We start from the raw sequence: 55,573 nt of genomic DNA on the forward strand, positions 1-55,573 counted from the left end.
GCGTCCGAGATGCTGAAATACGACGTCAAGCCCGAGATCGAGGCCTTCGACCTGTCGCATATCCTGCAGGCCAGGAAGATGGCCGACGACGGGCGGCTGAAGGGCACGCCCTATGTGCAGTTCGTCATGGGCGTGAAGAACGCCATGCCCGCCGACCGCGAGGTGTTCGACTACTACATCCGCACGGTCAGGCGGCTGTTCGGCGAGAACGCGCCCTGGTGCGCGGCGGGCATCGGGCCTAGCCAGATCGTGCTGAACGAATGGGCGATCTCGTCGGGCGGCCACGCGCGCACGGGGCTCGAGGACAACGTGCGGCTGGACCGCGACCGGCTGGCGCCCTCGAACGCCGCACTGGTGCGCCGCGCGGCGGAGCTGTGCGAGAAATACGGGCGCCCCGTCGCCACCTGGCAGCAGGCACGGCAGATCCTCGGGCTCAGGATGCCTGCATGACAATGGCGGGCGGCCTCTGGGGGCAGCTTTACGGAGACGCCGGGATGGAAGGCCCCCACGCCTGCCGACCGCCCGGGCAGCCGCGGAGGTGACGGTCTAAGGCCCGGCTTCGGGGGGGGCAGGACGCAGGACGGCCGCCTACGGCGCTTCGCGATGTTGCCGGACATCGGACCCGTGATAGACTGGCGTCTGGTTCAGGCAAACGGGCAGGCAGATGAGCGCGCATCCGCAGAACGCCGGTTCCCCACATCGCGGGCGGATCGTGGCCTGGGGGTCCGCCGCCCTGCTGATCCTGCTGCCCCTGCTTGCGATGCAGGTCACCAATCAGGTGAACTGGGGTGTCTTCGACTTCGTGGCCGCCGCCCTGCTGATCGGCGGTGCCGGCCTCGGGTGGGAACTGGCGCTGAGGCTGACCCGAAGCCGCGCTTGGCGTGCCGCCATCGCACTGGCGCTTGCGGCGGCCTTTCTGCTGACCTGGGCCGAGCTTGCCGTGGGCGTCTTCGGCCGGTAGGGCGCGACGCCCGGGGGACCGGCGGACAATCCGGTTGACCCGCCGCGCCCTTGTGCCAGAGTTCCGGCCGGCACAGGAGGCAGGGTCATGCTCAAGGGGATCGACGCGCGCATCAGCCCGGACCTGCTGCGGGTCCTGGCCCGGATGGGGCATGGCGACGAGATCGTGATTGCGGATGCGAACTTCCCGTCGGCCGCCGTCGCCCGCCACACGGTCGCCCAAACCGAGTTGCGGATCGACTGCGACGCCGTGGCGGCCCTGCGCGCGATCCTGTCGCTGCTGCCAATCGACAGCTTCGAACCCGATCCCGTCCTGACGATGCAGGTCGTGGACGACCCGGCGGCGGTGCCCGCGGTCGTGGCCGAGGCGGTGCCTCTGCTGGCCGCCGAGGGGCTGCGCCCGGCGGCCCTTGAACGCTTCGCCTTCTATGACCGGGCGCGGCGCGGCTTTGCCGTCCTGCGCACGGCCGAAACCCGCCCTTACGGCAACTTCATCCTGCGCAAGGGCGTGATCTCGGCCTGACGGCCGCCCTCAGATCCGGGCCGCCACCGCCTTCAGTGCCGCCGCCGCCCGGGCGCGGCCCTCCTCGCCCGCCTCGCCGGGATGCTCGATGAAGGCGCAGGTCAGGGCCGCGACGGCCTCGTCCCCGTGGCCGAGCACCGGCACGCTGATGTCCGTCACCCCGCCGAGATGGGCCGAGGGCTCGATCCGGGCGCCCTGCGCGCGGATGGCGCGGAGGTGATCGGCCACCTCGGCCAGCCGCGCCTCGGCTGCGGGGACGCCCCATTGCCCCAGTGTCCCGGCCGCCCGCTCGGGGTTCTGGAAGGCCAGAAGCGTCAGGCCCGAGCTGGTGGCGAACAGGTCCAGAAGCCCGCCGATCCGGGCCCGGAACTCCCAGTGGCCCTGCGGGCTCGCCTGCGCCACGACGATGCCCATGCCGCCCTCGGGGACGACCAGGTGGCAGGATTGGCGGATCTCGCGGGCGAACCCGTCCATCAGGGGCTGCGCCTGCGCGACCAGCCGGCGCAGGGGCGGGTGACGGGTGGACAGCAGGAACAGCTTCATCGTCAGGGCATAGCGGTCGCCCCCCTCGTCGCGGGTGACATAGCCGCGCGCGACCAGCCGTTCCAGCATCCGGTAGATCTGCGAAGGGCCGAGGCCCAGGGCCTTCACGATCTCGGCTCGGGTGAGGCCGCGCGCCTGGTCGGCCAGCACCTCGAGGATGTCGAGCCCCCTGTCCAGCGCGGGCGCGCGGTAGCGGTCCGCCGGGGCCTCGGGCGGCCCGGTCTCGGGCGTGACGGGGGTGGTCATCGAGGTCCTCCGTGCCGGCGGGATGCCCGCGCCCCCGGCTGCCCGGAGGGGCCGGGAGGTGCAAGGAATCTCTTGCGCCGATTTTCCACATATGAATAGCCTGTTCACAAGCGGGCAAGCAGAGACTGGGGAGGTCTGATGCGACTGGCCGGAAAAACCATCCTCGTCACCGCCGCAGGCCAGGGAATCGGCCGCGCCAGCGCCATCGCCCTGGCCACCGAGGGCGCCCGCGTCATCGCCACCGACCGCGACGCGGGGCTTCTGCGCGGGCTGGAGGGGATGGAAACCGCCGCCCTCGACGTCACCGACGCGGGCGCGATCGCGGCAACGGCCGGGCGGGTCGGCCGGCTGGACGGCCTGTTCAACTGCGCGGGCATGGTCGCGCAGGGCAGCCTTCTGGACCTGACGGACGAGGACTGGGACCGCAGCGTCGCGCTGAACGTCACGGCGATGATGCGCCTGACCCGCGCCGTGCTGCCGGGGATGCTGGATCGCGCGGCCGAGACGGGCACCGCCTCGATCCTGAACATGGCCTCCATGGCCTCCTCGGTCAAAGGCTTCGTGAACCGCACCGCCTATGGCGCGACCAAGGCTGCCGTGATCGGGCTGACCAAGGCCATCGCCGCCGATTTCGTGGGTCGGGGCATCCGCTGCAACGCGCTGTGCCCCGGCACGGTGGACACGCCCAGCCTGCGCGGGCGCATCGCCGCCGCCGCCGATCCGGCGCAGGCGGAAAGGGACTTCATCGCCCGCCAGCCGATGGGACGGCTGGCCACGGTCGGGGATATAACGCCGATGGTGGTCTACCTGCTGTCGGACGAAAGCCGCTTCGTTTCGGGACAGGCCATGCTGGTCGATGGAGGCGTGACGATCTAGGCGGGATTCCTTCGTTCAGCTTCGCAGCCAGGGGAGGGGCGGCGGCGCAGATGCTTGATGCACATTGCCATTTCTGGCGGCTGTCGCGGGGCGACTATGGCTGGCTGAACGGAACGGGCGGGCCGCTGGCGCCGATCCGCCGCGATTTCCTGCCCGCCGACCATCCCGGCGCGGGCCGCGTGATCGCGGTGCAGGCCGCGCCCTCGCCGGCCGAGACCGGTTTCCTGCTGGACCTTGCCGCGGCCGAGCCGCGCATCGCGGGCGTGGTGGGCTGGATCGACCTGGCCGACCCCGGCGCGCCCCGCGCCATCGCGGCGCGCGCGGGTGATCCCCTGTTCCGCGGCATCCGCCCCATGCTGCAGGACATTCCCGACACCGGCTGGCTGCTGGAAGCCCCGCGCCCCGAGGCGCTGCGGGCGCTGGCCGACCACGGGATGCGCTTCGACGCGCTGGTCACGCCGCGCCACCTGCCGGTGCTGGCGCGCTTCGCCGCGCGGAACCCGGACCTGCCCCTCGTGATCGACCATGCCGCCAAGCCGCAGCCCGGCGACAAGGCGGACTGGGCCGCCGGAATGCGGGCGCTGGCCGTGGACGGGCGCGTCTTCTGCAAGCTGTCGGGCCTTCTGACCGAGCTGTCCCCGGCCGAACGCGCCGACCCCCTGCCCGCCCTGCGCGCCATCGCGGACCCGCTTCTGGACTGGTTCGGCCCCGGGCGGCTGATCTGGGGCAGCGACTGGCCGGTGCTGACGCTGGCGGGAAGCTATGACGAATGGCTCGACCTGACCGGCGCGCTGCTGGAGGGGCTGGCCGCGCCCGAGCGTCACGCGGTCATGGGCGGCAACGCCGCGCGCTTCTACGGGGTCGAACCATGAACGGACTGGTGCGGATGGAAGGCATCGACAAGCGCTTTCCGGGCGTCCACGCCCTGAAGTCCGTCGATTTCGACCTGCGCGCGGGCGAGGTCCACGCCCTGATGGGCGAGAACGGGGCGGGCAAGTCCACGCTGATGAAATGCCTGTCGGGCGTCTACCAGCCGGACGCGGGCCGCATCCTGATCGACGGCCAGGCGGTCGCGCTGCCCACGCCCAAGGCGGCGCAGGACCTGGGGATCGGCATCATCCACCAGGAACTGGCCCTGATGCGCGACCTGACGGTGGCGCAGAACATCTGGATCGGGCGCGAGCCGCGGCTGTCCTTCGGCCGCATCGACGAGGCGCGCCAGAACGCCGAGGCCGCGGCCATCCTGTCGCGGATGAACCTCGGGATCGACCCGCGCACCCCCGTCTCGCGCCTGACCATCGCGCACCAGCAGATGGTCGAGATCGCCAAGGCGCTGTCCTACCGTTCGCGCGTGCTGATCATGGACGAGCCCACGGCCGCCCTGAACGACGCCGAGATCGCCGAGCTTTTCGCCATCATCGCCCGGCTCAGGGCCGAGGGCGTGGGCATCATCTACATCAGCCACAAGATGGACGAGATCCGGCGCATCTCGGACCGGGTCACGGTCATGCGCGACGGCGCGCATGTCGGCACGGTGGCGGCCGCCGAAACCCCCATCGCGCGGATCATCGCCATGATGGTCGGGCGCGAGCTGACCGACGAGAAGGCCGCGATCCCGGACCTTTCGGCCGCGGAAACGGCGCTCGAGGTGCGCGACCTGTCGCGGGGGCCCGAGCTGCGCGGCATCTCCTTCAGCCTCAGGCGGGGCGAGATCCTGGGCTTCGCGGGCCTGATGGGGGCGGGGCGGACGGAACTCGCCCGCGCGATCTTCGGGGCCGAGCCGGCCGACGCGGGCCGCATCCTTGTCCACGGACGGGAGGTCTCGATCCGCAGCCCCGCCGACGCGGTCCGCGAGGGGATCGGCTACCTGTCCGAGGACCGCAAGCATTATGGCCTCGCCCTCGGCATGGACCTGCGCGCCAACATCGCCATGGCGAGCCTGCCGCGCCATGCCGACGCCATCGGCCGCATCGACGAGCAGGCGCTGGGGCGGATCGCCCGCGACTACATCGAGCGGCTGCGCATCCGCACGCCCGGCGACTGGCAGGAGGTGCGGCTTCTGTCGGGCGGCAACCAGCAGAAGGTCGTGATTGCCAAGTGGCTGCTGCGCGACTGCGACATCCTGATCTTCGACGAGCCGACGCGCGGCATCGACGTGGGCGCCAAGGCGGAAATCTACCGGCTGCTCGGCGACCTGGCGGCGGGCGGCAAGGCGATCATCGTGATCTCGTCCGAACTGCCCGAGGTACTGCGCCTGTCGCACCGCATCGCGGTCATGTGCGAAGGGCGGCTGACCGGCATCCTGCCCGGCGGGGCCTCGCAGGAGGCGATCATGGAACTGGCAACGCAGCGCGAGGGGGCGGCGGCATGAGCGAGGCCACGGCAAGGCCGTCGGGCACGGCGGACAAGGGACCGGCCCGCGCGGGCGGGGCGTATCAGAAGCTTCTGGCCTTCGCGGGCCTGATGGTGCTGGTGGCCGGCTTCTCGCTGGCCAGCCCCAGCTTCCTGCGGACCGACAACATCATCTCGATCCTGCAGGCGACCTCGGTCAACGGGGTGCTGGCGGTGGGGGTGACGCTGATCATCATCACCGGGGGGATCGACCTGTCGATCGGCACGCTGATGACCTTCTGCGCGGTGGTCGCGGGGGTGGTGCTGACCTGGATGGGGGCGCCGCTGCCGCTGGGGGTGCTGGCCGCCATCGCCACCGGCGCGCTGGTCGGGCTGGTTTCGGGCACGCTGGTCGCGCGCGCGAAGATCCCGCCCTTCATCGCCACGCTGGGGATGATGCTGGTGCTCAAGGGCCTGTCGCTGATCGTGACCGGGACCAAGCCGATCTACTTCAACGACACCGAAGGCTACACCGCGATCTCGCAGGGCTCGGTGGTGGGGCGGCTGATCCCGCAGTTCCCGCTGCCGAACGGGGTCTTGGTGCTGTTCGCCGTCGCCGGGGCGGTGGCCTGGATCCTGGGGCGGACCGTGCTGGGGCGCTATACCTTCGCCTTGGGGTCCAACGAGGAGGCGGTGCGCCTGTCGGGCGTCGACACCGGCCGCTGGAAGATGGCCATCTATGCCCTGTCCGGCGGCATCGTCGGCATCGCGGGGCTGCTGATCTCGAGCCGGCTGAACTCGGCCCAGCCCGCGCTGGGGCTCGGCTACGAACTCGAGGCGATCGCGGCCGTGGTCATCGGGGGCACGTCGCTGTCGGGGGGACGGGGGACGGTGCTGGGCACGGTAATCGGGGCGCTGATCATGTCGGTGCTGACCAACGGGCTGCGCGTCCTGTCGGTCGCGCCGGAATGGCAGACGGTGGTGACCGGCGTGATCATCATCGCGGCGGTCTATGCCGACCAGCTGCGGCGGCGCGGCGCCGCCTGAAGGTCCGGGGGGTGGAGGCCCCCCTGCCCCGGGATCTCCGGGGCGGGACATGAATGCGTGAACCACAGGGAGGACACCATGTTCACACGACGGCAGATGATGGGCGCGGCAGCCGCGCTTTCGTTCCTGGCCAGCACCGGCGCGGGCGTCGCGCAGGATCTCTACATCCCGCTGATCTCCAAGGGCTTCCAGCACCAGTTCTGGCAGGCGGTGAAGACCGGCGCGGACAAGGCCGGCCAGGAGATGGGCGTCCGGGTCAGCTTCGACGGCCCCGACAACGAGACCCAGGTGGACAAGCAGATCGACATGCTGGCCGCCGCGCTGGCCAACAAGCCCGCCGCCATCGGCATCGCCGCGCTGGACAGCCAGGCCGTGATCCCGCTGCTGAAGAAGGCGCAGGCCGAGGGCATCCCGGTGATCGCCTTCGACTCGGGCGTGGAAAGCGACATCCCGCTGGCCACCGCCTCGACCGACAACAAGGCCGCCGCGGCGCTGGCCGCCGACAAGCTGGGCGAGATGATCGGGGGCAAGGGCAAGGTGGCCGTGGTCGCCCACAACCAGACCTCGCTGACCGGCATCGACCGGCGCGACGGCTTCCTTGACCAGATGAAGTCCAGGTACCCCGAAGTCGAGGTGGTGGCGGTCGAATACGGCGACGGCGACCACCTGAAATCGACCGAGATCACAAAGGCGATCCTGGCGGCGAATGCCGACATCAAGGGTATCTTCGGCACCAACGAGGGCTCGGCCGTGGGGGTCCTGAACGGCGTGCGCGAGATGGGCGCCAAGGTCGTGGTGGTGGGCTTCGATTCCGGCAAGGCCCAGAAGGATGCGATCCGCGAGGGCGTGATGGCGGGCGCCATCACCCAGAACCCGGTCGGCATCGGCTACGAGACGGTCAAGGCCGCCGTCGCCGCCAGCAAGGGCGAGACGCTGCCCAAGACGATCGACACCGGCTTCTACTGGTATGACAAGACCAACATCGACGATCCGGCGATCGCGGCGGTTCTTTACGACTGATCGGGACGAAACAGGCCCGGGGGCCGCGCGCCGCCGGGCCGTGCGAACGAGGATTTCATGAAACTTCTGCGCCATGGCCCGCCGGGTCGGGAAAAGCCGGGCCTTCTGGACGGCGAGGGCCGCATCCGCGACCTGTCGGCCCATGTCGATGACATCGCCGGCGAGGCGCTGACCCCCGAAGGGCTGGCGCGGATCTCCGCGCCGGACCCCCGCGGCCTTCCGGCTATCGAGGGCAGCCCCCGCATCGGCCCCCGGCTGGACACGCCCGACGAGGCGGGCGACGTGGACGGCCGGCGCTTCCAGGACGGCTCGACCGCGACCATGATCTTCAAGGTGCCGCGGATCATCGCCCATCTCGGCCGCTTCCTGCCGCTGCAGCCGGGCGACGTGATCTCGACCGGGACGCCCCCCGGCGCGGGGCCGGGGCAGAAGCCGCCGGTCTGCCTGAAGGGCGGCGAGGTGATGCGCCCGGGGTTCGAGGGCTTGGGCGAGAGGACCCGGAAGGTGGTGCAGGCATGACCCGGATCACCGGCCTGCGCACGGTGGACGTGCGCTTCCCGACCAGCCGGGCGCTGGACGGCTCGGACGCGATGAACCCCGATCCCGACTATTCGGCGGCCTATGTCATCCTGGACACCGACGGCCCCCACCGGGGCCATGGCCTGACCTTCACCATCGGGCGCGGCAACGAGATCTGCGTGGCCGCCATCGAGGCGCTGCGCCCGCTGGTCGTGGGCCTCGACATGGACTGGGTCACGGCGGACATGGGCCGCTTCTGGCGCCATGTCACGGGCGACAGCCAGTTGCGCTGGATCGGCCCGGACAAGGGCGCGATCCACCTGGCCACCGGCGCCGTGGTCAACGCCGCCTGGGACCTGTGGGCCAAGATGGAGGGCAAGCCGGTCTGGCGGCTGGTGGCCGACATGACGCCCGAGGAGATCGTGCGCCTGATCGACTTCCGCTATCTCACCGACTGCATCACGCCCGACTGGGCGCTGGACTTCCTGACGCGGCAGGCCGGGGGCAAGGCGGAACGGCGCGCCATTCTCGAACGCGAGGGCTATCCCTGCTATACCACCAGCGCGGGCTGGCTGGGCTATGACGACGCCAAGCTGCGGCGCCTGTGCCGCGAGGCAGTCGAGGCGGGCTTCAGGCACATCAAGATGAAGGTCGGCCGCGACCTCGACGACGACATCCGCCGCCTGACCATCGCCCGCGAGACGGTCGGGCCAGACGTCAACCTGATGATCGACGCCAACCAGGTGTGGGAGGTGGACGAGGCCATCGACTGGGTGCGCCGGCTGTCCTTCGCGGACCCCTGGTTCATCGAGGAGCCGACCAGCCCCGACGATGTCGCCGGCCACCGCCGCATCCGCCAGGGCGTGGCCCCGGTCCAGGTCGCCACCGGCGAGATGTGCCAGAACCGCATCATGTTCAAGCAGTTCATCATGGAGGGCGCGATCGACGTGGTCCAGATCGACGCCTGCCGGCTGGGGGGCCTGAACGAGGTGCTGGCGGTCATGCTGATGGCCGCGAAGCACGGGCTGAAGGTCTGCCCGCACGCGGGCGGCGTGGGCTTGTGCGAATATGTCCAGCACATGTCGATGATCGACTACCTGTGCATCGCGGGCACGCGCGAGGGCCGGGTCATCGAATACGTGGACCACCTGCACGAGCATTTCCTCGACCCCGTGCGGATCGAGAACGCGGCCTACATGCCCCCGCGCCTGCCCGGCTTCTCGATCGAGATGAAGCCCGAAAGCCTCGAAACCTACCGGTTCGGGGGCTAGGGCATGGACCTTCACCTCAAGGGCAAGGTCGTTGTCGTCACGGGCGGCGGCTCGGGCATCGGGGCGGGCATCACCGAGGTGCTGGCCGAGGAAGGCGCGCGGCCCGTGATCCTTGCCCGCCGCCCGCCCGACGCGGGCTGGCTGTCGCGGACCGGCGCGGATTTCGTGCCGGTGGAGCTGTCGGACGACGAGGCCTGCCGCGCCGCGGTCGAAGCCGTCCGCGCCCGCCACGGGACCGTCCACGGCCTGGTCAACAACGCGGGCGCCAATGACGGCGTGGGGATCGGGGCCGGGCCCCGGGCCTTCCGCGCCAGCCTGGATGCGAACCTCGTGCATTACTACACGATGGTGCACCTGCTGGCCGACGACCTGCGCGCCAGCCGCGGCGCGATCGTCAACATCAGCTCGAAGACGGCGGTGACGGGGCAAGGGGGCACCTCGGCCTATGTGGCGGCCAAGGCGGCGGAACTGGGGCTGACGCGGGAATGGGCGGTCGATTTCCTGCCCCACGGGGTGCGCGTCAACGCCATCGTCGTGGCCGAGGTGATGACGCCGCTTTACCGCCGCTGGCTGGACAGCCTGCCCGACCCCGCCGGAAGGCTGCGCGACATCACCGCCCGGATCCCCCTGGGGGCGCGGATGACGACGGCGCGCGAGATCGCCGACAGCTGCGCCTTCCTGCTGTCGGACCGCGCAAGCCACACCACCGGGCAGTGGATCTTCCCCGACGGCGGCTATACCCATCTGGACCGCGCGATCATGGGGCCGCAGCCCTCCTGATCCGGCGCCGGGGGCGATGGCGCCCCCGCGCGTCCGCCCTTGGCGCCCCGGCCCTGCGGCGTGACGGTGCCCTCGCTCTCACGGGTGGAGGGAAGCCTGCGGCAGCGCCGGCGCGCGGCCAGCCTTTCGGCGGGACGAACCTCGCCTGCACCCGTCATCCGCCCTTCCGGCGCAGGGCTGCCCGGCCCGATGCCGGCCGGGAAAGGGTCAGTGATACCGCAGCGGAAGGGTGAACCCGGATCCGTGCACAGGGGCGGCATGGGCGTTCCAGCCGAGCGTGGCCTGCGCAAGCGCACCGAGCGGCGCGCAGCCCAGGGCGCAGGCCACATAGCCGCAGGCCGGGCATTCGAGGATGGCCTGCCACATCCGGATGCTTTCGGCGTCGATGGAGACCGAGGGCGGCAGGTCCGTTCCGCAACAGCATGTCTCGATGTCGGATGCCAAACGCCGTCTCCTTTGCAGCGGCCTGGGAACGCCAGGGTTCCTGATAGCCCGAGATTGGTCGGTTGTCCCGATGGAATGATGTTCGGCCATGTATCTGCGGCAGTGTGGCCGGATGAACACAGTCGCATCCCGGCGCAGCGGCCGGCCGGAACGCAACGTCACTGCAACCTCAGGTGGTTACACGGGAAAGTTGATGGCCCGGCGATGAACTTCGCGCGGCGGAAGCCGTTGCCCTTCCGTCTACCGACATCGCAGCCAGGAAGTCCCATGCACGCCCTTTCGCTTCGGCCGAACCCGAATCTGTCCGCCCTTCGCGCCTGTGCGCCGGGTCCCCGCCTCACGGCCGAGGAGTGGGAGCTGATCCTGAAGGCCGTCAGCGCCTACAGGCACAACGCGACCTACCGGGACCTTTATGACAAGCTCGCGCGCCGGAAGCTCTGATCCCGATTTCCCCCCGCCCGCCTGCCGCGCGAAAGGGCGGCCCCGCGAATTGCAGCCTCATGGCGCTTGATTGCCGAACATCGGGGTTTGGACGTAGAGGGTGATGGACATTGCCTCGGCGACCGCGCTTGCTGCTTCAGGGCGTCCCTCGGCATGGACCAGTCCAGAGATCATGTTCGGCAATAGCGGTGAAGTCGTTGACTGTGAGTGTTGAGAAGGGGTGCGGCCAGGCGGGCAATGAGGGCCAGCCCGGATGGGACGAGGCCGACCGGCTCGCCGCGCTTCTGCGCTATGGCATCCTCGACACGCCGCCCGAACCCGAGTTCGACGACATCACCCGCGTGGCCGCGCTCGTCTGCAGGGCCCCGATGGCGGTGGTCAACCTGGTCGCGGATACGCGCCAGTTCTTCAAGTCCGAGGTCGGGCTCGGTGTGCGCCAGATGCCGCTGGACGTGTCGATCTGCGCCCGCGCGATCCTCGAGCCGGACATCCTGGTCGTCCCGGACCTGGCGGAGGACCAGCGCTTCAACTGCAATCCGCTGGTGACCGGAACCCCGAACCTGCGGTTCTATGCGGGCGCCCGGCTGGACACACCCGAAGGACTGCCGCTCGGGACGGTCTGCGTGCTGGACTATCGGCCCCGTCCCGAGGGACTGACGGCCGAGCAGCGCGAGGTGCTGCGCGCGCTTGCCCGCCAGACCATGGCGCATCTGGAACTGAAGCGGACGATCGAGGCCCGCGACCTGCTGGCGCGCGAATTGTCCCACCGCATCAAGAACGTCTTCAGCGTGGTCAACGGCCTGGCGTCCGCCTCGGCGCGCGACAGCGAGGCCCGCGCCTTCGCCGCGGCCTTCCGGCAGCGCATCGGTGCCCTTGCACGGGCGCATGACTATGTTCTACCGGGCAGCGTCTCGGCCCGAAACGCGGGTGAAAGCACCCTGAAGGGCATGCTGGAGGTGCTGCTGCGGCCCTATGACGCGGATGGCACGCGGGTGCGGATCACGGGCGACGACCTGCCGCTGGGGCAGTCCGCCGCAACGACGCTGGCCCTGATCCTGCACGAGCATGCGACGAACGCCATCAAGTACGGAGCGCTCTCGACCCCGGAGGGCCGGGTGCATGTGGACTGCCGGGCCGACGGGGCGAGCTTCGAGATCACGTGGGAAGAACGGGGCGGTCCCGCCACCTCGGGTCCTCCGGCCGAAACCGGCTTCGGCACGATGATGGTGTCAAGCGGCATCGACAGCCTGGGCGGTACCATGACCCCCGAATGGGCGGCTTCGGGCCTGCGGGTGACGCTGTCGATGCCCTTGAGAAGCCTGGCAGGGTAAGCCTTCCCCGCCGCGCATGGCCCGGCTTTGAGCCTCGGCGCCTAGTGCGGCAGGCTGGGCCGGTGGCCGGAACCGCTTCGGCGACCGGAAAATCGGCCCTGCCCTTGCAGGGTTTTTCCTCTGCGATCGCCGCAGCCTGAACGACCGTGGCGCGGTGATCTCGACTGCTGGACCCGCCCGCTGCGGCTGTGCCGGGCCGATGCGCTGGCCCGGAACCGCAGGGATCAGGTCGTGGCCGGGGCGATCAGGTCGAGCGTCGGGAAATAGGTGGCATAGCGCGCGCGGTCGCGGGTCAGCAGCCGATAGCCGCGCACGGCGGCATGGGCGCCGATGTAGAAGTCCGGCAAGGGCGAGCGGCGGGCACCGCCCCTGCGCCGGTAGGTCAGGAAGACCTTGCCGGCCAGGAAGCCGGCCGCCCAGGGCAGGGGCTCGCGCGCGAAGACGTCGTCCGGCAGCAGGGCGTCCAGCGTCTCGATGCGGGCATGGGCGACCGAGACCTCGGCGTAGATCAGCGGGTTGATGACCAGCCGAGCCCCCTGCCCTTCCCGCGCCAGCGCCTCGGCCGACCATGCGGCCCAGTGCGGATCGTCCGTGGCGATGTCGATCAGGATGTTCGAATCGACCAGAACCGGCGTCATTCGCGCGTCAGCGCCATGATCTCATCCGTGGTCAGCCCCGTATCCGCGCTGCCCCGCAGCCGGGTCAGGGCATGGCTCAGCGCCTGCGCCCGCTCGGATCGCAGCCGGTCCGAGGGGATCACCCGCACCAGTCCGTCGTCGCCCAGGACGAAATCGACCTCGGTCCCCGGATGAAACCCGGCCGCGTCGCGAATGGTCTGGGGGATCGTGACCTGCCCCTTGATGGTGATGCGCATGGGTACCCTCGGTTGGTATTACTTAAGGTAATGCGCCTCTTGCCCCAAAGCAAGGGGACAGGATTTGTTCACAGTCCCAGTTACTTGAGCGTCTTTCCAACTGGCAATTTCCATCCTTGTCCGCAGGAAATTGCCAGTTGGCAATTTCCAGTATTCACCCGAAGCGCTCGGCAAGGAAACGGTCCAGTTCGGCCCGCAGCGTCGGCTCGTCGAGGTCGCGGTCGAATTGCAGCGTGACCTCGCGTCCTCGCTCGCGGATGCGCAGCTTGCCCGAAGGCGCCGTCTGTTTCGCAGGCGGCAGGGTGGCCGACTTCAGCCGGGCCAGCACGCGCGGGACGGGGACGAACGGCCCCTGCCCTGCCCGCGCGCTGTCCTGCTCGGCGGCGATCGCCTCGGCCTCGGCCAGAACCTTGTCGCCGGAGTCGGTCAGCAAGGGCCGCAGGATGCGGGCATGCAGTTCCTTTAGGTCGGTGATCTGCGGCCAAGCGCGAACGACCACCTCCGGCAGCCGCGCGAGATACAGGTAGCGCGACAGCCAGGCCTCGGACACCTCGAGCCGCGCGGCCATCGCCTTCTGCTTGCCGCCGTAATAAAGCTCCAGCGCCTTGGCATAGTCCCGCGCGCGTTCGTAATCCGACAGGTCCGCCCGGTCACGGTTCTCGATATCGGCAAGGCGGAAGGCTTCCTCGTCGGTCAGGTCGCGGACCTCGACCAGATAGCGGAACTGCGGATAGTTGTTCGCCCGCAGCCACGAGATCGCGAAGTGCCGCCGGGCGCCGCAGATCACCTCGTATTCCGCGCCCTCGCCCTGGCGGCGGCGGACGATGGCGGGAAACTCCTGCTGGCCCTGGGCGCGAAGGCTGTCGATCAGGTCGCGGCAGTTGGCCTCGGTCAACAGGTCGTAGGCGCGGTTGTGGCGTTCCCACATGACGCAGGTGGCGGGGTCGACCCAGCGCAGCACCTTCTCCTCGCGCGTGCCGCTTTCGGCCAGGGCGTTCGAGCGCTTGAGGAACCGTGCGCCGCCCTTTTCCGCGACGGGCGCCGGTTCGTCCATGTCGCGCAGGACATCGTCGAAGATCGCGTTATGGCGCTTGCTCACAGCAGTCCCTCCTTGCGCAGATCGCGGTGGTGGCTGGGCCAGGTCTTGCGGGCCAGCAGCTCGACCTCGCGCCCCACGGCATCCAGATAAGCACGGCAGCGCTTGTGCGTCTCGGTCCGCGTGGCGGCGCCCGTCATCTCGTAGACGGTCATCAGGTTGGCCGAGGCATTGTCGATCTCGGCGCTGTCCTTCAGCACCGACAGCAGCATGTCCTGCGGAAAGACCGCGTCCATCATCCGCTTGATCGCCTGATGCGCCGACTTCTGTTCGTTCATCTTCGAGGTCAGGATCTTGACGAAGCTGTAATGCCGTTCGCCCCCGTGTCGCGCGAGTTCGGCCAGCGTCGCTTCCAGCATCTTCAGGAAATGCGCGGTCGAGGCGAAGTCGATGTTGTTGGGCGGCGCCGGCACCAGCAGCGCGTTGGCCGCGCGCAGCACCGACAGCGACAGCATCCCCAGCGCGGGCGGCGGGTCCAGCAGGATGATGTCGAACTGGTCCGCGATACTTTCGACACCCTCGCGCAGGCGGTCGAGGATGAAGGCCGGGTCGCGCGCCATCCGGGCCGCGAATTCATATTCGGCATCGTAAAGGCCGAGGTTTGCCGGGACAATCGCGATGCCCGGCCAGTAGGTCGCCCGCAGCGCATAATGCAGGGTCTTTGGCCCGCCGTGGCGCAGGAAGGGATAAAGCGTGTCCTCTTCCTCGTCCACGTCCACGTCGGGGTTCAGTCCGAAGACGGCGGTTGTGGACGCCTGGCTGTCGCAGTCGATGATGCAGACGCGATACCCCTTGAGAGCGAAGTACTGCGCCAGATGGGTGACGATGGTGGACTTGCCGACGCCGCCCTTGAAGTTCTGCACGGCCAGGACCAGCGGCGGATCGTCGGGCGCGCGATGCGGCAGGGTGCCGAAGACCTCGCGCATCCGCGCGATGTCGGCCAGCGAATAGCCCCGCCGGCGCCCGGTGTCCTCGTCCTTGTCGGGGGATGGCAGCCGGCCGTCGCCCTCGGCGTCGCGGATCGCCTTTTCCGAGCGGCCGACCATCTCGGCGGCGGTGCGGACATTGAAGCGCAGATCCAGCTGCTTCTGCGTGCCCGGCGCGAAGACGCGCTCGCGTAGCCGGTCGATCACGGTAGCGGCGCGGCGGCTGAGGACGGAAAGCTCGTCAAGCGTGACGGGCGGAAGAGCACTGTCCATGATGCGGGTCCCTTGTTTGCGGGAACCATGCACTTTCGGGGCCTTGCCGTAAAGTTCGCTCATACCGGCTTCATGGCTCAAAAACCGAAAGATGACCGCCAAGGCGCTAGGGAGCGATTCTGCGAGGCTTCCGGTATCCTGAACCGCACCTGCAAGGGGCTCAGTCGTCCCGATCCGTAAGAGATGAGGCGTGCGACAAGAGGCACTTTCCAGAACCCTGTGGATAACAAACAACCTTTCAGTTCAGGATTCTTCTTGTTCACAGTTCGGCAGGCGCAAGTGTTTGGAATAACGTAAAAAATCGCCGCAAATCCTACATCTTGGGACGGTATGCGCTACGTTTCGGGCGTGCTGCCGCTACGAATCGGGACCGCTCGACTTACCTTCCGGGTGAAGGCCAAGGCTTACCTTTCGGGTGACGGCCCCAAGCGCCGGAAAAGGGCTGAAAATATCGAGCAAGAACAGGGATCTGCGAATCGCCATTTTTCCACCTGTGGCCCCGTTGCTTACTTTTCGGGTGCAACGCCCGCAGCCCTGTTGAGAAATTACAGGCCACAAGCTATCAACGTAAGAGTTGGAGGGGCCGGGGGCACAGATGGCGGCAGGAGCGATTCGCACGGTGGAAGCGCGCCCCACGGCCGACAGCCTGGTCAAGCCGGGCGAACTGGTCGATCTGGTCGAGGTCACGCCGCTGACGCTGAACGACCGCCGCATCTACAACCTGCTTCTGGAAAACGCCTGGGATGCCATCGACAAGCCGGTGACCCATGTCATCGCCAAGGCGGCGCTGCGGGGCAGCCACAATTCCAACGACCGCGTGGGCGACAGCCTTGAACGGCTGATGTCGGCCATCGTCAAGGTGGCCGTGGTCTGGGACGGCGAGCCCGCGATCGAGCGGGTCCAGCTTCTGGGCGGCAATCTTGAAAGCGGGCGGGCGGACGGGCTGCTGGAATACGAGATCCCGGCGCGGCTGCGGAAGATCATCCGCAACAGCCAGGTCTTCGCGCGTCTCCAGCGCGAGGTGATGTTCGCGCTGTCGTCGAAATACGCGCTGACGCTGTACGAGATGGTGCAGAAGCGCGGCAACTTGCGCTGGAAGGCCTCGGAACGTTTCGCGCTGGACAGCTTCCGTGGGATCATCGGGGTGCCCAAGGGAAAGCTGTCCTCCTGGTCGAACCTCAAGCTGCGGGCAATCGACCCGGCGGTGGCCGAGGTGAACGCGCTGTCGGATTTCATGGTGGAGGTCGTGCCGCTGAAGACGGGCAGGGCGGTGACGCATGTGGAACTGCGCTGGTGGCGCAAGGACGGCGACGCCTCGGGGGCGGCGGACCGTGCATTGCAGTTCTCGAAGGTCGGCCGCCGCGCCAAGGCCGAGGGCCGGACCGAGCAGGTCGCCCCCGCCACGCCCCCGGTCGCCCAGGCGGCCACGCCCCTGCGGGGCCGGCCGGCCTGGCTGGACAGCCGCGGCCCGGCGCTGCTGACGGAAACCTATGAAACGGCCCGCTTGCGCCATCCCGGCTACGACATCTATTTCGTGGAAGGCGAGTGGCGCGCCTGGTCCAAGGGGAAGGACCCCGCCCAAGACCCCGACCGCGCGTTCCTTGCCTTCTTCCGCCGCTACGCCGAAGGCAACCCGCTCTGAATTGCCAATTGGCAATCGGCATGGCGCGACATCCATGTCGGCCATCGGACCATGCCCAGATCGAAAACAGGCGGGCTGGATATTTTCCCTTCACAAACCCGTTGACAGCGCGGCTTTCCGATCCGAAAGCTTGGCGCGGTGGAACCGTCAGGGCAGGGCGTCGTGCGGGAGGTGTTCGACAGGGTGGACCGCAGGCTGTCACGGCTGCTGTCCGAGAATGGCGGGGCTTCGGTCAACGAGCTGGCAACCCGGCTCGAGGTCAGCCCGCCCACGGTGCGCGCCCGGCTGAAGGCGCTGGTCGGGGCCGGATTGCTGAAGATCGTGGGCGTTCTGAACGTCTCGGAACGGCCCGAGCTGATCAGCGCGATCATCGGCATCCATGCCAACGGGCGGGGCAGGCTGGACGAGATCGCGCGGCGGATGTCCGAGCTGCCCTTCGTGACTTCGGTCAGCATCGTCACCGGGCGCTATGATCTCATCGCCGAGGTGCTGATCGAGGGCGACATGGCGGACCTGTATCGCGTCACAAGCGAGCTTCTGCCGGGCTTGGCCGAGCCGGGCTGCATCCAAGGCAGCGAGACCTTCGTGGTCATGCGCTCGCACAACAGATGGCTGAGCGTGCCGAAAGGCGTGTGGGAGGAGGACGCCGCGGACCCCCGGGCCCGCGGCCAGCGCGCCGGGGCCTGAGCCGCGGCGCAGGAAAACAGCGGGGCCACAGCGCCCCGGCAAGAGGGGAGAGACGAAGATGGGCAGACTGGATGCGATCGCCGGCGTCATGGCGCTCGCGGGGGTGGCTGCGGTGGCGGTTCCGGCCGCGACCCCGGCCGAGGCGGGCACGCTCGAGGACATCATCGCGCGCGGCGAGCTGCGCGTCGCGGTGCAGACCCAGGGCCCTCCGTTCTCGTTCATGGACAAGAACGGCCAGCGCAGCGGCAGCGCGATCGAGCTGACCACGCTGATGGCGCAGGAGATGGGCGTGAAGGTCGTCTATCTCGACTTCGACTGGGACGGGCTTCTGCCCGCGCTGATGTCGGGCAAGGCCGACATGCTGGCCGCCGACATGACACCGACGCTGGCCCGCGCCACCCAGGTCGCCTTCACCAAGCCCTTCATGTACGTGGGCGCGGTGGCCTTCGCCAAGCAGGGGGGCGAGATCGCGTCCGTCGAGGACTGCAAGAAGCCGGGCGCGACGGTGGCCGTCCTGCTGGGCTCGACCGGCGAGAAGCTGGCCCCGACCGTCTTTCCCGAAGCCGAGATCAAGTCCTTCAAGGGCGGCGGCACGCTGCTGCTGGACGCGGTCGCCTCAGGGCAGGCCGATTGCGGGGTGAACGACAACTCGGCCGTCAAGGCGCAGACGGCGGCCTATCCCGAGGGCACCTTCGCCATCTTCGACCAGATGCTGTCGAAAGAACCGCTGGCCTATGCGGTCCGCTACGACTCGATGGACCTGCTGACTTGGGGCAACCTGTTCATCGACACGGTGGAACTGGACGGGCGGCTGCAGAAGAACCTGGACTACTGGGTGAACTCGGACGCCTGGAAGGCCGACCACTGATCCCTGCGCGGCGCCGCGGGCTTCAAGCCCCGCGGCGCCATGTTTTTGCGGCAACCCCTGGGGCGAGATGCTGGGCGGACTGAACACGCGCGTGATGCTGGAATACCTGCCCGAGATCTGGCAGGGCTTCCTGTCGACGCTGTGGCTTTCGGCCGCGGGCTTCCTGGGCGCGATGGCCCTGGGGGTGTTGGCCTGCGCGCTGGCGATCCAGCCCCTGCGCTGGCTGCGCGCCCCCGCCGTCGCCTATGTGGACGTGATCCGCGCGACGCCGCTGCTGGCGCAGCTTTACTTCCTTTACTTCGGCCTGCCGCGCCTCGGCATCGTCCTGCCCGAGATGCTGATCGGCATCATCGCGCTGTCGCTGAACTCGGGCGCCTACATGGCCGAGATCATCCGCTCGGGCATCCTGTCCATCCCGCGCGGCCAGGTCGAGGCGGGGATGAGCACGGGGCTGAGCTACCTCCAGCGGATGCGGCTGATCGTGCTGCCGCAGGCGCTGCGGGCGACGGTCTCGCCGGTGATCGGGCAGACCATCGTGCTGGTCAAGGACAGCTCGCTCCTGTCGCTGATCTCGGTGGTGGAACTGACGCGGGCGGGCCAGCGGATCGCCATCGACCGCTTCATGCCGGTCGAGGGGCTGGTGGCGACCGCGCTCGGATACCTGGTGCTGTATTACGCGCTGAAATCGGCGGCTGGGGCCTGGTCGGCCCGCAACGCCCTTCCGGGCAGGGGATAGGCGCATGTTCTGGTTCTACGCGGAACGCATCCTCGGCTACTGGCCGGTCCTGCTGAAGGGACTGGGCATGACGCTCGGCCTGTCGCTTCTGTCGCTGCTGATCGGCGCCGCGATCGGATTTGCCTTCGGCATCATCCGCGCGGGCGGCAACCGCTGGCTGTCCCGCGCGCTGGGTATCTACATCGACCTGTTCCGCGGCACGCCCTTCCTGGTGCAGGTCTTCATCGTCTTCTTCATCCTGCCCGCCGCAGGGATCGAGCTGTCGGCCTTCGCTGCCGGGGTTGTCGCGCTGTCGAACCTCGCGGCCTGCTTTATCGGCGAGATCGTGGCGGCGGGCCTGAAGGCCGTCCCGCAGGGCCAGCGCGAGGCCGCGCTCGCCTCGGGCATGACGCCCGCGCAGCAGATGCGGCTGGTGCTGATGCCGCAGGCGCTCCGCATCGTCACGCCCTCGCTGGTCGGGCAGTTCGTGCTGCTGATCAAGGACTCCTCGGTCGTCTCGGCCATCGGGCTGCTGGACCTGACGCGCGCGGGCTGGATGATCGTGCAGTCGGTGCCGCAGGGGCTGATGGTCTTCGGCACCGTGGGACTGGGCTATTTCCTCATCTGCTATCCGCTGATCCACCTGTCGCGACGCCTTGAACGGCGCGGCCAGGACGCCCTGCTGTGACGGGGGATCGGCCCATGGGACAACAAGCGCGCATGATCGAGTTCTCGGGCGTCAACAAGTGGTTCGGGCCGCTGCATGTCCTGCAGGACATCAGCCTGACCGTGGGCAAGGGCGAGGTCGTCGTGGTCTGCGGTCCTTCGGGATCGGGGAAAAGCACCCTGATCCGCTGCGTCAACGGGCTGGAACCCTTCGAAAAGGGCCGGCTGGTCGTGGACGGCACCGACCTGTCCAACCGCCGCGCCCTGCGCGCCCTGCGCATGGAGGTCGGCTTCGTCTTCCAGAGCTTCAACCTTTACCCCCACAAGACCGCGCTGGAGAACGTGACGCTGGCGCCGATCCACGTCCGGGGCCTGAGCCGCGCCGAGGCCGAGGCGCGGGGCAGGGCGCTGCTGGAAAAGGTGGGCCTGGGCGACAGGATGGGGAACTATCCCCACCAGCTTTCGGGTGGCCAGCAGCAGCGGGTGGCGATCGCGCGCTCGCTCTGCATGCAGCCCAAGGTGATGCTGTTCGACGAACCGACCTCGGCGCTTGACCCCGAGATGATCAACGAGGTTCTGGACGTGATGGTCGGCCTCGCGCGCGAGGGCATGACCATGATGGTCGTCACGCACGAGATGGGCTTTGCCCGCAAGGTCGCCGACCGGGTGATCTTCATGGACCATGGCGCCATCGTGGAAACCGCGCCCCCGGAAACCTTCTTCACCGCCCCTGTCCATGCCCGCACGCGGGACTTCCTGGGCAAGATCCTGCACCACTGACCGGCCCCATGACGAACCCTTCCCCTGCGGCGCAGCAGATCGCCGTGATCGGCGCGGGCCTTGTGGGGTCCGCCTGCGCGCTGGTGCTGGCGGCGGAGGGCCACCGGGTCACGATCCTCGACCCCGACCCGCCGGGCGCGGGCACCTCGTCGGGGAACGCGGGCGGGATCGTGACGGGGGCCGTGGTGCCGACCGCAACGCCGCAGGTGCTGCGGGCGCTGCCCGGCTACGTTCTGGACCGCAACGGTCCCGCCGTCCTGCGCCTGCGCCATGCGCCGCGCGCGCTGCCCTGGTTGTGGCGCTTCATCCGCGCGGGCCGCCCGTCCGAGGTCGCCCGCATCGCCACCGCCCTGCAGCCCTTGGTCGAGAGCAGCCTGGACGCGCACCGGCATCTGGCGGCGCTGGCCGGGGCAGGGGGCCTGATCACCGACGAGGGTTGGCTCAAGGTCTTCGCGTCCGAGGCCGAGTTCGCCGCCACCGCCCCCGACCGGGCGCTGATGGACCGCGCGGGCGTCCGCTACCAGGTCCTGGACCGGGACGAGGTCCTGTCGCTGGAACCCGGCCTGAACCCCGACCTCGCCCGGATCGGGTTGCACCAGCCCGAAAGCGGCTTCGTGCGGAACCCGCGCGGGCTGGCGCAGGCCTATGCGGATGCCGCCCTGTCCCGCGGCGCGCGCCACCTGCGCCTGCGGGTGCGGGGCCTGACCCGCCGCGCCGATGGCGTCACGCTGCAGACCGAGGCCGGGCCGCAGGACTTCGCCCGCGTGGTGATCGCGGCGGGGGCCTGGTCGGCCAGCCTCGCTCGGCAGGCGGGCGACCGCGTCAGCCTCGACACGGAACGCGGCTATCACCTCGGCTTCGGTGCGGGGACCGAGGGCCTTCTGCGTCGCCCCGTGGGTCTGCCCGCGCTGGGGATGGTGCTGTCGCCCATGCAGGGCGGGCTGCGGCTGGTCAGCGGGGACGAACTGGCGGGGCTGGCAGCAGCCCCCGATTTCCGCCGCATCCGGGCGCTGCTGCCCGGCGCGCGGCGGGCGCTGCCGGGGCTGGTGGACAAGCCGGTCGCCACGGAATGGATGGGCTTCCGCCCCTCGACCCCGGATTCGCTGCCGGTGATCGGACCCTCGCCCAAGGGCCCGCAGGTGGTCCACGCCTTCGGCCACGGCCACCTGGGCCTGACGCTTTCGGCCATCACGGCGCTGATGGTGGCCGACGCCGTGGCGGGCCGGGCGCCGCGCATCGACCCCACCCCCTACGGCATCGGCAGGTTCTGACCATGGACGGCTTCCCCATCACCCTTTCCACCCCGCCCGAGCATGTCGGCCCCCTGCCGGATGCGGTGGACGTGGCCGTGATCGGCGGCGGCATCATCGGCCTGATGGCGGCCTGGGCGCTGGCCCGCGAAGGGCAGCGGGTGCTGGTCTGCGAAAAGGGCCGCATGGCGGGCGAGCAGTCGGGCCGGAACTGGGGCTGGGTCCGCCAGCAGGGCCGCGACCTGTCCGAGCTGCCCATGATGATCGAGGCGCTGCGGGTCTGGGGCGGGTTGCCCGATCCCCTGCGCCGTGCCGTGGGCTTCCGCCAGACCGGCATCATCTATCTGGCCCGGAGCGAGGCGCATCTGGCCGCCTACGAACACTGGCGCGACGCCGCCCGCACCTTCGGCGTCGACAGCCGGCTTCTGTCGCGGCGAGAGGCCGAGGCGATGCTGCCCAATGCCGCCGGATGGGTGGGCGCGCTGCACACGCCCTCGGACGCGCAGGCCGAGCCGTGGCAGGCCGTCCCCGCGCTGGCCCGCGCCGCCGCCGAGGAGGGCGTGACCATCCGCGAGCATTGCGCCGTGCGCGGCCTGCACCTGTCGGGGGGCCGGGTCGCGGGGATCGAGACCGAGGCGGGCGCGGTCCGCTGCGAACGCGTGATCCTTGCGGGCGGGGCCTGGTCCTCGCTGTTCCTGCGCGCGCATGGGCTGTCGCTGCCGCAGCTTTCCGTCACCTCCAGCGTCAGCGTCACGGGGCCGCTGCCGGAACTGCTGCCGGGGGCGGCGGCCGACGACCGCTTCGCCATCCGCAGGCGGGCCGACGGCGGTTACACCCTGACCCCATGGTCGCGGCACGAGTTCTTCATCGGCCCCGCCGCCTTCCGCCACCTGCTGCCCTTCCTGCCGCAGTTCCTGGCCGACCCCGCCAGCACCCGCTTCCGCCCGGCGGCACTCGCAGGCTTCCCCGACGCCTGGCGCGGACCCCGCCGCGCGGGGGGCGAAAGCCCCTTCGAGGCCTGCCGCATCCTCGACCCCCCCCCTGCCGCAGGGGACCTCGCGGCGGTGCGGCAGCATTTCGCCCGCGCCTTCCCCGCGATCGGGCGGCCGCCGATCGTCCGCCATTGGGCGGGCATGATCGACGTGACCCCGGATTCGCTGCCGGTGATCGACCACACGCCCATTCCCGGCCTGACGGTCGCCACGGGGATGAGCGGGCACGGCTTCGGCATCGGCCCCGGCGTCGCGGGCGCGCTGGCGGACCTGGCGATGGGCCGCCGTCCCCGGCACGACCTGTCGCCCTTCCGCTGGGGCCGGTTCAGGCGCTTCCGCCAGCCCCCGTCCTCGGCGATCTGACGGGGCCCGGGTCCGCCGGATCAGCGCCGCCCCCGCCACCGCCGGCAGCGCGGCCAAGGGGCGGCCGCTCAGGACCAGGACGGCCGCGCAGGCGACGATCAGGGGCGCGGTCCCGTGCATCGGCTATCCTGATCTCGAACGAAGCCAGTCGGGGGCTTTCCATCCGCATTCCCGTGCTTTTCTTCGAATATCCCGTCGGAATGGGCGCACGGCGCGGTTTTCCGCAAGAAACTGCATGCGTCCCCGGTCTATCCTGTCCCGAAGCCAGGGAGAACGCGCCATGACCAGCCCCCATCTGAAGACCGTCGAGCAGCGGCTGCTGTGGCTGTCGCACTGGATGATCCACAACGCCAACCACATCCGCCCCAAGGTGGACGGGATCAAGATCGGCGGGCACCAGGCCTCCTCGGCCTCGATGGTGTCGATCCTGACGGCGCTGTATTTCACCGCGCTGCGGCCGCAGGACCGGGTGGCGGTCAAGCCCCATGCCTCGCCGATCTTCCACGCCATGCAGTACCTGATGGGCAACCTGCCGCGCGAGAAGATGGAGAACTTCCGCGGCTATGGCGGCGTGCAGTCCTATCCCTCGCGCACCAAGGACGTGGACGACGTGGATTTCTCGACCGGCTCGGTCGGCCTTGGGGTGGCAGTCACGGCCTTTGCCTCGCTGGTGCAGGACTATGTGGCGGCCAAGCCCTGGGCGGAGGACCGGCCCATGGGGCGGATGATCGCGCTGATGGGGGACGCCGAACTGGACGAGGGCAACATCTACGAATGCCTGCAGGAAGGCTGGAAGCACGATCTGCGCAACTGCTGGTGGGTGATCGACTACAACCGCCAGTCGCTAGACGGCGTCGTCCGCGAGGGCCTGTGGAGCCGGATCGAGGCGATCTTCGGCGCCTTCGGCTGGGATGTCGTGCGCGTGAAATACGGCGCCCTGCAGCGCGCGGCCTTCGCCGAACCGGGGGGCGAGGCGCTGCGGCGCTGGATCGACGCCTGCCCGAACCAGCTTTACTCGGCCCTGACCTTCCAGGGCGGGGCGGTCTGGCGGGCGCGGCTGATGGACGACCTCGGCGACCAGGGCGAGGTGTCCGCCCTGATCGCCCGGCGCAGCGACGCGGAACTCGCCGCGCTGATGGAGAACCTGGGCGGCAACTGCGTCCAGACCATGGCCGAAGTCTTCGCCGGGATCGACCACGACCGGCCGACCTGTTTCCTCGCCTATACGGTCAAGGGTTGGGGCACCCCCATCGCCGGGCACAAGGACAACCATGGCGGGCTGATGACGAAGGCCCAGATGGCCGGATGGCAGGCCCACATGGGCGTGCCCGAAGGGCATGAATGGGACCGCTTCGCCGCCGTCGAGGACGTGGACGGCTTCCGTGCCTTCCTCGATGCCGTGCCCTTCTTCGCCAAGGGGACGCGGCGGCTGTCGGACGCGGCGCTTCCCGTGCCCGCCGTCGAACCCGCCGCCGAGCGCGAGATTTCCACGCAGGCGGCCTTCGGCAAGATCCTCGACCAGTTGGCGCGCGGCGACAGCCCGCTCGCCGAGCGGCTGGTGACGACCTCGCCCGACGTGACGGGGACCACCGGCCTCGGGGCCTGGGTCAACCGCCGCAAGCTGTTCGCCCGCAACCCCCTGGCCGACACCTTTCGGGCCGAGAACATCCCTTCCACCGCGAAATGGGACTTTGCGCCGGAAGGCCAGCATATCGAGCTTGGCATCGCCGAGATGAACCTGTTCCTGCTGCTGGCCGCGGCGGGGCTGTCGCATTCGCTGTTCGGGCGGCGGCTGATCCCGGTCGGCACGCTGTACGATCCCTTCGTGGCACGGGGCCTCGATGCGCTGAACTACGCCTGCTACCAGGACGCGCGCTTCATCGTGGCGGGCACGCCCTCGGGGGTGACGCTGGCGCCGGAAGGGGGCGCGCACCAGTCGGTCGGCACGCCCCTGATCGGGATGAGCCAGGACGGACTTGCCGCCTTCGAGCCGGCCTTCGCCGATGAACTGGCCGTCATCATGGAATGGGCCTTCGACTATCTTCAGCGCGACGGCGAGGGCGATCCCGACGAACGCACCTGGCTGCGCGACCAGACCGGCGGCTCGGTCTATCTGCGCCTGTCCACCAACCCGCTGGAACAGCCGGGCCGCCGCCGCGACGACGCCTTCCGGCAGGGCGCCATCGACGGGGCCTACTGGCTGCGCCCGCCGGGCCCGAACAGCGACGTGGTGATCGCCTACCAGGGCGCCGTCGCGCCCGAGGCGATCCGCGCGGCGGGGATGATCGCGGAAGGGCGGCGCGACGTGGGCGTGCTGGCCGTGACCTCGGCCGACCGGCTGAACGCGGGCTGGACCGCCGCGCAGCGGGCGCGGGCGCGCGGCAACGCATCCGCGCGCTCCCATGCCGAGGCGCTGATGCAGTCCCTGCCGCGCGACTGCACGCTGGTCACGGTGATCGACGGCCACCCCGCGACGCTGTCGTGGCTGGGGGCGGTCGCGGGCCACCGGACCATCCCGCTGGGGGTCGAGCATTTCGGCCAGACCGGCACCATCGGCGATCTTTACCGCCATTTCGGCATCGACGCCGAGACCATCGCCGCGCGCGTGGCAGGCCTGACCGTCGGCCGGCCGATCCCCGGCCGCGCCGCCTGAGGCGCGCAGCCTGGGCGGCCTTCCGCCTGCCCGATCCGGGGGCAGGCGGCGCACGGCCGAGGCCACCGCCGAGAGGATGGTGAAAAAGCTCCTTTCCGGCGGTCGGGCCTGCCGACTTCCCCTGCGTCGGATAACATTTGATCAATTCCTCTTTCTCGGGATTGTAGCTAGGCCTGCGAGGGCGGCACCTTCGCCAGAAAGCGGACCCGAACGACGCCCTGGCGCCGGCTTCGCCGACATGCCCGCTTGGTACGGAGGCCATTTCATTGCTGGGACGTCTCGGCCCGACGGGGCCGCAGGGCACATCGTTCCGCCGCGCGGCGCCTTGGTCCGTCTTCAACAAGGGTCAGGGCGCGTTCGGTCCTGCTTCGGCACAGGGTTCCACGGACCGGCGGCAGGTTCCGGCCCCCCCGTCGCCGGCGGCGGGTCGCGCGCAGGAAACTCGCCACACAATGCAGATCGGATAAAGATGGACAGCGGCATCCGGGATACCGGCTTCCATTCGGGCGGCGGCGACCTTGGCGAACGCATCAGGCGGCACGACTGGGAAAGCACCCCGCTCGGCCCCATCGAAGGCTGGCCGCAGGCGCTGCGGCTGGCGCTCTCGATCTGCCTGAACTCGAGCTTTCCGACCTCGATCTACTGGGGGCCCGATCTTCGGCTTCTCTACAACGACGCTTGGTCCCCGATCCCGGGCGAGCGCCACCCGGCCGCCCTCGGCCGGCCCGCGGCCGAGGTCTGGTTCGACATCTGGGATGTCGTGGGGCCGCAGCTTGCCCATGTGATGCAAACGGGCGAGGGCTTTTCGGCCTTCGACTTCATGCTGCCGATCGTGCGGGGCGGGGTTCAGCAGGAAACCTACTGGAACTACAGCTTCACGCCGATCCGCGACGAGAACGGCGCCATCGTCGGCGTCTTCAACCAGGGCCACGAGACGACCGGGGCGGTCATGGCGCACCGCCGGGCCGAAGCGGAGATCGAGCGGCTCGGGCGCCTGTTCGCGCAGGCCCCCAGCGTGGCCGGCATCCTGCGCGGCCCGTCCCACGTGATCGAGGTCGTCAATCCCGCCTTCAAGGAACTGGTCGGCCGGACGGACATCGAGGGCATGAGGGTTGCGGACGCCCTGCCCGAACTGGGGCCGCAGGGCTTCCTGGCCCTGCTCGACCGCGTCTTCGCCACCGGCGAGCCTTATGTCGGCCGCGCGGTCCCCGTCACCTTCCGGGGGCTGTCGGGCGATGCGCCGCAGGACCGCATCGTGGACTTCGTCTACCAGCCGCTCGGAGAATCCGGCGATGTGGGGCAGGGGATCTTCGTGCAGGCGACGGACGTGACCGATGCCCTGCGGGCCGAGGCCGCCCTGCGCGAAAGCGAGGCGAAGTTCGAGGCCATCGTGAACTCGATCGACCAGATGATCTGGTCCACCCTGCCGAACGGCGACCACGACTACTTCAACGACCGCTGGTATGACTTCACGGGCGCGGCGCCCGGATCGACCGACGGGGCGGGCTGGAAGGACATGTTCCACCCCGACGACCAGGAACGCGCCCGCCAGGCCTGGATGCGCTGCGTGGAAACCGGCGAGCCTTACCGCATCGAATACCGGCTGTGGCACCGTTCGGGGCGCTATCGCTGGGTCGTCGGGCGGGCCCATTGCGTGCGCGGCGAGGACGGCCGGATCACGCGCTGGTTCGGCACCTGCACCGACATCCACGACCTCAAGGAGGCCGAGGGCAAGCGCCGGCTTCTGCTGCGCGAGATGGATCACCGGGTGAAGAACCTGTTCACGATCGCGCTGGGGATGGTGTCCATGACGGCCCGCAGCGCACCTTCGGTCGAGGCGATGGCCGAGGCGCTGCGGGGACGGCTGAGCGCGCTGGCGAAGGCCCATGACCTCATCCGCTCGGCCCTGGGCGGCGAGCCCGGCAAGGGCCAGAGCACGTCCTTGCGCGCGCTGATCGAGAAGATCGTGCAGCCGCACCTGGCCGTGGCCCGCGACCCGCGCCTGAGCGTCGAGGGCCCCGCGATCACGCTGGGGGAAAGCGCCTCGGTGGGCCTTGCGCTGATCTTCCACGAGCTTGCGACCAACGCCGCCAAGTATGGCGCGCTGGCGACGGCCGAAGGCCGCATCTCGGTCGCCTGGACCGTCGCCGGCGAGGACCTGGACCTGGTCTGGAAGGAAGAGGTGGGGGGCGCGGGGATCACGCCTCCGACGACCGAGGGCTTCGGCAGCGAACTGGCCCACGCGACCGCCTCGGACCAGCTTGGGGGCGGGATCGGGTTCGACTGGCAGCCCGGCGGGCTGATCGTCCACCTGACGGCCAGGATGGACCAACTGCGCCAGTGACGGCGCCCGGCGGCCCCGCGCCGTCGGGCTTGCTCGACCGGGAAAGCCGCGCCAAGTTCAGGCTCAGGCCCCGGCGCAGGGGAATCGGACCCGCGCGCCGCGGCAAGGGGAGGACCCCATGTGTCAAGTCTACGCAGGCCAGTGTCCCGAAAGCTATGAACCCGTCACCCGCCGCCTGAGGCTCAGCGGCCATTCCACCAGCATCCGGCTTGAACGCAGCTTCTGGCGCATCCTGGACGCCATGGCGGCGCGCGAGGGCATGACGACGCCGGCCTTCATCTCGCGGCTTTACGACGAGGTGCAGGAGATCCAGGGCGAAACCCGCAACTTCGCCTCGCTTCTGCGCTGCGCCTGCCTGATCGAGACGCAGCAGGCGCGCGGCGCGGGCTTCGCCACGGCGGCCGAATAGGCCGAAACGGGACCTGTAGTAACCTGCTACTGCCCGCCCCCGCCGGAAAGGCTGTAACCGGGGGAAAAGGAAGAAGGGAAGGACAGGATGGCCAAGGCGATCCATTCGATGATCCGGGTGCTGGACGAGGCGCGCGCGGTCGAGTTCTACGACCGCGCCTTCGGGCTGAAGGTGGAAACGCGGCTGGATTTCCCGGCCTTCACCCTGGTCTACCTGCGCAACCCGAAAGCCGACTTCGAGCTTGAGCTGACGGTCAACAAGGACCGGACCGAGCCCTATGACCTGGGCGATGGCTACGGGCACCTGGCTTTCGTCGTGGACGAGCTGGAATCGGAACACGCGCGGCTGACGGAACTGGGCTATGCCCCGCGCAAGCTGGTGGACTTCGCGCCCGCCGGCGAGGTGATCGCCCGCTTCTTCTTCATCGCCGACCCGGACGGCTATCAGATCGAGGTGCTGCAGCGGCAAGGCCGCTATCGCTGAAGGCAAGGCCCCGGGGAGGGGGCCGGACCCAAGGGAGGAGTGACATGAACAGGATCGACCGCGCCGGGATGACCCGGCGCGAGCTTCTGGCGCGCAGCGTCGCGGCAGGGGGCAGCCTTCTGGTCGGCGCAAGCTGGGTGACCGGGCGTTCCGCCGCCTGGGCGCTGGAGGTGACGGCCCTGAAGCCCGGCACCATGGCGACGCTGGTGCAGATGGCGCGCGACATCTATCCCCACGACCGCATCCCCGACGACCGCTATGCGGTCGCCGTCAAGGGCTACGACACCGCCGACAAGGCGCCCGCGGTCGAGGCCGGGATCGCCGCGCTGGACGCCGCGGCGCAGGGGCAGGGCCATCCGAGCTATCTCGGCGCCCGGTGGGAGGCCGAGCGCGTGGCCGTCCTGCGCGGCATCGAGAAGGGCGAGTTCTTCCGCACGATCCGCGCGGGCCTCGTCACCGATCTTTATAACCAGAAAGAGATCTGGCCCCTGTTCGGCTACGAAGGGGAAAGCTTCAGCCACGGCGGCTACATCGACCGCGGCTTCAACGACATCGCTTGGCTGTAAGGGAGGGACCGGAACATGGCTGCTCCGTTCAGCAAGACCGACGACAGCGTGGTCGTCATCATCGGCACCGGCGCGGGCGGCGGCACGCTTGCCAACGAGCTTGCGCAGAAGGGCATTTCCGTCGTGGCGCTGGAAGCCGGCGGCCGCTACCTGCCCGAGGATTACGTCAACGACGAATGGGCCAGCTTCGCGCAGCTTGCCTGGCTGGACACGCGGCGGTCCGACGGCAGCTTCCGGCTGGCGCGGGACTTCGCGGGGCTGCCGTCCTGGATCGTCAAGGCGGTCGGCGGCACCACGACCCACTGGGCGGGCGCCTCGCTGCGCTTTCAGGACCACGAATGGAAGGCGCTGACGAACTATGGCCGGGTCGAGGGGGCGAGCCTTCTGGACTGGCCTCTCGACGCCGCCGAGATGGACCCCTGGTACACCCTGGCCGAGGCCAAGATGGGCGTCACCCGCACCAACGGGCAGCCCGGCCTGCCCGGCAACACCAACTTCCTGGTGCTGGAAAAGGGCGCCAAGGCCGTCGGCTACAAGGAAGTCCATACCGGCCGCATGGCGATCAACTCGATCGAATACGGCGGACGGCAGGCCTGCCAGCAGACCGGCTTCTGCTTCCAGGGCTGCAAGTGGGGCGCCAAGTGGTCCACCGCCTATACCGAAATCCCGCTTGGCGAGGAGACCGGCAACCTGGAAGTGCGCGAACGCTGCCACGCGGCGCGGATCGAGCATGACGACAAGGGCCGCGTGACGGGGGTCGTGTATTTCGACGCAAGCGGGGTGGAACAGCGGCAGGCGGCGCGGATCGTCTGCGTGGCGGGCAACACCATCGAAAGCCCGCGGCTGCTGCTGAACTCGGCCTCGTCCATGTTCCCCGACGGGCTGGCCAATTCCTCGGGGCAGGTGGGGCGCAACTACATGCGCCATGTCACCGGCTCGGTTTACAGCATCTTCGAACGCCCCGTGCGGATGTGGCGCGGCACCACCATGGCCGGGATCATGCAGGACGAGGCGCGCCACGACCCGTCGCGCGGCTTCGTCGGCGGCTACGAGCTTGAAACGCTGTCGCTGGGACTGCCCTTCATGGCGGCCTTCCTCGACCCCGGGGCCTGGGGGCGCGAGTTCACCAGCGCCATCGACGGCTACGAGAACATGGCCGGCATGTGGATCGTGGGCGAGGACATGCCGCAGGAAACCAACCGCGTGACGGTGGACACGGCCGTGGTGGACCAGTTCGGCCTGCCCACGCCCGTGGTCCATTACGACGACCACCCCAACGACGTCGCCATGCGCGACCACGCCTATGAACGCGGGATCGCCATCCACAGGGCGGCGGGCGCGGTGCGGTCGCTGCCGACGCCGCCCTATCCGTCCACCCACAACATCGGCACGAACCGCATGTCGGACAATCCGCGCGACGGGGTGGTGAACCGCTGGGGGCAGACCCACGACATCCCGAACCTGTTCGTGTCGGACGGCTCGCAGTTCACCACGGGGGCGGCCGAGAACCCGACGCTGACCATCGTGGCCCTGGCGATCCGCCAGGCCGACCACATCGCCCGCGAGATGGGCGCGGGCAACCTGTGAGGCGCCGGAAGAGCGGGCCGCCGCTCTTTCCCTTTCATCGGCCTTCGAGCGCATCAGAAAGGTTCCGAGATGAAGCTTTCCCTTCCCGCCCTCGCCTTTGCCGGCCTGACCGCGGCGGCCCCCGTTCCCGCGCAGGAAGCCCCGCCCGACGCGGCCCGGCTTGAGGCCATGACCTGCCGCGAGTTCCTGGCGCTGGACGCGGCCGGGCAGGCGACGGTCAAGGCGGCGATGCAGGCCCATGCCTCGGGTGAGCCGCCGCCCGGTGCGCCCCTGCCTGCGCCGCCCGCAGGAGGCGCAGCATCCGCCCGGGTCGTCGAGGACCGGACCGGCGCCGCCGAAGGCCCGGACACGGCCGCGACGGAAATGGCGGCTGCCCCGGGCGGCGCGGCCGCGCCCGGGGTGGCGGGGGGCCAGAACGAAAGCGGAAAGGTCGCCCCCGGCGGAACCGAGGCCTCGGTCACGGACGAGGGCGGCGACCTCAGGCTGCTCGCCATGCGGACCTCCTGCGAGGGCGGCCCGGATGCCTTGGCGCTGAACGCGCTGCGGGCCGCCTTCGGGAACAGCCTGTGAAACCCGCGGCCCTTCCCGCCGTGTCCGCCCGACAGGGCCGGACCGGGAAGGACGCCGGGATGCCGGTGGCAGGCCGCCCGTTCCCGCACCCGCCTTGCCGCCTGCGGGTGGGACCTGCCTTCGCGCCCCTGCCCGCGCCTTCGCGCAGAACCATCCGGGAGGAGTTCCAGCCATGTCACACCGCCTGATCATCGCGGCATCCCTTGCCCTGCCCCTTCTGGCGGGGGCGGCCCGGGCCCAGGACGCCGCGCCGCCCCAGTCGGTCGGGGTCAGCGTCGACGGGGTCGTGGTCGATGTGCCCGTCGATCTTGCCGCGCGCGCCTGCGGCGTCAGCGCCGGGACGCTGCTTGACCAATGGAAGCAGCTCGATACCCAGGTTGCGACGATGGCGGCCACCTCGGTCGCGGCGGATGCCACGGACCTCGCGCCCGTGGCCTCGGCCGAGGACCCGCAAAGGGCCTCGGGCGTCGGTCCCACGGAACAGCCGGTGCCAAGCGCGGACGCGTCTGGGACCGAGGCGCTTGCGCAAACGCAGCCTGCCCCTTCGGCAGGCGGCGGGACCGGCGAGGCGGTGGCGGGCCCCGGCGGCGATCTGTCCCCGGTGGTCGCGGCGGCCTCGCCCGGGGCGAGCGCCGCCGAAAGCCCGCAGCAAGCCCTGGGCGGGGGCGCGGCCCCGACCGAGGGCACCGCGCTGTCCAGGGCCGCCGTCTGCGAGATCGACGCAGCAAAGGCGGCCGAGGCCGGCATCCGGACGCCGGGCTGACGCCGTTCCGCCTTGCACCTTCGATGCCGGGGGTCGAGGCGGGGCAGCGGGCCGAGGCTTTCGCAGAAGTCCAGCGGTTTCCCGGTGCGGCCCGCCTCGCATCACGCGCCACATCCCGGCTGCGCCCGGGCACGCGGCGTCCGTTCAGGACATGCGCCGCCCCCGTGACCGCGCGCAGGACCCCGGGGACGGGGGAGGGCGTTGATCCCGGCCGCGCTTCGGGTTCTGATCCGCCCCGGCCACGGGCGGCCCCCGGTGAAGGATGCGACGCATGACCAAGGACGGCTTCGGCCCGAGACTCGCGCTGGTGACGCTGGCGGCGATCCTGGTGATCCTCGTGTGGCGCGGGCTTCCCCTGCTGGAACCGGCCCTGCGCGGTCCCGCCGACGAGCCGCGCACCGTGGCGCCGCGCGGCGACCTTGCCGCCGACGAGCAGACCACCATCGCCATCTTCGAGAACGCCCGCGACAGCGTGGTCTCGATCACGACCGAAAGCCGCGTCGTCGATTTCTGGACCCGCAACGCTTACGACGTGCCGCGCGGCAGCGGCTCGGGCTTCATCTGGGACGCGCAGGGCCATGTGGTGACCAACAACCACGTCATCGAGGGGGCGACGGGGGCACTGGTGCGGCTGGCGGACGGCCGCGCCTACCCGGCCCGGCTGGTGGGCGCTGCGCCCGAACACGACCTGGCCGTGCTTCGCATCGACGCGGGTGCCGAAAAGGCCCTGCCGCTGGCCGTGGGCGTCAGCGAGAACCTGCGCGTGGGCCAGAGCGTCTTCGCCATCGGCAACCCCTTCGGGCTGGACTGGACGCTGACGACCGGCATCGTCTCGGCGCTGGACCGAGAGCTTCCGGGCGAGCGGGGGGGCGCGATCCGGGGGCTGATCCAGACGGACGCGGCGATCAACCCCGGCAACTCGGGCGGCCCGCTGCTGGACAGCGCGGGGCGGCTGATCGGGGTCAACACGGCGATCTACAGCCCGTCGGGGTCAAGCGCCGGGATCGGCTTCGCGGTGCCCGTTGACACGGTGAACCGGGTGGTGCCGCAGCTGATCGCGACGGGCCGCTATGCGCCGCCCACATTGGGCGTCGTGCATGACCCGCGCGGGGACGCCATGCTGGCGCGCGCGGGCCTGATGGGCGTGATGGTGCTGGAGGTCACGCCCGGCAGCCCGGCCGCCGCGGCGGGGCTGCGGCCCGCGCGGATCACCGCGGACGGGCGGCTGGCGCTGGGGGACGTGATCCAAACGCTGGACGGCGTGGCGGTCGAGGATTCCGAGGACCTGCGCGCGGCCCTCGACCGCCGGCGGGCGGGCGAGACGGTCCGGCTGGGCCTTCTGCGCGAGGGGCGCGACACCGAGGTCACCGTGACGCTGGCCGCAGGGCAGTGACGGCAGCCGCAGGGGGGCGGACCTGCCCAAGGCACCCGGCGCGCGTTCGGCGGCGCCGGGGGGGCCGCATGACCGGGCGGCCGCCGGGGGCGGCCCGGCCTCAGGGCTGCGGCAGGCGGGCCAGACCGGCGGCGATCTCGTCGGCCGCCAGCACCGCGCCCGCCGTGCTGAAATGCGAATCCGGCGCATAAAGCGAGGTCGGATCGGGATGGCGGGCAAAGGCTTCGGTCAGGTCGATCACGGCCAGCCCGGCCCCGGCGGCCGCGTCATGCACCATCCGGCGCAGGTCCTCGCTGACGAAATCATGGGGAAAGAGCCCGGCGAAACGGTCATGCGCGGGGATATAGACGATCACCAGCCGCCCGCCCCAGCCCTGCGCAATCCCGACCGCGCGGTCCAGCAGCGGCGCATAGTCGGGGTTCGGCGCCATCGCCTTGGGATAATGCAGCCCCAGCACCTGCGCGGTGTTGGCCAGCGCCAGATAGTTGCGCAGCATCGACTGGCGGCGGAACAGTTCTTCGACCGAGGCGGCGCCCTGCGCCCACCACCCGGAGATGACCGAACCGGCGTCCTGCAGGTCGGCCGCGGTCCAGCCGGGAGGGCCGAAATCCGCATGGGGGTCCATCGCCCCGGCAAGCCAGCTTGCCTGCGTCTCGTTCTGCAGGTTTTCCCAGTCGTTGCCCTCGAAAAAGGCCATCAGCGTGATGGGCGGGCGGAACACGGGCCCGTAGCGGCCCAGGACCGCAAGCTCGAACAGGGGGCCGGCGCCGCGGCTGCCGGTGTTGACCACCGGCCCCGTCACGCGTCCGCGCAACTGCCCGATCACGCCGGCGCCGTCGGGCAGGCAGAGGCCCTCGACGAATGAATCGCCCAGCACCATGATCCGGGCCGCCGCGTGATCGGTGCCGGGCGGGTTGCGGAAGCCGTAGGCGTCGGCGCGGTAGGTGATCGGCTGGCCGTCCATGCTGCACAGCATCACCGGCTGGTCGGGCACCGCCGACAGCCGCGCGCGGCTCAGCTCGGCCACCCCCAGTTCGGCGTTCAGCGCCTTGATCGTATAAGCGGGCGGCAGGTTCATCCGGTAGGCATCAAGGCCCACCTCGGCATCGACGACGCCCACCACATTGCCCTGGCGCGGCAGCAGGCGCAGCGTCAGCCAGGTTTCGAACAGGAACAGCGTGGCCAGCACCGACACCGCCACGATGCCCACGTTCAGCGCGATGGCGCGCGGCAGGCGGACGCCTGCAAGCAGCAGCGCGACCCCGATGAGGGCGGGGACGACGACATAGCGCAGCAGGCGCGGCAGGTCCGAGGCGAACTCGCCCGCGTTCAGCAGGGCATAGGCCACGGTCGCCAGCAGATAGGCGGCCGGGATCAGGCACAACAGCACGGCGGCGCGCCGCAGCGTGGGCGAGGCGGGCGCGGCCGGGCGCGCCGGCGGGCCGAGGTCGAACGATCGGGATCGGGGCTCCATGCGCTCAGTCCAGCTCGTACCGGGATTCGTAGCTTTCCTTCAGCCGGGGGTCCTGCCGCTCCTTTTCCAGAAAGCAGTTCTCGGCCACCAGCACGTCGATGTCGGTGCCCATGAAGCAGCGGAAGGCGTCGGTCGGCGTGCAGACGATCGGCTCGCCCCGGACGTTGAACGAGGTGTTCACCAGGACGGGGCAGCCGGTCAGTTCGCCGAAGCGCGCGATCAGCGCGTGATAGGCGGGGTTGGTGTCGCGGTGGACGGTCTGGACGCGGGCCGAGTAATCGACATGGGTGACGGCCGGGATCTCGGACCGGCGGATGTTCAGCTTGTCGATGCCGAACAGGGCCTTCTCGTCCTCGGTCATCTCGCGCCGCAGCTCGGGGCGGACATCGGCCACGATCAGCATGTAGGGGCTGTCGTCCTCGAGCTCGAACCAGTTGCCGACCTCCTCGCGCAGGACCGAGGGCGCGAAGGGACGGAAGCTTTCCCGGAACTTGACCTTGAGGTTCAGCGTCTTCTGCATGCTGTCCGAGCGCGGGTCGCCGAGGATCGAGCGCCCGCCGAGCGCCCGCGGCCCGAATTCCATCCGGCCGCGGAACCAGCCCACGGCCTTGCCGTCGGCAAGCGCGCGGGCGGTCCTGTCGATGATCTCGTCCTCGTCCTGCTCGGTCAGGACCGCGCCCGCCCGCGTCAGCTCGCTTGCGACCGCCGCCTGGGAATAGCGCGGCCCCAGATACGCGCCCTGCATCGCGTCCGGGGACGCGCCCGCGGGCGGCACCTGCCGGGGCTGGTCCAGTTCCTGGTGCCACAGCGCAAGCGCCGCCCCCAGCGCCCCGCCCGCATCCCCGGCGGCGGGCTGGACCCAGAGCTGCCGGAACCCGCCGTCGCGCAGGATCTTGCCGTTGGCCACGCAGTTCAGCGCCACGCCCCCCGCCATGCAGAGCGCGGAGATGCCGTGTTCCTGCGCCAGGGACCGGGTCATCCGCAGCAGGATCTCCTCGGTGACGGCCTGGATCGAGGCGGCGACATCCATGTGGAAGCCGGTCAGCGGGTCGTGGTCGGGCCGGCGCACCGGCTGGCCGAACAGCGACTCCATCGCCTTGCTGGTCATGGTCAGGCCCGAGACATAGTTGAAATACCGCTGGTCCAGGCGGAACGACCCGTCCGGCTTCAGGTCGACGATCCTGTCGAGGATCAGGTCCTTGAAGACCGGCTGCCCGTAGGGGGCCAGCCCCATCAGCTTGTATTCGCCGGAATTGACCTTGAAGCCGGTGTAATAGGTGAAGGCCGAATAGAGCAGGCCCAGGGAATGCGGGAAATGCAGTTCCTTGATGATCCGCAGATCCTTGCCGCGGCCGATTCCGACGGTTGTCGTGGCCCATTCCCCCACGCCGTCCACCGTCAGCACCACCGCTTCGTCGAAAGGGGACGGATAGAAGGCGCTGGCGGCGTGGCTGATATGGTGTTCGGCAAATCCCAGCCGCGCGGGTGAAAAGCCCTTGTCGATGCCGCGCAACTCGCGCGTCAGCAGGTCCTTGAGAAACAGCTTTTCCCGCAGCCAGACCGGCATCGCCATCTGGAAGGACCGCAGCCCCCGGGGCGCGACGGCCAGATAGGTTTCCAGCAGCCTTTCGAACTTCAGGAAGGGCTTGTCGTAGAAGACGACGTGATCGACCCCGGACAACGGGATCCCGGCCTCGTCCAGCACATAGCGGATGGCGTTCAGCGGAAAGCGCGGATCGTGCTTGCGCCGGGTGAACCGCTCTTCCTGGGCCGCGGCGACGATCTGACCGTCGCGGACCAGGGCCGCAGCGCTGTCGTGATACAGCGCCGAGATCCCGAGAATGCTGGTCACTGTCAGAACAGGGTATAAATGAAGGGGGCCACCGCCGAGCCCTGGCTCAGCACGATCAGGGCACCGAACAGGCCCAGCACGATCAGGATCGGCAGCAGCCAGAATTTCTTGCGGTCCCTCAGAAAACCCCACAACTCGGAAACAAAGGACACCGGTTCACTCCATGGTGGGCAATCAGTATTGCAGCTTCATGCTTTTGGGCGGGTCGGAACGGTTGATCCAATAGCTGCTGGCCTGCGGGTCCGTCCTGAGGGACAGCAGGTCCTTTCCCATCAGCCTCAGCCCGAGGCCCATGGGCAGGAAGGTCAGCACATAGACGAGGGTCATCACGATCGGCGCGACAATCGCGCCGAGCAGCATTCCGAAGCGGAACCACAGGCGATTCGGCCAGCGCAGCAGCCCTGGCGCGAAAATCGCCACGGCTGCGAAAGCCAGGGCCAGGATCAGGAAGGAAACCCGCGGGGGGTGGCCACGAAAAAGCGGCGCAAGGGCGATAATGGCGCTGACAGCCGCAAAGACGAAGCCGAAATTGCGTTCGGACCCCATCTTTACGTCGACGTTACCGTGCATTACGTCCACCGCCGATCAGAAGACACGCTTGTCTTCTTATCCCAGTAGTCCTTGAAATTCAAGCACCGCGTTTCCGGCGGCCTTTTGAAATCACGTCCTCAACCCCGGCCGCGGCATCGGTCCGGCAGCCGATCTTCCGGGGCAGGCGATGTTTCCCGACGCGCCGGCCAGCGGTCCGATTCCCAAGGGCAAACCGGATGCCACGGGCCTTTCCGGCATGCCGGAGGGGGCAGATCGCGGGGCGGCGATCCTGAGTGTCGCCACGGATTGCCCGGGCGGGCGTCCGGGCGGCCACAACTCTTGATCCCGCACAAGTGAACAGCACCGGGCGTGCCCGGATCGGCACCGGGACCAGTAACCGGCGAATGCGCCGCAAAGGGGCGTTTCACGCGTCTCGGGAAAGGCAATGGCGGGCCGGCAATCCCTGTCCCGGACAGGGGCCTGAGCGAAAGTCCAGACCAAAGGCGGACATCGTGATCCGATTTGGATCATTCCGGCGGCCTTGTGCTATTGATCCGCTGCAATTGCTGCAAATATAGGGATCACGACGCGACATTCATTTTTTGCGGATGAGCCGGGACATAACAAGGAGGAGAACCTGATGGATGACAGGAGCAATAAGTCCAATTCGTCTGAAATGCTGGAAAGAATGAGCCTCGATGAGCTGAAGAATCTGCGGAAGAAGCTGGATCGGGCCATTGCGAGTTATGAAACGCGAAAGCGGCAGCAGGCGCTTTCGGCCCTGGAACAGGCCGCCCGCGACCATGGTTTCAGGCTGTCGGAACTGATGTCCGATCGCCAGTCGGGCAAGTCGAAGTCCCGGGCGGGCGACGCCGGGCCCGACGCGGCCCCCGCCTATGTGAACCCCGAGAACCCCGAACAGACCTGGAGCGGCCGCGGCCGTCGTCCCCGCTGGGTCAACGACGCCCTCGAGGCGGGCCGCACACTCGACGACCTGGCGGCTTGAGGGAACCGGCGCGCGGCGCCGGACCGGGACTGGCCGGCCCCCATGGGGCAAGCGGCGGCCCGGCGCGGATGGAGAACGCGCCGGGCGCGCCGGCAAGGGAGGCGGCCCATGATCCCCGGGATCGCCTCCGGCCAAGGCGGGACCTGCGGGAAGATGAACAAGGTTGACCGACCCGCTTGCCGGGTCGGCAAGGCGCGGACAGGCAAGCGCCGACCGGCGCCGCTCCATCCGGCGCGGCGGTCCCAGACCGGTTGCCGGGGGGCCGGACCTCGCCAGTCGGCAGTCGTTGATAAAATCACTCGGCATTGTTGACTTGGACGGTCGCGCTTCCTAATCCGCGGGCCGGGTGATTTCTGACACCCCTGCTCGGGAAAGGACGCGTTCATGCGCTTGATCTTGTCGGCCGGCCTTGCGGCCCTGATGGCTTCTGCCGCCCTTGCCGATGTCACGGTCGAAACCGCCCAGGGGCCTGTCACCCTGCCGGAAACGCCGGCGAAGGTGGCGGCGCTCGACCTCGGGGTGGCGGACATGATGATGGCGCTGGGGGTGACGCCGGCGGCGGTGCCCGACAAGCTTTATCTCGATCACCTGCAACCGCTGGCGCAGGCCGCCGCCCCCGCCGGCACCCTGCAGGAGCCGGATCTGGAAAAGCTGGCCGCGCTCGGTCCCGACCTGATCGTGGTCGCCAACCGCTCGGCCGTGAAGAAGGACGCCGTGGCGCAGGTCGCCCCCGCCATCGACATGACCGTGGACGGCGCCGACCTGATCGGGCAGGCGAAAGCCCGCCTTGCGGCGCTGGCCGCGCTGTTCGGCAGGCAGGCCGAGGGCGAGGCGCTGGCGGCCGCGCTGGACGGCAAACTTGCCGCGCTGGCGGACGCGGGCCGCGGCAAGGGCACGGCGCTGGTGGTGCTGACCAACGGGCCGAAGATGTCGGCCTATGGCGAGGGCTCGCGCTTCGGCTGGATCTACGAGGTCACGGGCCTGCCGCAGGTCGAGGCCACGCTGAAGTCCGAGGCCAACCACGGCGACGCCGTCAGCCACGAGTTCATCGCCCAGGCCAACCCCGACTGGCTGTTCGTTCTGGACCGCGGCGCGGCCATCGGCGCGGACGAGCCCTCGGCCCGGGCCACGCTGGACAACGAACTGGTGCGCCGGACCAGCGCCTGGAAGAACGGGCATGTGGTCTATCTGCCCGCCGACAACGTTTATCTTGCGCCCGGCGGCTATACCGCGCTGTCCGAAACGCTGGACGCGCTGACGGCCGCCCTGTCGGAATGACCGCCCGCCCGCTTGTCGCGGGGCTTGTCCTGGCGCTGCTGGTGCTGGCGAGCCTCGGCCTCGGGGCCGCCCGGATCGGCCCGGATGCCGCGGCGGGCGAGGGCTGGACGGCGCTGGTGCTGATGGAATCGCGCCTGCCGCGCACGCTGGCGGTGCTGCTGACGGGCGCGGCGCTGGCCGTCGCGGGCGTGGTGATCCAGAGCCTCGTGCGCAACCGCTTCGTCGGGCCCGACACGGCGGGCACGGGCGAAAGCGCGGCCCTGGGCCTGCTGGCGGTCACGCTGCTGGCGCCGGGGGCGCCCATCTGGGTCAAGATGGTGGTGGCAAGCCTGTCGGCCATGGCGGGCACGGCCCTGTTCCTGCAGATCGTGCGCCGCCTGCCGGTGCGCGAGGTGATGCTGGTCCCCATCGCAGGGCTTGTCCTGTCGGGCATCATCGGCGCGGTCGTGACCTGGGTCGCCTGGCAGGCGGACCTGCTGCAATTCGTCGGCACCTGGCTGATGTCGGGCGAGTTCTCGGGCGTGATCGCCGGCCGCTACGAACTGCTGTGGGTCGCGGGCGCGGCGGCGGGGCTGGCCTGGTTCGCGGCCGACCGTTTCGCCATCCTGTCCCTGGGCGACGAGGTGGCGACGGGCCTCGGGCTGTCCACCCGCGGGGTCATGCGGCTGGGGATGGTGGTGGTTTCGGTCGTCTCGGCCATGGTGGTGACGACCGTGGGGATGATCCCCTTTGTCGGGTTGGTGGTGCCGAACATCGTCGCGCGGATCATGGGTGACAACCTGCGCGCCTCGATCCCCGTGGTGGCGGCGGGGGGCGCGGGGCTCTTGCTGGCCTGCGACCTGCTGGGGCGGATCGTCCGCCATCCTTACGAAATCCCCGTCGGCACGATCCTGGGCGTGGTGGGATCGGGGATCTTCCTGTGGCTGCTCTACCGGCCGCCCGCCCATGGATAGCGCCCATGGATAGCGCGCGTGGACAGGCCCATGGATAGGCCCGCCCTGAGGCTGATCGCGGCGCTGCTGGGGCTGCTGGGGGCGGCCTCGCTGGTCTGGATGTTCCAGGGGCTCGGCGGCGGCAACCGCGCCTTCATCCTGCAACTGCGCGGGACCAAGCTTGCCGGGCTGGTGGTCGTGGGCGCCGCGACCGGCATCGCCACGGTGCTGTTCCAGACGGCGGCGGCGAACCGGGTGCTGACGCCCTCGATCATGGGTTTCGACGCGCTTTACGTGCTGCTTCAGACGGGGCTTGTCGCGGCGCTTGGCGTCGCGGGCTTCGCCGCCCTGCCGGCGGCCCCGACCTTCCTGGCCGAGGTCGCGGCCATGTCGCTGCTGGCCGCCGGGCTTTTCGGCACGCTTCTGGGGCAGGGGGCCCGCGACATCCCGCGCATGATCCTGACCGGCGTGATCCTGGGGGTGATGTTCCGCGCGCTGTCCGGCTTTCTGGCCCGCGTCATGGACCCCAATGCCTTCGCCACCGTGCAGGCGGCAAGCATCGCGAGCTTCGGCAGCCTCGACGCCGCGCTTCTGCCTGCGGCGGGGGCCATCGCGGGGCTGTGCACGGGGGCGGCGCTGTGGATGGCGCCGCGCCTCGACCTGCTGGCGCTGGGGCGCGAGGTGGCGATCCCGCTGGGGCTGCGCTTCGACCGGGTCATGCTGGCGACGCTGGGGCTGGTGGGGATGCTGGTTGCCGTCTCGACCGCGCTGGTGGGGCCAGTGGCCTTCTTCGGCCTGCTGGTCGCGGGACTGGCGCACGGGCTGGCGCCGTCCGCCCGCCACGCGGTGCTGCTGCCCGCCGCGGGGCTGATCGGCGCGGCGATCCTGGTTGTCGGCCAGACCCTGTTCGAGCGCCTGATGGGCCAGACCGCGACCCTGTCGGTCGTGGTCGAGTTCGCGGGCGGCTTGTTCTTCCTGTTCCTTCTGCTGAAAGGACGTGTCCGATGATCCGCATCACGGGCGTAAGCCACCGCATCGGCTCTGCGGCGATCCTGCACGACATCGACCTGACCCTGCCGCGCGGCAAGCTGATCGCGCTGATCGGGCCGAACGGCGCGGGCAAGTCCACGCTGCTGCGGCTGGTCGCCCGGCTCGAGCCGCTGCAACAGGGCCGCATCGAGGTGGACGGCCTCGACCTTGCCGCCACGCCGACCGAGCGGCTGGCGCTGGCCATGGCCGTCATGGGCCAGCAGACCCACATCGCCAGCCGGTTGCGGGTGGCGGAACTGGTGGGCTTCGGCCGCTGGCCCCATCACCGCGGCCGCCCCGGGGCCGCCGACCGGGCGGCGGTCGAGGCGGCGCTGGAGGCCTTCGGGCTGGCGCCCCTGCGGCACCGCTTCCTCGACGAGATCTCGGGCGGGCAGGCGCAGCGCGCGCATCTGGCGATGACCTTCGCGCAGGGCACCGACTGGCTGCTGCTGGACGAGCCGCTGAACAACCTCGACATGGCCCATTCCCGCGCGCTGATGGCGCGGCTGGCGGACCTGGTGCGCGGCAGCGGCCGCAGCGTGGTGACGGTGGTGCACGAGGTCAACTATGCCGCCGCCTGGGCCGACCATGTCGTCGCCATGAAGAACGGCCGGGTGGTCGCCCAGGGTCCGGCCGAGGCGGTCCTGACCGAGCCGGTGCTGTCGGCGCTGTATGACACCCCGGTCGAGGTCGCGCGCCACGACGACCGCCCGCTGGTCCTGCACCACCATTGGCACGACCAGCTTGGCACGCCCTTTCCCGAGGCGCCGGATGCCGCCCGCCCGACCGTGCACTGACGCCACCATGATCTCGGCCCCCGATCCCGCGAAACCCGCGCCGTGCCGCGCCGAAGTCCGGGCCGCCGATGCGGCCTGAGGACCTGCCGCAGACGGTCGAGGACTATCGCCGCGCGGCGGGGGCCGCCTTGCCCCCCGCCACGGCGGCCTGGCTGAACGGCGGCGCGGGCGACGAGATCACGCTGCGCCGGAACGAGGCCGCCTTCGACGCGCTGCCCCTGATGCCCCGCGTCCTGCGGGACGGCGGGTCCGGCGACACCTCGCTGACCCTTCTGGGGACGCGGCTCGACCACCCGATCCTTGTCGCGCCGATGGCCTGGCAGCGGCTGCTTCATCCCGATGCCGAACGCGCCCTTGCCGCGGGCGCAACGGCCCAGGGTGCCCGCATGGTGCTGAGCGCGCAGGCCACCACGCCCCTGGCCGAGGCGCGGGGCGCGGGCGCCCTGTGCGACTGGTTCCAGCTTTACTGGCTGGGGCGCGAGGGCACGCTGGCGCTGGCCCGAAGGGCCGCCGACGCGGGATATGCTGCCCTGATGCTGACCGTGGACGCCCCCGTGGCCGGGCAGCGCCCGCGAGAGATGCGGGCGGGCTTCGCGCTGCCCCCGGACCTTTCGCCCGTCAACCTCGCGGGCCTGCCCCGCCCGGCCGCCGGCAGCTTCGAGGAGGTCATGGCCGCCGCCCCCCGGTGGGCCGATCTCGAATGGCTTTGCGCCGCCGCGCCCCTGCCGGTGTTGGCCAAGGGCATCCTGCATCCCGGCGACGCGGCCCGCGCGGTTGCGGCGGGCGCGGCGGGGGTCGTGGTCTCGAACCACGGCGGGCGGGTGCTCGACGGCCTGCCCGCCAGCGTCGAGGCGCTGCCGGCCGTGGCCTCGGCCCTGGCGGGGCGCGCGCCGGTGCTGGTGGACGGCGGCATCCGGCGGGGGACCGACGTGCTGCGCGCCCTGGCGCTGGGGGCCGATGCGGTCATGGTGGGCCGCCCGGCGGCCTGGGCGCTGGCCGTGGCCGGGGCGCTCGGCGTGGCCCATGTGCTGCGGCTGCTGCGCGACGAACTGCGGATCGCCATGGCGATCGCGGGCTGCCGGTCCCCCCGCGACATCGGACCATCGCTGATTTTCCGCCAGAATCCGCCGGAAGGCTGCTTGACGGCATCATCCCAAGCAAAATAGTAGGCTTCAGCCAGTTCGGGTCCCTGCGCGGATCGTGCAAGCCAGCATTCCCCAACGCCCCGAAAGAGATTGCTTATGGCTCTGCGTCCCCAGCCCTCCCTTCGACCGATCCTGTGTGGTGCGGGGGCCTCGCTTGGCGCCCTCGCCGCGACCGGCCTGAACCAGCCGGCGCTGGCGCAGGATGCAGCCGTTCCCGGACCCCTGCAGACGAACGCGGTACAGCTGGACACCGTGGTCCTGACCCCGTCGGACGAGCAGTCGAGCAACACCAACAACGCCTCGACCGGCATCGCCCGCCTTCCCGCAAGCGTGCGCGACACGCCGCATGTCGTGAACGTGGTCCCCGCCGAGATCATCGAGCAGCAGAAGGCCACCACGCTGGAAGAGGCGCTGCGCAACGTCCCCGGCATCACGCTGTCCACCGGCGAGGGCCGGGGGGGCTCCTCGGGCGACCAGTTCCGCATCCGCGGCCTGTCCGCGCAGGGCGACGTTTATTCGGACGGGCTGCGCGACTTCGGCGCCTATACCCGCGACACCTTCAACACCGAGGCGGTGCAGGTCATCAAGGGCCCGGCCGGCGAAAGCTTCGGCGTGGGCAGCCTGGGCGGCCTCATCAACCAGGAACGCAAGCGCGCGGGGCTTGAGGAGTTCAACGAGGCCGAGGGCAGCGTGGCCACCGGCGGCCTGGCGCGGCTGCAGTTCGACGCCAACCGCGTCCTTGCCGACGACCAGGCGCTGCGGCTGAACCTGATGGTGCAGGACGGAGAGGTTCCCGACCGCGACCACGTGACCGACGACCGCCTGGGCATCGCCTTCGACTACGGGCGCGGCATCGGCACGGGGACGGAATGGCACCTGGGCTATTCCTACCTGCGCGGCCGGGGCGTGCCGGACATGGGCCAGCCGATGGCCGAGGGCCCCGACGGGATCAGCCGCCCGCTGCTGGAATACGACGTGCCCGGCTACGACCGCGACACCTCGTATATCCGAAGCACCGACCGCTTCGACACCGACGTGCACACGGTCACCTCGGCCCTGACGCATGACCTGGAGGGCGGCTGGAAGCTGTCCAACGACACCCGCGTGACGCGCTACGGGCGCGACTTCTCGGCCACCAACCCCGGCGGCTGCGACTCGGCCTGCCTTGCCGCGCTGCTGGCGGGGATCGACCAGCCGCTCAGCTACGGCGCGGGCGGGGGCATGACCTACGACCAGGAGGGCTGGGGCGTCCAGAACGTCACCACGCTGACGGGCGAGGCCACCACCGGCAACGTCCGCCACCAGATCACGGCGGGCCTGGACCTGTCCTGGCAGATCGACAAGCGCCGCCGCGGCACCTGGGTCGTGCCGCGCGCGGAACAGACCATCCTGGACCCGGACTTCGACGCGGGCGACGCGGTGTTCGACTGGGACGACGAGCAGAGCACCGCCAAGGCGCTGGACGCGGGGCTGTTCCTGGCCGACCGGATGCGCTTCAGCGACCAGTTCTCGGTCCTCGCCAGCGCCCGGGCCGACTGGTTCAAGAGCTCGTTCGACGGCGTGCTGGTCGGCGGGGACGAACGCGTCAGCGGCGAGGTGGAGGACGTCAAGATCAGCCCCTCGGTCAGCCTGATCTGGGAACCCGCGTCCGACCGCATGGGCTACCTGACCTTTGCCCGCTCGTACCGGCCGCTGGGGACGGACATCGCCTCGGCCGTGAACGCCTTCGAGACCGAGGTTCCGGCCTCGGACCGCGACTTCGAGCCCGAGCGGTCCGATCTGATCGAGCTTGGCGGCAAGATGGACCTGATGGACGGGCGCGTCGGCCTGACGGCGGCGGTCTTCCAGATCAAGAAGCGCAATTCCTACGACGTGGACCCGGTCACGGGCGACATCACGCCCGGTTTCAGCGCCAATGGCGAGAACCGCCGCATCCGCGGCTTCGAGCTCGGCGCCTCGGGCGAGGTCGCCGAAGGGGTGAACCTGCTGCTGGCCTATGCGAACCTCGACAGCGAGATCACCGGCGGGCGCGGCGTGGACGAGGAGAACGTGGGCAACGACGCGCCCGGCGTGCCGCGCCACAACCTCGCGCTGTGGGGCAGCCATGAACGGCCCGTTACCCGGACCGGGGGCGCGGTGACGGTGGCGGGCGGCATCCGCTATGCGTCGGAATACTGGGCCAACAGCGACAACACCGCCGAGATCCCGGAAACCTTCTCGCTCGACGCGATGGTGGCTTACGAGCAGGACAACTGGCGGGTCGCGCTGAACGGCACCAACCTGACGGACGAGAACAACTATTCCTCGTCCTTCAACGGCGCCCGTGCAGTCCCCGAAGCGGGCCGGGTCTTCACGCTGAGCCTGTCGAGCCGGTTCTGACGACGCGCGGGGCCGCCCGGCGGCCCCGCCCCTTTCCTTGGATGTGACGAATGCTGATCCAGATCCCGGATGTCCTGTCCGCAGGCGAGGTCATGGCCTTCCGCGAGGCGCTGGAACGCGCCGCCTGGGCCGACGGGCGCGACACGGCGGGCGACCAGGCCGCGACGGTCAAGAACAACCTCCAGATCCCGCCCGATTCTGCCGTCGCCCGCGATCTGGGCGAGCACATCCTGCATGCGCTTGCGCGGAACCCGACCTACACCTCGGCCGCCCTGCCGCTGCGGGTGCTGCCGCCGATGTTCAACCGCTATGACCTTGGCATGACCTTCGGCGCCCATACCGACAACGCCATCCGCACCATTCCCGGATCGGGCGGGATGCGGATGCGGGCGGACGTGTCCACCACGATCTTCCTGACCGCGCCCGAGGAATACGACGGGGGCGAGCTGGTGGTCGAGGACACCTATGGCACCCACTCCGTCAAGCTGCCCGCCGGGCACATGGTCGTTTATCCCTCGTCCTCGCTGCACCGGGTGAACCCGGTCACGCGCGGCAGCCGCTGGGGCAGCTTCTTCTGGGCGCAGTCGATGGTGCGCGACGACGGCAGGCGGGCGATGCTTTACGACCTCGACATGGCGATCCGGCAGGCCCGCGCGGCGATGGGGGACGAGGCGCCGGCGGTGCTGGGGCTTGTCAGCCATTACCACAACCTGCTGCGGATGTGGGCCGAACTGTGAGCGCCGAGGCGGCGCTTGCCACCGGACAGCTGCTGCTGGAGGCGGGCGAAGGCGGGCAGGCGATCGAGTCCTTCCGCATGGCGGCCCGGGCGGGCGATCCGCGCGGGCTGACGATGCTGGGCCGGGCGGCCGAGCGCGGCTGGGGCATGGGCCCCGACGTGCGGCAGGCGGCGGGCTGGTATCGCCGCGCGGCGGCCGGGGGCGACCCCTGGGCGATGTTCAACCTGGCCGACCTGCACCTGCGCGGCGAGGGCGTGCCGCGCGATCCCGTCGAGGCCATGCGCCTTTACGCCGACGCCGCGCGCGGCGGGCTGCTGCAGGCGCTGAACATGCTGGGGGTGCTGACCGAGACCGGCGCCGCCGGGCCGCCCGACGCGGGCGCGGCGCTGACCTATTACACCGCCTCGGCCGAGGGGGGCGACCCTTGGGGGCAGTTCAACCTCGCCCGCCTGCTGGTGGCGGCGGACCGGCTGCCCGAGGCGCTCGACTGGCTCGACCGCGCGCTGGGTTGCCACCTGAGCGGCTTTCATGCCGCCGTGGCCGATGCCTTGGCCGAAGCGCCGCACCCCGAACTGCGCCGCCGCGCCGCGCGGGCGCGGGCCCAGGCGGCGGCGCCCGCAGCCACGACCGCGCAGGACGGCTGAACGGGCGGGACGCCGCGTCGGCGGTCAGCCGGGCAGGGTCTGCCGGGGTGGGGGCCCTGTGCCCCATCCCTCGACAGGACTAGCGCGCGCGCAACGGGGACGCCGCCGCCCCGCCGGGGCCTTCTTCCCGCCGGCGGCCGGAAAGCCGCCCTCACGCTCGATCCCGCCCGTCCGGTCCTCGGAGCCGCGCCATGCGATCCGTTCTTCCTTTTCGGCAGTTCGGGCCGCTGCTGTCGGCGCCTCCGCCACGCTGACGGCGGTTCCCGCCCAAGGTCGGCGTCCAGACCGCGAACCCGGATCTCGCCACCCTCATCCGCACCGCCGTGGTCCTGGTGATGCTGGCCGGGATCACGCTGGCCTTGGGCAAGGTCCGGCCCCCGTCCTTGGTCCCGGTCCGCTGTCTTTCTTGTGCTTTCGGGGTTTGCCACCGGGGCGCCGTGGCTTTGCTGTTTCCGCGCCATCGGACTTGGCAACCCCGCGCAGGTCGTCGCCCGCGACAAGCTCGGCGTGGTGCTTGTCGCGGTTTTCGGCGCGGCCTTCCCGGGCGGGCATCTGTCCGGACCCGACCGGCTGGGGGTCGCGGCGGTCGCGGCGGCGGCCATTCTCGTGGCCTGCAAGGGCCCGGCCGCATCCGGCGGCGGGGCACGGGGCGCGCCGCCGCCGGTGCGCCGTCAGGGATAGAACACGCCGCCGAGCGCCCGGCGCGGCCGGGTGTTCGTGTCGGGCAGGGGGATGAACTCGGCCTCGTCGCCCGGCACGGTGTCGAAACGTCCCTGCCGCCATTCCTCCTGGGCCTGCTCGATCCGTTCCTTCCGGGACGAGACGAAGTTCCACCAGATCCAGCGCGGGCCTTCCATCGGTTCGCCGCCGAACAGCATGACGCGGGCGGCGGTCGCGGCCCGCAGGACGATCTGGTCCCCGGGCCGCAGCACCAGAAGCTGCGCGGGGGCGAAGGGCTGCCCCGCGACCTCGATCCCGCCCGAGATGGTGTAAAGCGCCCGCTCGGTCACCGAGGGCTCGATCGGCAGGCTCGCGCCCGGGGCAAGCCGGATGTCGGCGTAAAGCGTTTCCGACGCGGTCGCCAGCGGAGAGCGCGCCCCGAAGGCCTGCCCCGCGATCAGCCGCGCCGTTACCCCGTGATCCTCGATCACCGGCAGCTCGGCCGCGCCGTGATGGGCAAAGCCGGGGTCGCTTTCCTCCTGCGCCTCGGGCAGCGCCACCCAGGTCTGGATGCCGAAAAGCCGCTGGCCGGTCCGGCGCCGCGCCTCGTCGGTCCGCTCGGAATGGACGATGCCGCGCCCGGCCTTCATCCAGTTGACCGCGCCCGGCTCGATCTCGCGGTCGGTGCCCAGGCTGTCGCGGTGCCGCAGGCCGCCTTCGAACAGGTAGGTGACGGTGGCGAGGTTGATGTGGGGATGGGGACGCACGTCGATGCCCTGGTCGGTCAGGAACTCGGCCGGGCCCATCTGGTCGAAGAAGATGAAGGGCCCGACCATCTGCCGCTTGAGCGAGGGCAGGGCGCGGCGCACCTCCATCCCGCCCAGATCGACGGCGCGGGGGATGATCAGCGTCTCGATGGCGTCCACGGTGGATGGCACGCCAAGGGTGGGGTCGGGGCAGGGGCTCCAGCTCATGATGCAACTCCTTCGGCGGATCGGGCCGGCGGGCAGGCGGCGCGCCTGTCCGGGACAGCCGCTGAGGGGATGGTAGGCCGGACGGCGCGCGGCGTCACCTGCGGATGGCGCGGTTGAAGGGCTGGCCGGGAAGGGCCATGGCCCGGAACACGGTTGCCGGGATGCCCATGAACCTGCATTGCTTGTTGCGCCTGATGCAATGCCGAGATCATGGGCGAGCTTGAATCCATCCGCGTCTTCCTGGCCGTCGTCGACCAGCAAAGCTTCGCGGGCGCCGCGCGGCAGCTCGGCCTGACCCCGGCCTCCGTCACCCGCACCATCGCCGCGCTGGAGGACCGCCTGGGCGTGCAGCTTCTGGTCCGCACCACACGGCAGGTTTCGCTGACCTCCGCGGGGGCGGTCTATGCGGCGCGCGTCGCGCCCCTGGCCGAGGGGCTGGCCCAGGCCGCGCAGGACACGCGCGAGGCGCAGGGCATCGCCTCGGGGCGGGTCCGCGTCAGCGCGCCCATGTCGCTGGGGCTGCGGGTGCTGCCCGCCGTGCTGTCGCGCTTTGCCGCGCTTTACCCGCGGACGCATGTGGCGCTGAACCTGTCGGACAGCTTCGTGGACATCGTCGAGGAGGACTATGACCTCGCCATCCGCATCTCGGGCCCGCCGGGCGACAAGTCCACCATCTGGCGCAAGATCTGCCCGGTGCCGCGGCTGCTGGTGGCGGCGCCCGGTTACCTGGCCGCCCGGGGCGCGCCGCAGGACCCCGCCGACCTCGCCGGGCACGCCTGCCTCGGCTATCGCGCCGACGCCCGCGACGAGGTCTGGGACCTGTCGAAGGGCGCGGCCCGCCGCAGCCATCGCGCGGCCGGACGCTTCAGCGCCAACAACGGCGACGTGCTGGCGCGGCTGGCCCTGGACGGGGAAGGCATCGCGCTGCTGCCCCGCTTCATCGTCGAGGAGGACCTGGCGGCGGGCCGTCTGGCCGAGGTCCTGCCCGGCTGGTCCGCGCCCGGTATCTGGCTGACGCTTTACTACCCGCCCTACGAGCGGCTGCCCCTGAAGGTCGCCGCCTTCTCGGACGTCTTCGAGGCCCATGTCCGCGAGGCCCGGCCCCTGTGACGGCAGGATCATTGCGCAAATCGCAATGATCAATGCGATCCGTCAGCCGTTCTGTGCGCGGCCCCGCGCCCTTATCTTGCCCGCAACGAACCATGCACTTGCAGGAGGCAGCCATGCCGGAAGACATCAAGGGCCTGCATCACGTCACCTCGATGGCGGCGGATGCGCAGCAGAACAACGACTTCTTCACGAAGACGCTCGGCCTGCGCCGGGTCAAGAAGACCGTGAACTTCGACGCCCCGGACGTCTACCACCTGTATTACGGGGACGAGGCCGGCTCGCCCGGCACGGTCATGACCTATTTCCCCTTCCCCCATATCCGCCGTGGCCGCCCGGGCACCGGCGAGGTGTCCGAGACGCTGTTCGCGGTCCCGCGCGGCTCGCTCGGCTTCTGGACCGAACGGCTGGCGCGGCAGGGCGTCGCGGGCCTCGAGGCCCATGAGCGTTTCGGCGAACGCCGCCTGCGCTTCCGGGGGCCGGACGGCGACGGCTTCGCGCTGGTCGAGGTCGACGGCGACCCCCGCACCCCCTGGGCGGGCGGCCCGGTTCCGGCCGCCGAGGGCGTGCACGGCTTCCGCGGCGTCAGCCTGCGGCTGCGCGACGCGGGCGCCACGGCGGAACTGCTGCGCTTCATGGGCTATGAAGAGGTGGAACGGCAGGGCGCGACCACCCGCTTCGCCATCGAGGGCAACGGCGCGGATGTCATCGACGTGGAAACGCTGGCCGTGGCGGAACCGGCCCGGCAGGGCGCAGGATCGGTCCACCATGTCGCCTTCGCCGTCGAGGACCGCGCGGCCCAGCTGCGCGTCCGCAAGGCCCTGATGGACACGGGCTACAACGTGACCCCGGTGATCGACCGCGATTATTTCTGGGCGATCTACTTCCGCACGCCCGGCGGCGTGTTGTTCGAGATCGCGACCAACGAGCCCGGCTTCGACCGTGACGAGGACCGCGCGCATCTGGGACAGGCGCTGAAGCTGCCCGGCCAGCACGCCCACCTGCGGTTCCGGCTGGAACAGATGCTGCCCGAGATCAGGGACTGAGGCCCATGGCGCTGGACCTTTACCACCACCTGTCCCGCCCCGGCGCGGAGGGCGCGCCGCTGGTCTTCGCCTTTCACGGCACCGGCGGGGATGAGCACCAGTTCTCCGGCCTGATCGGGCAGATCCTGCCCCGCGCGGGCCTCGTCGCCCCGCGCGGGGACGTGTCGGAACATGGCGCCAGCCGCTTCTTCCGCCGCCGGGCGGAAGGCGTCTACGACATGGAGGACCTGCGCGCCCGGACGCGGCGGATGACCGGTTTCCTGCGCGCCCATGTGCAGGCGAACCCCGGCCGTCCCGTCTTTGCCATGGGCTATTCGAACGGCGCGAACATCCTCGCCTCGGTGATGTTCGAGGCGCCGGACCTGTTCGACCGCGCCGTGCTGATGCATCCGCTGATCCCCTGGACGCCCGCGCCCCAGCCGGGGCTGGCGGGGCGGCAGGTGCTGCTGACCGCCGGCCGCCGCGACCCGATCTGCCCCCTGCCGCAGACCGAGGCGCTGGCGGACTGGCTGCGCGCGCAGGGCGCCCGCCTCGACCTGGCGCTGCATGACGGCGGCCACGAGATCACGCAGCCGGAACTGGAGGCCGTGGCGGGCTTCCTGCGCCGCGCCTGACACCGGCCCGTCGCGCAGGACGCCCCCCTGCGGGCAGGGGGGCGCTTCGCCCGCGCGTCAGCCCAGCTTTTCCAGCACCTTGTCCAGCGTGATCGGGAAGGACCGGAAGCGGTGCCCAGTGGCATTGGCGATGGCGTTCACGATCGCCGCCGCCGTGCCGCAAAGGGCAAGCTCGCCGATGCCCTTGGCCTGCATGGGGTTGGCATAAGGGTCGCGGTCGTCCATCAGCAGCTCGATGTCGATATGCGGCACGTCGAGGTTCGCGGGCACGTGGTATTCCGCGAGGTCGCGGTTCATGAAGCTGCCGTCGCGGGCGTCGTGGAAGACTTCCTCGTGCAGCGCCTGGCCGATGCCGAAGATCATTCCGCCCATGCATTGCGACCGCGCGGTCTTGGCGTTCAGGATGCGCCCGGCGGCGAAGACGCCCGACAGGCGGCGGACATGGACCTCGCCCGTGACGCTGCTGACGGCGACCTCGCAGAACTCGGCCCCCCATGAGGACTGGCGGTGATGGGCCTCGGCCGCGCCGCGCTTGATCGTGCCGGTCCCCTGCAGGATGTCGCCCGCCAGCACGTCCGCCAGGTCGCGCTGGCGGTTGCCGGCGATGGCGGTGCCGTCCTTCAGGGTCAGGTCCTCCTCGTCGCAGCCCATCCGCTCGGCCAGCTTGCCCCGCACGGCGCGCGCCGCCAGCATCACCGAGCTGCCCGAGGACGCCGCCCCGCGCGAGCCGCCCGACCCGATAGAGGGGGGCAGGTCGCTGTCGCCCAGGACGGTCGTCACGCGGTCGGGCGGAAGTCCCAGCATCTCGGCCGCGATCTGGGTCAGGACCGAATAGCTGCCGGTGCCGATGTCGGTCATGTCGGTTTCCACCAGCGCCGTGCCGTCCGGGCGCAGCGTCACCCGCGCGGTCGAATCGCCCAGCATGTTGACGCGGATGACCCCGCTCATCCCGAAGCCGATCAGCCATTCCCCTTCGCGGCGGCTGCCGGGCACCTTCGGGCGCCCGGACCAGCCGAAGCGTTCCGCGCCGATCCTGATGCAGTCGGCCAGGCGGTTGCTGCTGAAGGGCTTGCCCGACGAGGGGTCCGCCTCGGGGATGTTGCGCAGCCGGAACTCGACCGGGTCGATGCCCGCGGCCTCGGCCAGCTCGTCCATCGCGGCGTCGGTGATGGGCACGCCCACGGCCTCGCCGGGCGCGCGCATGGACCCCGCACCGGTCAGGTTCAGCCGGCCGATGTAATGGCCGATCTCGCGGTTCTCGCCCGCCCAGGTGAAGGGGGTGGCCTGCGTCACCGGCTCGCTGAACGTCTCGCCGGGCAGGTTCGACACCCAGGCCTCGTGGCCGATGCCGGTCATGCGGCCGTCCGCGTCGCAGCACAGCCGCACCCGCTGGCGCGTCTCGCTGCGGCGGTGGGTGGCCTCGAAGACCTGCCGGCGGTGCAGCGCGATGGCGACGGGCCGGTCCAGCTTCTGCGCGGCGATGGCGGCGCCGACGCCCTCGTGCCCGATGCCCAGCTTGGACCCGAAGCCGCCCCCCACGTAGCGCGACAGGATGCGGACCTTCTTCACGCTGATCCCCAGCGCGTCGGCCAGTTCCTGCGCGTTGCTGTTCAGCATCTGGTAGCTGCCGCGCACGGTCAGGCGGCCGTCCTGCCACCAGGCGACGGCGGCGTGCGGCTCCATCGCGGCATGGCTCATCGAGGGCGTGTCGTATTCCACGTCCACCGCGAAGGCCGCGTTCCGCATCGCCTTGTCGAGGTTGCCCTGCGAGGACTGCTTGGACCGGGGCTTCTCGTAGTCGGTGCGGGTGGGCAGGATCACGGCCCTGTCGCTGCGGTCCTTGTAGTCGGGGCGGGCGGCCAAGGCCGCGTCGCGGGCCTGCTCGAAGGTTTCGGCCACCACCAGCGCGATGGGCTGGCCCTTGTAGAAGACCTCGGACGGCCCCTGGTGGGGGGACTTGGCGTCCCCGCCCTGGGCCGGGTTGCGGATCATGCGGTTGTCGCGGATCACGGCCAGCACGCCCGGCATCGCCTCAAGCTCGCGCGTGTTCAGGCCCGTGACCCGGCCGCTGGTGATGGCGGCGCGCACGAACCAGCCATAGGCGGTGCCCGGCGGGTGGTCCTCGTCGGCATAGGTGGCGGTGCCGCTGACCTTCAGCGGGCCCTCGGGGCGGTCCATGGGCGTGCTGACCACCCCCTGCGCCATGCGGTCGAGCAGGTTCTCCTCGTCCGGCAGGTTCATCCGGTGGGTCAGGGTCACTTCGATCGGGTTGGACATCACGCGCTCTCCTGCACGGCCTCGGCCAGCACCGCGGCCAGGGTGCGGCGCAGCAGCGGGATCTTGAAATCATTGTGGCCCTGGCCGCGCGCGCCTTCCAGCACGGCGGCGGCGGCGCGGTCGAACAGCTCGGCCGAGGGGGCCTGGCCCGCCAGCATCTGCTCGGCCGCGGGCACGCGCCAGGGCTTGTGGGCGACCCCGCCGAAGGCAAGCCGCACGCGGTCCATCCGGCCGCCCTGCATGGTCACGGCAGCCGCCACGGACACCAGCGCGAAGGCATAGGACCGCCGGTCGCGCACCTTGCGATAGATCTGCCGCCCGCCGAGCGGCGCGGGCAGGCGCACCGACAGGATCATCTCGCCCGGTTGCAGTTCGTTGTCGAGGTCCGGCCGGTCGCCCGGCAGGCGGTGGAAGGCCGTGGCCGGGATCTCGCGCCGCCCGTCGGGTCCCTCGACCTCGACCACGGCGTCCAGCGCGCTTAGCGCCACGGCCATGTCGCCGGGATAGGTGGCGATGCAGTGTTCCGAGGCGCCCAGGATCGCGTGGATGCGGTTGACCCCGCCGATCGCCCCGCAGCCCGACCCCGGCACGCGCTTGTTGCAGGGCGCGTCCAGGTCGTAGAAGTAGTAGCAGCGCGTCCGCTGCATCAGGTTGCCGCCGGTGCTGGCGCGGTTGCGCAACTGGGGGCTGGCCCCGGCCAGGAGCGCGCGGGACAGAAGCGGCCAGTCCTGCCGCACCGCCGGATGGGCGGCCAGGTCCGAGTTCCGCACCAGCGCCCCGATCCGCAGGCCGTCTCCGTCGCGCTCGACCTGGTCCAGCCCGACGTGGTTGATGTCGATCAGCCGCTCGGGCGTTTCGA

56 protein-coding genes (1 of these 56 cut by a window edge) are annotated in these 55,573 nt (G+C 70.3%); 43 read left to right on the forward strand and 13 right to left on the reverse strand.

The genetic code is table 11. From position 1 onward, the window contains the following. The 3 genes from CK240_RS14515 to CK240_RS14525 all read left to right on the forward strand — a co-directional run. The coding region (locus CK240_RS14515; RefSeq protein ID WP_135058849.1) for a beta-keto acid cleavage family enzyme at positions 1-450 on the forward strand (450 nt) is incomplete at its 5' end. A 214-nt stretch (positions 451-664) separates the two neighbouring features. After that, positions 665-961, forward strand: a complete 297-nt coding sequence (locus CK240_RS14520; RefSeq protein WP_205957855.1) for a hypothetical protein — start codon at positions 665-667, stop codon at positions 959-961. A gap of 87 nt (positions 962-1,048) precedes the next feature. After that, complete coding sequence (locus CK240_RS14525) at positions 1,049-1,483, forward strand: RbsD/FucU family protein (RefSeq protein ID WP_095641059.1); 435 nt, start codon at positions 1,049-1,051, stop codon at positions 1,481-1,483. 9 nt (positions 1,484-1,492) lie between these two features. Here the strand turns inward: CK240_RS14525 and CK240_RS14530 are convergent, their stop codons facing one another. Then, complete coding sequence (locus CK240_RS14530) at positions 1,493-2,272, reverse strand: IclR family transcriptional regulator (protein WP_095641060.1); 780 nt, start codon at positions 2,270-2,272, stop codon at positions 1,493-1,495. Between the two features lie 138 nt (positions 2,273-2,410). On the opposite strand from CK240_RS14530, the gene CK240_RS14535 reads away from it, so the two are divergent. From CK240_RS14535 to CK240_RS14570, 8 genes are all read left to right on the forward strand, one after another. Next, positions 2,411-3,148: an SDR family oxidoreductase gene (locus CK240_RS14535; protein ID WP_095641061.1), complete on the forward strand. Its 738-nt coding sequence runs from the start codon at positions 2,411-2,413 to the stop codon at positions 3,146-3,148. 50 nt (positions 3,149-3,198) lie between these two features. Further along, on the forward strand, positions 3,199-4,020 hold the full coding sequence (locus CK240_RS14540) for an amidohydrolase family protein (protein ID WP_095641062.1): 822 nt from the start codon (positions 3,199-3,201) through the stop codon (positions 4,018-4,020). Continuing rightward, positions 4,017-5,519, forward strand: a complete 1,503-nt coding sequence (locus tag CK240_RS14545; protein WP_095641063.1) for a sugar ABC transporter ATP-binding protein — start codon at positions 4,017-4,019, stop codon at positions 5,517-5,519. Before CK240_RS14540 ends, CK240_RS14545 begins: the two co-directional genes overlap by 4 nt. Next, a complete protein-coding gene (locus CK240_RS14550; RefSeq protein WP_095641064.1) occupies positions 5,516-6,526 on the forward strand; it encodes an ABC transporter permease in 1,011 nt (336 codons plus the stop codon). Before CK240_RS14545 ends, CK240_RS14550 begins: the two co-directional genes overlap by 4 nt. A gap of 78 nt (positions 6,527-6,604) precedes the next feature. After that, a complete protein-coding gene (locus CK240_RS14555) occupies positions 6,605-7,546 on the forward strand; it encodes an ABC transporter substrate-binding protein (RefSeq protein WP_095641065.1) in 942 nt (313 codons plus the stop codon). A 57-nt stretch (positions 7,547-7,603) separates the two neighbouring features. Beyond that, on the forward strand, positions 7,604-8,065 hold the full coding sequence (locus tag CK240_RS14560) for a fumarylacetoacetate hydrolase family protein (RefSeq protein ID WP_095641066.1): 462 nt from the start codon (positions 7,604-7,606) through the stop codon (positions 8,063-8,065). Continuing rightward, positions 8,062-9,336 (forward strand): L-fuconate dehydratase, encoded by a 1,275-nt coding sequence (locus CK240_RS14565; protein ID WP_095641067.1) that lies wholly within the window; start codon positions 8,062-8,064, stop codon positions 9,334-9,336. Before CK240_RS14560 ends, CK240_RS14565 begins: the two co-directional genes overlap by 4 nt. 3 nt (positions 9,337-9,339) lie before the next feature. Next, positions 9,340-10,116, forward strand: coding sequence for an L-fucose dehydrogenase (locus tag CK240_RS14570; RefSeq protein WP_095641068.1), 777 nt, complete (start codon positions 9,340-9,342; stop codon positions 10,114-10,116). A 207-nt stretch (positions 10,117-10,323) separates the two neighbouring features. On the opposite strand, the gene CK240_RS14575 is transcribed toward CK240_RS14570, so the two are convergent. Further along, positions 10,324-10,560, reverse strand: coding sequence for a hypothetical protein (locus tag CK240_RS14575; RefSeq protein WP_095641069.1), 237 nt, complete (start codon positions 10,558-10,560; stop codon positions 10,324-10,326). A gap of 267 nt (positions 10,561-10,827) precedes the next feature. On the opposite strand from CK240_RS14575, the gene CK240_RS18740 reads away from it, so the two are divergent. Then, the gene (locus CK240_RS18740; RefSeq protein WP_167650064.1) at positions 10,828-11,001 is read left to right on the forward strand and encodes a hypothetical protein; all 174 of its coding nucleotides are present in this window, start codon (positions 10,828-10,830) and stop codon (positions 10,999-11,001) included. Positions 11,002-11,204: 203 nt separating this feature from the next. Then, positions 11,205-12,332: a sensor histidine kinase gene (locus CK240_RS18745; protein WP_205957856.1), complete on the forward strand. Its 1,128-nt coding sequence runs from the start codon at positions 11,205-11,207 to the stop codon at positions 12,330-12,332. Positions 12,333-12,556: 224 nt separating this feature from the next. Here CK240_RS18745 and CK240_RS14585 read toward each other — a convergent pair whose 3' ends face one another. From CK240_RS14585 to CK240_RS14600, 4 genes are all read right to left on the reverse strand, one after another. Next, positions 12,557-12,970 carry a type II toxin-antitoxin system VapC family toxin gene (locus CK240_RS14585; protein ID WP_095641070.1) on the reverse strand — a complete coding sequence of 138 codons (414 nt, stop codon included), beginning with the start codon at positions 12,968-12,970 and terminating at the stop codon, positions 12,557-12,559. Beyond that, positions 12,967-13,206, reverse strand: coding sequence for an AbrB/MazE/SpoVT family DNA-binding domain-containing protein (locus CK240_RS14590; protein WP_095641071.1), 240 nt, complete (start codon positions 13,204-13,206; stop codon positions 12,967-12,969). The genes CK240_RS14585 and CK240_RS14590 overlap by 4 nt, the downstream gene beginning before the upstream one ends. A 154-nt stretch (positions 13,207-13,360) precedes the next feature. Beyond that, the gene (locus CK240_RS14595; protein WP_095641072.1) at positions 13,361-14,305 is read right to left on the reverse strand and encodes a ParB/RepB/Spo0J family partition protein; all 945 of its coding nucleotides are present in this window, start codon (positions 14,303-14,305) and stop codon (positions 13,361-13,363) included. Beyond that, positions 14,302-15,501 (reverse strand): AAA family ATPase, encoded by a 1,200-nt coding sequence (locus tag CK240_RS14600; RefSeq protein ID WP_095641112.1) that lies wholly within the window; start codon positions 15,499-15,501, stop codon positions 14,302-14,304. The genes CK240_RS14595 and CK240_RS14600 overlap by 4 nt, the downstream gene beginning before the upstream one ends. A 595-nt stretch (positions 15,502-16,096) precedes the next feature. Here CK240_RS14600 and CK240_RS14605 point away from each other — a divergent pair. From CK240_RS14605 to CK240_RS14685, 17 genes are all read left to right on the forward strand, one after another. Next, on the forward strand, positions 16,097-17,143 hold the full coding sequence (locus CK240_RS14605) for a replication initiation protein (protein WP_095641073.1): 1,047 nt from the start codon (positions 16,097-16,099) through the stop codon (positions 17,141-17,143). Between the two features lie 138 nt (positions 17,144-17,281). Next, positions 17,282-17,830: an Lrp/AsnC family transcriptional regulator gene (locus CK240_RS14610; RefSeq protein WP_205957857.1), complete on the forward strand. Its 549-nt coding sequence runs from the start codon at positions 17,282-17,284 to the stop codon at positions 17,828-17,830. 58 nt (positions 17,831-17,888) lie between these two features. Further along, complete coding sequence (locus CK240_RS14615; RefSeq protein ID WP_095641075.1) at positions 17,889-18,698, forward strand: ABC transporter substrate-binding protein; 810 nt, start codon at positions 17,889-17,891, stop codon at positions 18,696-18,698. A gap of 67 nt (positions 18,699-18,765) precedes the next feature. Then, on the forward strand, positions 18,766-19,434 hold the full coding sequence (locus CK240_RS14620) for an amino acid ABC transporter permease (RefSeq protein WP_095641076.1): 669 nt from the start codon (positions 18,766-18,768) through the stop codon (positions 19,432-19,434). 4 nt (positions 19,435-19,438) lie between these two features. Continuing rightward, a complete protein-coding gene (locus CK240_RS14625; protein ID WP_095641077.1) occupies positions 19,439-20,101 on the forward strand; it encodes an amino acid ABC transporter permease in 663 nt (220 codons plus the stop codon). Between the two features lie 14 nt (positions 20,102-20,115). Continuing rightward, positions 20,116-20,859, forward strand: coding sequence for an amino acid ABC transporter ATP-binding protein (locus tag CK240_RS14630; RefSeq protein ID WP_276305349.1), 744 nt, complete (start codon positions 20,116-20,118; stop codon positions 20,857-20,859). 8 nt (positions 20,860-20,867) lie between these two features. Continuing rightward, the gene (locus tag CK240_RS14635; protein ID WP_095641079.1) at positions 20,868-22,130 is read left to right on the forward strand and encodes an NAD(P)/FAD-dependent oxidoreductase; all 1,263 of its coding nucleotides are present in this window, start codon (positions 20,868-20,870) and stop codon (positions 22,128-22,130) included. Between the two features lie 2 nt (positions 22,131-22,132). Then, positions 22,133-23,464: an NAD(P)/FAD-dependent oxidoreductase gene (locus CK240_RS14640; RefSeq protein WP_095641080.1), complete on the forward strand. Its 1,332-nt coding sequence runs from the start codon at positions 22,133-22,135 to the stop codon at positions 23,462-23,464. A gap of 280 nt (positions 23,465-23,744) precedes the next feature. Next, entirely contained in the window at positions 23,745-26,117 is a 2,373-nt protein-coding gene (locus CK240_RS14645) for a transketolase-like TK C-terminal-containing protein (protein WP_095641081.1), read from the forward strand. A gap of 469 nt (positions 26,118-26,586) precedes the next feature. After that, positions 26,587-28,461, forward strand: coding sequence for a PAS domain-containing sensor histidine kinase (locus tag CK240_RS14650; RefSeq protein WP_095641082.1), 1,875 nt, complete (start codon positions 26,587-26,589; stop codon positions 28,459-28,461). Positions 28,462-28,579: 118 nt separating this feature from the next. Next, entirely contained in the window at positions 28,580-28,870 is a 291-nt protein-coding gene (locus CK240_RS14655) for a ribbon-helix-helix domain-containing protein (RefSeq protein WP_095641083.1), read from the forward strand. 87 nt (positions 28,871-28,957) lie between these two features. Then, positions 28,958-29,353, forward strand: a complete 396-nt coding sequence (locus CK240_RS14660; RefSeq protein ID WP_095641084.1) for a VOC family protein — start codon at positions 28,958-28,960, stop codon at positions 29,351-29,353. A 44-nt stretch (positions 29,354-29,397) separates the two neighbouring features. Next, positions 29,398-29,919, forward strand: coding sequence for a Twin-arginine translocation pathway signal (locus tag CK240_RS14665; RefSeq protein WP_095641085.1), 522 nt, complete (start codon positions 29,398-29,400; stop codon positions 29,917-29,919). Between the two features lie 15 nt (positions 29,920-29,934). Continuing rightward, the gene (locus CK240_RS14670) at positions 29,935-31,506 is read left to right on the forward strand and encodes a GMC family oxidoreductase (RefSeq protein WP_095641086.1); all 1,572 of its coding nucleotides are present in this window, start codon (positions 29,935-29,937) and stop codon (positions 31,504-31,506) included. A 69-nt stretch (positions 31,507-31,575) separates the two neighbouring features. Continuing rightward, on the forward strand, positions 31,576-32,076 hold the full coding sequence (locus CK240_RS14675; protein ID WP_095641087.1) for a hypothetical protein: 501 nt from the start codon (positions 31,576-31,578) through the stop codon (positions 32,074-32,076). A gap of 172 nt (positions 32,077-32,248) precedes the next feature. Continuing rightward, positions 32,249-32,839: a hypothetical protein gene (locus CK240_RS14680; protein WP_095641088.1), complete on the forward strand. Its 591-nt coding sequence runs from the start codon at positions 32,249-32,251 to the stop codon at positions 32,837-32,839. A 271-nt stretch (positions 32,840-33,110) separates the two neighbouring features. Further along, complete coding sequence (locus CK240_RS14685) at positions 33,111-34,232, forward strand: S1C family serine protease (RefSeq protein ID WP_095641089.1); 1,122 nt, start codon at positions 33,111-33,113, stop codon at positions 34,230-34,232. Between the two features lie 100 nt (positions 34,233-34,332). Here CK240_RS14685 and CK240_RS14690 read toward each other — a convergent pair whose 3' ends face one another. The 4 genes from CK240_RS14690 to CK240_RS14705 are packed head-to-tail and all read right to left on the reverse strand — an operon-like array spanning position 34,333 to position 38,128. Beyond that, entirely contained in the window at positions 34,333-35,706 is a 1,374-nt protein-coding gene (locus tag CK240_RS14690; protein ID WP_095641090.1) for an alginate O-acetyltransferase AlgX-related protein, read from the reverse strand. 4 nt (positions 35,707-35,710) lie between these two features. Beyond that, positions 35,711-37,558: a carbamoyltransferase family protein gene (locus CK240_RS14695; protein ID WP_095641091.1), complete on the reverse strand. Its 1,848-nt coding sequence runs from the start codon at positions 37,556-37,558 to the stop codon at positions 35,711-35,713. Between the two features lie 2 nt (positions 37,559-37,560). Continuing rightward, positions 37,561-37,710 carry a DUF5989 family protein gene (locus CK240_RS18750; RefSeq protein ID WP_095641092.1) on the reverse strand — a complete coding sequence of 50 codons (150 nt, stop codon included), beginning with the start codon at positions 37,708-37,710 and terminating at the stop codon, positions 37,561-37,563. Between the two features lie 22 nt (positions 37,711-37,732). Further along, positions 37,733-38,128 (reverse strand): SxtJ family membrane protein, encoded by a 396-nt coding sequence (locus CK240_RS14705; RefSeq protein ID WP_095641093.1) that lies wholly within the window; start codon positions 38,126-38,128, stop codon positions 37,733-37,735. A gap of 601 nt (positions 38,129-38,729) precedes the next feature. Between CK240_RS14705 and CK240_RS14710 the strand changes: the two genes are divergently transcribed. The 10 genes from CK240_RS14710 (at position 38,730) to CK240_RS14755 (ending at position 48,717) form a co-directional block, all read left to right on the forward strand. Further along, positions 38,730-39,095 carry an H-NS histone family protein gene (locus tag CK240_RS14710; protein WP_240517452.1) on the forward strand — a complete coding sequence of 122 codons (366 nt, stop codon included), beginning with the start codon at positions 38,730-38,732 and terminating at the stop codon, positions 39,093-39,095. 384 nt (positions 39,096-39,479) lie between these two features. Further along, positions 39,480-40,373 (forward strand): siderophore ABC transporter substrate-binding protein, encoded by an 894-nt coding sequence (locus CK240_RS14715; protein WP_095641095.1) that lies wholly within the window; start codon positions 39,480-39,482, stop codon positions 40,371-40,373. After that, entirely contained in the window at positions 40,370-41,326 is a 957-nt protein-coding gene (locus CK240_RS14720) for an ABC transporter permease (RefSeq protein ID WP_095641096.1), read from the forward strand. Before CK240_RS14715 ends, CK240_RS14720 begins: the two co-directional genes overlap by 4 nt. Before the next feature lie 30 nt (positions 41,327-41,356). Beyond that, complete coding sequence (locus tag CK240_RS14725; protein WP_095641097.1) at positions 41,357-42,313, forward strand: iron chelate uptake ABC transporter family permease subunit; 957 nt, start codon at positions 41,357-41,359, stop codon at positions 42,311-42,313. After that, a complete protein-coding gene (locus CK240_RS14730; RefSeq protein WP_095641098.1) occupies positions 42,310-43,131 on the forward strand; it encodes an iron ABC transporter ATP-binding protein in 822 nt (273 codons plus the stop codon). The genes CK240_RS14725 and CK240_RS14730 overlap by 4 nt, the downstream gene beginning before the upstream one ends. 68 nt (positions 43,132-43,199) lie before the next feature. Further along, positions 43,200-44,297 carry an alpha-hydroxy acid oxidase gene (locus CK240_RS14735; RefSeq protein ID WP_095641099.1) on the forward strand — a complete coding sequence of 366 codons (1,098 nt, stop codon included), beginning with the start codon at positions 43,200-43,202 and terminating at the stop codon, positions 44,295-44,297. 75 nt (positions 44,298-44,372) lie between these two features. Then, positions 44,373-46,655 (forward strand): TonB-dependent receptor, encoded by a 2,283-nt coding sequence (locus CK240_RS14740; RefSeq protein ID WP_095641100.1) that lies wholly within the window; start codon positions 44,373-44,375, stop codon positions 46,653-46,655. Between the two features lie 50 nt (positions 46,656-46,705). Then, complete coding sequence (locus tag CK240_RS14745) at positions 46,706-47,392, forward strand: Fe2+-dependent dioxygenase (RefSeq protein WP_095641101.1); 687 nt, start codon at positions 46,706-46,708, stop codon at positions 47,390-47,392. Beyond that, a complete protein-coding gene (locus CK240_RS14750; protein ID WP_205957859.1) occupies positions 47,389-48,036 on the forward strand; it encodes a tetratricopeptide repeat protein in 648 nt (215 codons plus the stop codon). Before CK240_RS14745 ends, CK240_RS14750 begins: the two co-directional genes overlap by 4 nt. A 408-nt stretch (positions 48,037-48,444) precedes the next feature. Further along, a complete protein-coding gene (locus CK240_RS14755) occupies positions 48,445-48,717 on the forward strand; it encodes a hypothetical protein (RefSeq protein WP_095641102.1) in 273 nt (90 codons plus the stop codon). Here the strand turns inward: CK240_RS14755 and CK240_RS14760 are convergent. Beyond that, on the reverse strand, positions 48,708-49,670 hold the full coding sequence (locus tag CK240_RS14760; RefSeq protein WP_095641103.1) for a pirin family protein: 963 nt from the start codon (positions 49,668-49,670) through the stop codon (positions 48,708-48,710). The genes CK240_RS14755 and CK240_RS14760 overlap by 10 nt on opposite strands. 210 nt (positions 49,671-49,880) lie before the next feature. Between CK240_RS14760 and CK240_RS14765 the strand changes: the two genes are divergently transcribed. The 3 genes from CK240_RS14765 to CK240_RS14775 all read left to right on the forward strand — a co-directional run bounded on the left by CK240_RS14765 (position 49,881) and on the right by CK240_RS14775 (position 52,437). Further along, positions 49,881-50,780, forward strand: a complete 900-nt coding sequence (locus CK240_RS14765) for a LysR family transcriptional regulator (protein ID WP_095641104.1) — start codon at positions 49,881-49,883, stop codon at positions 50,778-50,780. 113 nt (positions 50,781-50,893) lie between these two features. Then, complete coding sequence (locus CK240_RS14770; protein WP_095641105.1) at positions 50,894-51,823, forward strand: VOC family protein; 930 nt, start codon at positions 50,894-50,896, stop codon at positions 51,821-51,823. 5 nt (positions 51,824-51,828) lie between these two features. Continuing rightward, positions 51,829-52,437, forward strand: coding sequence for an alpha/beta hydrolase (locus tag CK240_RS14775; protein WP_095641106.1), 609 nt, complete (start codon positions 51,829-51,831; stop codon positions 52,435-52,437). A gap of 57 nt (positions 52,438-52,494) precedes the next feature. Here CK240_RS14775 and CK240_RS14780 read toward each other — a convergent pair whose 3' ends face one another. After that, positions 52,495-54,714 carry a xanthine dehydrogenase family protein molybdopterin-binding subunit gene (locus CK240_RS14780; RefSeq protein WP_095641107.1) on the reverse strand — a complete coding sequence of 740 codons (2,220 nt, stop codon included), beginning with the start codon at positions 54,712-54,714 and terminating at the stop codon, positions 52,495-52,497. Next, positions 54,714-55,573 carry the 3' portion of an FAD binding domain-containing protein gene (locus tag CK240_RS14785; protein WP_095641108.1) on the reverse strand. Its footprint extends 109 nt past the window's final position, so the window shows 860 of its 969 coding nt (coding positions 110-969); its start codon lies beyond the right edge, outside the window — the gene reads right to left on this strand; it ends in the stop codon at positions 54,714-54,716. The genes CK240_RS14780 and CK240_RS14785 overlap by 1 nt, the downstream gene beginning before the upstream one ends.

This window comes from Paracoccus salipaludis, from assembly GCF_002287065.1.
Lineage (GTDB): Bacteria > Pseudomonadota > Alphaproteobacteria > Rhodobacterales > Rhodobacteraceae > Paracoccus > Paracoccus salipaludis.

Bases quoted from the DNA above. Each gene is read 5' to 3' on its own strand.
- CK240_RS14585 (WP_095641070.1), bottom strand. From the start codon at position 12,970: ATGACGCCGGTTCTGGTCGATTCGAACATCCTGATCGACATCGCCACG.
- CK240_RS14680 (WP_095641088.1), top strand. From the start codon at position 32,249: ATGTCACACCGCCTGATCATCGCGGCATCCCTTGCCCTGCCCCTTCTG.
- CK240_RS14775 (WP_095641106.1), top strand. From the start codon at position 51,829: ATGGCGCTGGACCTTTACCACCACCTGTCCCGCCCCGGCGCGGAGGGC.
- CK240_RS14625 (WP_095641077.1), top strand. From the start codon at position 19,439: ATGTTCTGGTTCTACGCGGAACGCATCCTCGGCTACTGGCCGGTCCTG.
- CK240_RS14530 (WP_095641060.1), bottom strand. From the start codon at position 2,272: ATGACCACCCCCGTCACGCCCGAGACCGGGCCGCCCGAGGCCCCGGCG.
- CK240_RS14655 (WP_095641083.1), top strand. From the start codon at position 28,580: ATGTGTCAAGTCTACGCAGGCCAGTGTCCCGAAAGCTATGAACCCGTC.
- CK240_RS14560 (WP_095641066.1), top strand. From the start codon at position 7,604: ATGAAACTTCTGCGCCATGGCCCGCCGGGTCGGGAAAAGCCGGGCCTT.
- CK240_RS14635 (WP_095641079.1), top strand. From the start codon at position 20,868: ATGACGAACCCTTCCCCTGCGGCGCAGCAGATCGCCGTGATCGGCGCG.
- CK240_RS14645 (WP_095641081.1), top strand. From the start codon at position 23,745: ATGACCAGCCCCCATCTGAAGACCGTCGAGCAGCGGCTGCTGTGGCTG.
- CK240_RS14615 (WP_095641075.1), top strand. From the start codon at position 17,889: ATGGGCAGACTGGATGCGATCGCCGGCGTCATGGCGCTCGCGGGGGTG.
- CK240_RS14720 (WP_095641096.1), top strand. From the start codon at position 40,370: ATGACCGCCCGCCCGCTTGTCGCGGGGCTTGTCCTGGCGCTGCTGGTG.
- CK240_RS14600 (WP_095641112.1), bottom strand. From the start codon at position 15,501: ATGGACAGTGCTCTTCCGCCCGTCACGCTTGACGAGCTTTCCGTCCTC.
- CK240_RS14665 (WP_095641085.1), top strand. From the start codon at position 29,398: ATGAACAGGATCGACCGCGCCGGGATGACCCGGCGCGAGCTTCTGGCG.
- CK240_RS14710 (WP_240517452.1), top strand. From the start codon at position 38,730: ATGGATGACAGGAGCAATAAGTCCAATTCGTCTGAAATGCTGGAAAGA.
- CK240_RS14540 (WP_095641062.1), top strand. From the start codon at position 3,199: ATGCTTGATGCACATTGCCATTTCTGGCGGCTGTCGCGGGGCGACTAT.
- CK240_RS14725 (WP_095641097.1), top strand. From the start codon at position 41,357: ATGGATAGGCCCGCCCTGAGGCTGATCGCGGCGCTGCTGGGGCTGCTG.
- CK240_RS14525 (WP_095641059.1), top strand. From the start codon at position 1,049: ATGCTCAAGGGGATCGACGCGCGCATCAGCCCGGACCTGCTGCGGGTC.
- CK240_RS14650 (WP_095641082.1), top strand. From the start codon at position 26,587: ATGGACAGCGGCATCCGGGATACCGGCTTCCATTCGGGCGGCGGCGAC.
- CK240_RS14740 (WP_095641100.1), top strand. From the start codon at position 44,373: ATGGCTCTGCGTCCCCAGCCCTCCCTTCGACCGATCCTGTGTGGTGCG.
- CK240_RS14690 (WP_095641090.1), bottom strand. From the start codon at position 35,706: ATGGAGCCCCGATCCCGATCGTTCGACCTCGGCCCGCCGGCGCGCCCG.
- CK240_RS14670 (WP_095641086.1), top strand. From the start codon at position 29,935: ATGGCTGCTCCGTTCAGCAAGACCGACGACAGCGTGGTCGTCATCATC.
- CK240_RS14590 (WP_095641071.1), bottom strand. From the start codon at position 13,206: ATGCGCATCACCATCAAGGGGCAGGTCACGATCCCCCAGACCATTCGC.
- CK240_RS14565 (WP_095641067.1), top strand. From the start codon at position 8,062: ATGACCCGGATCACCGGCCTGCGCACGGTGGACGTGCGCTTCCCGACC.
- CK240_RS14630 (WP_276305349.1), top strand. From the start codon at position 20,116: ATGGGACAACAAGCGCGCATGATCGAGTTCTCGGGCGTCAACAAGTGG.
- CK240_RS14605 (WP_095641073.1), top strand. From the start codon at position 16,097: ATGGCGGCAGGAGCGATTCGCACGGTGGAAGCGCGCCCCACGGCCGAC.
- CK240_RS14640 (WP_095641080.1), top strand. From the start codon at position 22,133: ATGGACGGCTTCCCCATCACCCTTTCCACCCCGCCCGAGCATGTCGGC.
- CK240_RS14760 (WP_095641103.1), bottom strand. From the start codon at position 49,670: ATGAGCTGGAGCCCCTGCCCCGACCCCACCCTTGGCGTGCCATCCACC.
- CK240_RS14685 (WP_095641089.1), top strand. From the start codon at position 33,111: ATGACCAAGGACGGCTTCGGCCCGAGACTCGCGCTGGTGACGCTGGCG.
- CK240_RS14675 (WP_095641087.1), top strand. From the start codon at position 31,576: ATGAAGCTTTCCCTTCCCGCCCTCGCCTTTGCCGGCCTGACCGCGGCG.
- CK240_RS14660 (WP_095641084.1), top strand. From the start codon at position 28,958: ATGGCCAAGGCGATCCATTCGATGATCCGGGTGCTGGACGAGGCGCGC.
- CK240_RS14715 (WP_095641095.1), top strand. From the start codon at position 39,480: ATGCGCTTGATCTTGTCGGCCGGCCTTGCGGCCCTGATGGCTTCTGCC.
- CK240_RS14780 (WP_095641107.1), bottom strand. From the start codon at position 54,714: ATGTCCAACCCGATCGAAGTGACCCTGACCCACCGGATGAACCTGCCG.
- CK240_RS14745 (WP_095641101.1), top strand. From the start codon at position 46,706: ATGCTGATCCAGATCCCGGATGTCCTGTCCGCAGGCGAGGTCATGGCC.
- CK240_RS14705 (WP_095641093.1), bottom strand. From the start codon at position 38,128: ATGCACGGTAACGTCGACGTAAAGATGGGGTCCGAACGCAATTTCGGC.
- CK240_RS14770 (WP_095641105.1), top strand. From the start codon at position 50,894: ATGCCGGAAGACATCAAGGGCCTGCATCACGTCACCTCGATGGCGGCG.
- CK240_RS14555 (WP_095641065.1), top strand. From the start codon at position 6,605: ATGTTCACACGACGGCAGATGATGGGCGCGGCAGCCGCGCTTTCGTTC.
- CK240_RS14620 (WP_095641076.1), top strand. From the start codon at position 18,766: ATGCTGGGCGGACTGAACACGCGCGTGATGCTGGAATACCTGCCCGAG.
- CK240_RS18740 (WP_167650064.1), top strand. From the start codon at position 10,828: ATGCACGCCCTTTCGCTTCGGCCGAACCCGAATCTGTCCGCCCTTCGC.
- CK240_RS14735 (WP_095641099.1), top strand. From the start codon at position 43,200: ATGCGGCCTGAGGACCTGCCGCAGACGGTCGAGGACTATCGCCGCGCG.
- CK240_RS14570 (WP_095641068.1), top strand. From the start codon at position 9,340: ATGGACCTTCACCTCAAGGGCAAGGTCGTTGTCGTCACGGGCGGCGGC.
- CK240_RS14545 (WP_095641063.1), top strand. From the start codon at position 4,017: ATGAACGGACTGGTGCGGATGGAAGGCATCGACAAGCGCTTTCCGGGC.
- CK240_RS14765 (WP_095641104.1), top strand. From the start codon at position 49,881: ATGGGCGAGCTTGAATCCATCCGCGTCTTCCTGGCCGTCGTCGACCAG.
- CK240_RS14520 (WP_205957855.1), top strand. From the start codon at position 665: ATGAGCGCGCATCCGCAGAACGCCGGTTCCCCACATCGCGGGCGGATC.
- CK240_RS14535 (WP_095641061.1), top strand. From the start codon at position 2,411: ATGCGACTGGCCGGAAAAACCATCCTCGTCACCGCCGCAGGCCAGGGA.
- CK240_RS14730 (WP_095641098.1), top strand. From the start codon at position 42,310: ATGATCCGCATCACGGGCGTAAGCCACCGCATCGGCTCTGCGGCGATC.
- CK240_RS14550 (WP_095641064.1), top strand. From the start codon at position 5,516: ATGAGCGAGGCCACGGCAAGGCCGTCGGGCACGGCGGACAAGGGACCG.